The organism is Pseudoalteromonas sp. GB43 (assembly GCF_054923805.1).
In genome coordinates this window covers 3,297,129-3,354,799 of sequence record NZ_JBPCHJ010000001.1, presented here as the reverse complement: position 1 = coordinate 3,354,799, position 57,671 = coordinate 3,297,129, and the positions used below count along the sequence as shown (strand labels likewise).

Sequence of the window (57,671 nt, the reverse complement as noted above, 5' to 3'; positions counted from 1 at the left end):
TTTAGTTTGTACTCATCAATATGTGAATCAGTAACCATCCAGTCATTACTGCAAGCCCTAAACGCTAACCAAAATGCTGCATCATGCTTAGATTCTAATTCTTTAAGTTTATCACCATCACCATCGCTCAAAGCTGATTTTATCTCTGGAGTAAGCAGTAATTGCATACCTTTTTTAGCTTCAACTCCAAATAATATTCCGGCTAACTCAGCTTTTAATTTATTCACGGCTTGTATGTTTGGAAAAGAATTAGGTATTCCATCATCGAGTAAAGCTACTCTAAATTTACTTTCCGTCATCAATTGGCGGCTTAGACTGTAAATACAGATTGCTTCTGCACTAAATGTTCCACTCCAATGCAGCGCAATTACACCAGCTCGGTTTATATGTGTATGAATTTGTCTTGGGGTTGGAGATATATCAAGCTTACTCATACATTGAGTGTAACTTTCGATATATTCTATTTTTTGCTTTTCAGGCCAGCCAGTAAATGAGTGTTCAACACAATTCTTGAAATAATCTATCCATGCAGACATGACAGGAGGTGGCACTTCCACTGTAATTTGAAAGCACTTTTCCATAAAAGAAGCTGCAACTTGGCTGTTGTCATTACTTACACCATTTAAAGCCGAATTACCTTGCCAAATATTTTTAATACCTTCTCTATCAAACGGTATCAAAAACCAAAGCTTATTTTTCCATTGATGATTAAGGTTATTTAATGATGAAGTACGATGTTGAAAAAAAGTTTGAAGAGTAGACCATATATTTTGGGCATATTCAGGCTCAACTCTGTCCAAGTTATCAATTACAATGATAGCTTGCTCATAAGCGTACTCTGATTTTGAATCAAAAACATATGATAATATTTCATTGAAGAAACGCTCAAACTCTATAGACGTACGTTCACCATCTTCAGTTATGTCTTGAGTATAGTTTTCTTCTGATTCTGACTCCAAAACATCCCATTTAACATTTCCTGTTTTGGTATCTTTATCCCCCCAATTTGCCCATACTAATAGCGCTATAAGAGGAAAAAAAGAAAATAATATACCAAATAAAAAAGTGAAATCGACGGATGATGCTCCACTCTGCCACGACCAGAGTAATTTCTCATATTTAACCGCTGTAAGAAGTGCTGCGCCTACAGGAATAGGTAATGCACTTAACGATAATAGCTTTCCTAACTTTGAAGCTGATTTCTCTGTTTTGACTACTACAGTTTTCTTGCGGGCGCTTACTTCATTTCTAAGTTGATTGAGCTTCTCGTCTCTTTCTTGTGGATCAATCGATGATATCAAGCTCTCTAGAAATATTTTTCTTAGAGGATCACCATCATGTGCCCATGCATCAAAAGCAAAAAAAAGCGTTTTTTCTTCTGAGCTGGTAAGCCCATGTTTGAGTAAATTAATAACAGTAGACTTTCCTGAACCCCAACCACCTTCTAAACCAATAGTTAAACCTTGGTCAGTATTGGCTATCAAATTGTTTAGTGTGTTTGCTACTCTTTGATGTGTCTTATCTTCAAACAAATCTTCTGTTGCTACTTGTTCTTGAAGCACATTGAATGAGTAATCGTGTTTAGGGTCATCTTTTGCCATTTTTATTCCTTTATATTTTAAATTTTTACTCTGCGCTTGCCAGTTAACAGCTGCTGCATTAATGCCTTTTTCTCTTGTTTTAAATCCCCTAGTTGCTGTTCTAACGTTTCTATTTGTTTATCTGCATTAGTTAATACGGCGACAATTTTTGTTTGTTCCTCTAAAGGAGGAAGCTTAATATCGAACGCTTTTACCATACCAGCATTAAGATTTGACTGAGTTCCTTGCTGACCCATTAATATGATTCTACTTTTCAGGCTATTTAGGTAGTAATATAGGTACGTATTCATTAATTTTTGTTTAGGTCGAATGCCTAGAATTGCTTGAGAGGAGCTTAACTCCACGGTTGCTATACTACATGCTCCAATTGAAGCGTACATCGCATACAGTACAGTTCCAGAGGGATATAATCTAGCGCTACTATTTTCAATACCAGCTTGAGTTAAATACTTCTCCGTTGTTGAAATTAATTTGCCATGCTTAGTCATATCAGCAATAGAAACCCAAGGGGTATTGCCTCCATAATATTCATCAACATTAGACTTTGGTGTGCCGCCACTATTCATAGTTGCAATATCGCCTAGCTTAAACTGCTCCCATTCATCTTCAAATGGTTTACCAGAATCATCCAGTAAGCGTTTTTTACCTGTGAGCAATTGTTGCATCAGCGCTTTTTTCTGCTGCTTGCCATTGTCGATTAGGTGCTCAGTGGTGCGAATCGCTTTATCCCAAGTCGATAGGATTTTGGAAATTTTACGTTGTTCGACAAGCGGTGGAATTAAAACAGGAAATTCTTTTAACTGGGTCGAATTAATACTCGCAAGGTTCGTGCTACGTTTTGCGCAACTCAAAAAGTATGTCTTGCCATAATGACTGCCAGACAGTGCTGCAAGATAATATGGCTCTAAGTATTTTGAATCCACTCGCACTGCAAAAACATGGTTCTGATTCAAGCAAGGCTGTATTTGACCTTGCCAAACATCTCCACGCCCCAATTTGTCGAAGTCACCTCCTTCTGTCATCAATACGTCTCCAGACTTAAGGGAGTACCGATCTAACTGGTGGCGCTCAATAGCAATAGTTTTAACTTCTGTTAAATCGATATGACCGTCTTGGACATTTGCCACTCTTAAGTAAGGAACCTCAATTGGGTCTTTTAGTCCTTTTTTGCCCTTCGCTACACCTGTTCGAATTTCAGCAACATTGGCTAATGGTTTTCGTTTCCATCCACTAGGCACCATAATCCAACTCCTTTAAATATTCTTCCATTTCGACTTCAAGAGTTTTTAGCTCATTTTGTAGTTGTACACGCTCATTGCGCACCGCCACTAAATCAATCTCAGCTTCTTCTTCAAAGGTATCAACGTATCGAGGAATGTTTAGGTTAAAGTCGTTTTCTTTAATTTCATCAAAAGTTGCTAAATAAGCGTATTTATCAACAGTCTCTCGCGCTTTATAGGTCTCGATAATTTTCTGAATATTGTCTTCAGTTAGCTGGTTTTGATTTTTACCTGACTTAAACTCACGACTGGCATCGATGAACATTACATTGTTATCGGTTTTGTGCTTTTTGAAGATAAGAATCGCCGCTGGAATACCCGTACCGAAGAATAACTTTTCTGGTAAACCTATTACGGCATCTAGTAGGTTCTCTTCTATAAGTTGTGTACGGATTTTACCTTCAGATGAAGCACGGAATAGTACGCCATGAGGAACTACCACACCCATGCGTCCTGACTCTGGCTTAAGAGTTTCAATCATATGGCTGATGAACGCGTAGTCGCCTTTGGTTTTAGGGGGCACACCACGGCGGAAACGGCCAAATTCATCATTTGCAGCACCTTCGTAGCCCCATTTATCGAGTGAGAATGGAGGGTTGGCAGTTACAATATCGAAGTGAAGTAAACCAGTACCTTCTTTGTCTAACAGCATAGGGTGGCGAATGGTATCGCCCCATTCAATACGGTGGTTATCTTCACCATGTAGGAACATGTTCATTTTAGCGAGCGCCCAAGTAGAGCCAATAGCTTCTTGACCGTATAGTGCGTACTTCTTAGAACCTGAGTTCTTACGTACCATAGCGCCACACTTCATTAATAGTGAGCCTGAACCACATGCTGGGTCGCAGATTTCATCACCTTCTTTTGGCTGTAAAATAGCTGCTAGTAAGTCTGATACTTCAGGTGGCGTATAGAATTCACCTGCTGACTTACCGCTACTTGCGGCAAAGTGCTTAATTAGGTATTCGTAAGCATTACCAATGATATCGAGAGAGCCAACACGACTTGGGCGTAAGTTAAGAATATCTTTACCAAAGTCTTCTATCAGGTGACGTAGAATGTCGTTCTTTTGTTTCTCTTGGCCTAGCTTGTCAGTGTTAAAGCTAATATCTTGGAACACATTTTTTAGCTTAGTGCCGTTCGCTTCTTCTATGGCATGTAGTGCTTGGTCAATACGTTGTCCGTTACCAGCTTCATGACGTTTCTCGTATAGATCCCAAAAACTAGAACCTGTAGGTAATACAAACCGTTGCTTTGCCATCATTGCGTGAATTAGGTCAGGGTTGTCTCCATATTGCTCTACAAGCTTGTCATATTCATCTTGGTATACATCAGAGATGTACTTTAAGAACAACATGGTTAATATGAAATCTTTGTAAATAGAAGGGTCTACTGTGCCTCTAAATGTATCGCAGGCATTCCATACCGCCTTATTAATTGCGTCTTGGTTAATTTGTGTTGTTCCCATCTTTTGAGTCCTTAATTTAAATTCTGCCTAGACCTAATTATCAGAGCCTAGTAATTCTTTTGCAATGCCTTGCATCTGTTTTGCCCTGTTTTCAATTAGAGCACTTAGCACCTGTTTTTCTTGTTTAACTTTGTTATCAAACCCAACGATAGCCTGCTGTTTTTCTAGGGTTGGAATAACAAGTGGGGTTGCTTCTAATACAGCTCGCCTAATACTCATTTGTGAGCTTCCTTCAGCAGAGTTAGTAAAGTACCGCTGTGCATCATCTTGGTTTAGCTGCCAAGCTACAAATTCAGGTAACACTGATTTATCAGTTACTTGAATTAAAAAGTAATGTGGGGCACAAACCGTTGGTTTATCAATCTCGCCAACACAACCTGCTAAGTTACGAGCACCACGAGCCGCAAACAGCACATCGCCTTTTTGTAACCAGTCAGGTATTTTACGCCCTGTAATATTTGTGCGAATGAGTTGATGCCACTGAATGATCCCATCGTTATCAATATCCCTGATCTGCACCGCATAAGCGTTACCTTCCGTGTCTTCAGGTATCTTTCCCCTAAAGGGGTGGCCTGCTTTCACAATCGCAATATCAGATAATGTTTTATTCATTCTTAATTGCACCATATAAATGATGCAATCAAGATAGCGAGGGATGATTATTTAGTCAATAATTATTTTGCATCTTTTCGATGGTGCAATTATTTGCTGTTTTTGAAAAGGGCTGAATTTCTTATGGATTAAGCTTTAACTATTAATTTATTTAGTTTGATATTAATTTCTAAGGATTTTTGTTGCATATTCCGGTCTACCTGAACAATTGCGCATTTTTATTCGAACCACCAATAATTTTCATCTGAACCAAGCGGATAATGAGACTGGAACAACCCTTGATGCTGGGCTGTTCTGAGCGTAAAAGCGGGACGCATAACTAATTGATATTAAAGGAAAAAACTTTACATTTGTTTATTATCTGGTAAAAAGAGGTGAAAATAAACCTGTATCGCATTGCACAGGCGTATTTTTTGCGGATAAACATAGGGAGCTTTAATTTTACTGCTTCAACATAATATTGCTTTTTTTCATTATTGTGTCGGATATTTGTTATTAATAGTGCTATTTTTCACTATTGTGAATAATCACTAATTGAACTCAGCTTCCATATTCGATCATTCTTTCTTGCCCGTAGGGTGAATATTGCAATTGAAAAAAGCATCACGTTATCAAGCTAAGTAGACCTACTTTCGACCTCTCTAATGATAATCACGCGAAAAAAGCTATCGTTCAAGTAAACTGTTTGCCCATAATTTGGGGCCTTCAATAATTTCGGTGGAAACGACATGCTGACAATTTACATCGACATGGACGATGTGTTGTGTAACTACTCTTCAAAAATAAAAGATCACAGTCAAAAAAATCCTGATAATCCTTTTCCGCCAAGTTTACCAGGCTTTTTTCGAAGCTTAGAACCAAAGGATGGCGCTTTAGCAGCAGTAGAACAGTTAAGAAAACAAACGAATGTTGAAGTCTACATACTTACCGCACCATCAACGAAAAACCCTTTGTCGTATACAGAAAAAAGACTTTGGGTCGAAGATTAATTCGGTTACGAAAAGACCCACAACCTAATCATTTACAGTCACAAAGGTTTACTAAAAGGCAATATATTGATTGACGACCACGCCAGCGTTAGAGGCCAAGAATTCTTTGAAGGGCAACTCATTCACTTTGGGCATAAAGAGTATCCCAATTGGGAAGCTATATTAATGAACTTGCCCATTTAGAGCAGCAATTCTTGAGTTAAGGCAATAGAGCTATTGTTTAGCTACCGCCAAAACTATATGTCTTTGCTTTTTTCATCTGGCTTTGTTGCTGTAGCGATTTCTAATAACTCTGATTGCTTCACCTGTTGCAATTTTGATGTCTGGTAAATCAAGGACAACGTTAATAATATCTGCCATTGCTTCATTACTAAATCGAAAGTTGGTTGGTAAATCATTTATTTCATCAAACTTTTCGTCAAAAGCGATTACGTAGTCTTTAAAGTCAGACTGCCGCCCATTAATTACATGCTCTGGAAATTGACAATGCGTGGGATAAGGTTGCGCTTCTTCGAACTGTCCTATAGCTGATACCAAGTCGGCCAAACTCGGCCAGTATTTCAGGTCGTATTGATAAGTCAGTGATTTTAGTTTTTCTGATACGTGAGATTCATATAAATAATTGCCCTCGCTAGCCATATCAAATAAGCCGTCAATAAACTGATACTCTGGCTTGGAAAAGCCACTAGTTTCGAAAAGTTCTGCTCGTTTACGGAGCTTAGATGCTAGCTCAGATGCTAATTCAACAATATCTTCCCCAAGATCATTTAGCTCCTTAAATTCACTTCGAGCTTTCATAACATCATTTTTACTGAAATCTGCACTAAACCAAATATGCTCAAGTATTAACCAGATGTAAGAATTCTCAGGTGGATAACCTTCAAATTTATCAGCGTAACCAAATCTATCAATTAACTCGCTAAATGGACGTTTTAACTCTTCTGCACGTTCAATCATTCGTTCCAAGATAGGCCAGTAACTCATCCAAATAGATTGTTCACCTTGATAACTTTCCAGCTCTCGTTGAACAAAAGCTTTGCAAAAATCTGTCGGGGTGTTTTTTGGTAATGTCATTTTTATGTTTCCTTATTTAAGTTTTCCAACAGCATATCTGCCCACTATGACTCCGTCCGTATCTAAAGAAAAAATTATTGTTCACCTTGAGAATCGAAGCATAAAAAAGCCCCGCATTAGCGAGGCTCAGCTTCAAATAAGCGATTAATTTATAACCCCGATAATTTGAAAGCTTAGCAATAATCCCCATGCAAATAGAAGGGCCAAGTTTATTCCCATCAGAGCTTTTTTTAATTTCGATTTAAGAAAATAACCAGCGCTTAAAGTAACTAATATCAAGGAAACAACACTTCTAATGGTGCTAATCTGAAGAAATAATAGCTGATCATGCTCTCAATTTTTTTATAGCATCTCGGACATGTCTATAGATTCTAATGAAAAGTAACCCACAGAACATATCGTACCGATAAAAACCACTAGTAAAATAAGCTTTTGCATTTTTTATCTATCATCCTGTTCTTTGAGCTTTTGGGATTCTATACGGCCAGACACATTAACAACTTTTAATTGCCCAAACCTTGTTGACGATTCTGTTTTATCGGAGAAAGAATTTCTTGATTTACTATCAACAGTAACTTCAGAAGTTTGTGTTTGTTCTAACTTACTTTCAACACTAGACCAGCCCTCTTCACTTTCAGCCGCAATACCCCCTATTGTGCATCCTGGTTTATGCAACCTGAATAAGTCTCTACCAGTTGCATCATGAGTGTCATCGCCATAAGTTGCATCACGAGGCTCAAGCCTATAAAAACCATCTCTTGGTGTATGTAAAATATCATATGTACCTGGCTCTATTGGCGCACCAAAAGGTTTGCCACCTGACTCAGCATTTATAACAATTCTTTCTTTGGTATCCCTATCCCTCATACTCAATTTACCAGTTGCATTGTTGGATACAGCTCGTACTTCTCTACCATCGGGGTCTATGTATTTATACGGATTATTATTAGCGTATGCATATCTATTAAAGTTATGTACATTAGTAAATCCAACTGGATCATTAGAATAGAAACGCCCGATAACTGGATCATAGTTTCGTGCCTGCATATACATTAGTTACATATACAATCCAACAAGCCTAGTTTTAACTATCTGGTTATTAATAACAATGATAAAGTACGTTTAGACATTAAGCTTACAGGGAGTTGGTTTGTGAAAACTATACAGAAGATAAAACTATTCAATTTTAAAAGGTTTAGTGAGTTTGAAGTTGAGTTTACTGAAGATTTAAACGTTCTCATTGGTGATAATGAAGCAGGGAAAAGTACGCTGCTGACAGCTATCGAGTTGGTTATTAGTGGGAGTAGAAATAAAGTAGACGTAATTGGGCTAGAGAGTATTTTCAATAAGAACATTACCAATCAGTTTCTAGCTGGGGATAAAAGCGTTGTTAATCTTCCTGTCGTTATAGTCGAACTTTACCTGTCCGAACAACATAACCCAGACATTCACGGGAAAAATAACTCTGATGGAACAGCATCTGATGGCCTTCGACTAACCTGTGAGCCAAATGAAGATTTACTTGCTGAAATGCAACAAGTGCTGGCTCAGGATTCAGATAATTTTCCTTACGAATATTATTCAGTTAAATTCACTACATTCGCAGGTGAGTCTTATACTGGCTACCGCAAATTTATCAAACACTTATCATTAGATAGCTCACAAATAAATAGTGAATATGCTACAAGAGAGTATATAAAAACAGTATACGAATCGGTCTTAGAACACCCTGAACGAATCAACTTAAGAAACCTATATCGGCAGCAAAAATCAGACTTTAAGGATGAACATCTTAAAGGTGTAAATGACCGATTAAATGATTATCAGTTTGCTATCCGCTCTAACTCACGAGCAAACCTAGAAACAGACGTCATAATTACGGAAGATGATGTCCCATTAGAAAATAGGGGTAAGGGTCGTCAATGTTTTATTAAGACTGAGTTCGCACTAAAACGCTACGGGGTTGAGCTAGACATTGATACTCTGCTACTTGAAGAGCCAGAGAACCATCTTAGCCACACCAATATGAAAAAGTTAGTGACCAGAATAGCAGAATCACAAGCAAAACAGATATTCATCGCAACCCATAGCAACCTAATTACTTCAAGGCTAGACCTTCGAAAATCGATTCTACTTAATAGCACATCACAAAGACCTGTCCTGTTAAAAGATTTACCTGCTGATACGGCTAAATTTTTTATGAAAGCACCTGACAACAACATATTAGAATTCATATTGTCGTCCAAAGTTATACTTGTTGAAGGTGATGCCGAGTATATTTTGATTGATGCAATTTATAGCAATGTAACTGGCTCTTCATTGGAAGCAGATGACGTGCATGTCATATCTGTTGGTGGCACTAGTTTTAAACGCTATTTAGATTTAGCCATGCTACTGAATATTAAAACTGCTGTGATCAGGGATAACGATGGGGACGCACAAGTTAATTGCATTGAGAATTATGCAGATTACACTGCTGACAACATTAAGATCTTCTTTGACACAAATAATAGTAATTCCACATTTGAAATTTGCTTCTATGAGTTAAACACTGCTGTTTGCGAAGAGTTATTCGCACCAGGCAGGAGAACACTATCAGTTCAGGATTATATGCTAAAAAACAAGGCTGACTGCGCATATGAACTACTAGATAAAAAGTCTGAACAAATCCAGTCACCTAAATATATTACAGAGGCTCTGCAATGGATAAGAGAGTAATATTTGCAGTTGCAGGTTCTGGCAAAACCAGTCATATCATAAACAGTATAGAAATTGACTCTAGAGTATTGCTCATCACGTATACTGACAATAACTTAGCCAACTTAAAAAGCAGGGTTATTAAAAAGTTCGGTAAAATACCATCAGGGGTGAAGATTTACTCCTATTTCACTTTTCTCTATAAGTTTTGTGTAAAACCTATACTAGGTTTAGAGAATAAGGAAAAAGGAATAAACTGGGATGTACCTCCGTATTCACTCTCCGACTAGCAAGAACTAATCCTAAATTTTATATTGATAGACACAAAAGGTTGTATCACAACAGAATAGCCAAATATCTTGAATTTCATGGGGTTATAGAAGAAGTTATCGAGCGGCTCGAAAAGTATTTCGACCTTATATGCATTGACGAAGTTCAAGATTTTGGTGGTCATGATTTTAACCTTCTTTGTTCACTTGCCTCTGCAAGAACAGATTTTCTAATGGTCGGGGACTATTTCCAACATACTTTTGACACAAGCAGAGATGGTAATATTAATGCTAATTTGCACAAAGACTATCAAAAATATAAAGGTAAGTTCGAAGCTGCTGGTCTAGTGGTTGATGAAGAGCTGTTATCTAATAGCTTCAGGTGTAGCCCTACCGTATGCCAATTTGTTTCGAACGATATGGGTATAGCTATTGGGTCAAATCGAACTGACAATACACCTATAGAGTTCGTTGAGTGTAAAGATAAAGCAAATCATATATTTAATTGCAACAATACAATTAAGTTATTTTATCAGTCGAGCAATCGCTACCCTGGCGTGACTAATAATTGGGGTGCAACAAAGGGGCAAGATTGTTACAACGATGTATGCGTTGTTTTAAACCCGACCACTTTAAAAAGGTTTCGGGAAGGTGCTTTACCAGAACTACCACAGCAAACGAAGAATAAACTATATGTAGCAATAACAAGAACTAAGGGCAGTTTATACTTAGTCCCAGAAAACCTATACAGGGAATTTAGGATATAAGGCTATCGTTTCTCTACAGTAATTAATCAAATAAGCCACTATCGCTTTGTGCAGATGGGTGGGTATCAGAATACACAGCACTCAATTTTGCTCTGCTAACATGGGTATATATTTGGTGGTGGATATGTCGGCGTGTCCCAGTTATTCATGGACATGTATTAGGTCTGCATCATTTTCAAGCATCTCGGTTGCTGTTGAGTGTCGATACAGGTGACAAGCTCCAGGGCGTTCGATGCCAGCTAACTTGACCTATTGAGATGCCATATCAGAAAGTTTGCCTAATTTATAACGTTTACCATTGTTGTTAAGAAACAATGAGTTACCAGAGCCAATAAAGGCGAACATTGGCCTAATCTTGCCAATATATAGAACTAGCCACTCCAATGCTCGTTTACTGATGGGTATTAGCCTTTCTCGCTTCCCTTTGCCATGTACTCGAATTAGCTCGTTCTGAAAGTCAAAATCGTCTAAATTGAGCTTTATGAGTTCCCCTCCGCGTATCCCATTGAACACATCCCAAAATGGTCGATTAAACAAAGGATTAAAAGTATGAAACCTTATTTGGCTGTTAAAAAAGCTCAATAACACTCGGACATACGCAAACAAAAGGCAATTCCTTATTTAGGCACTGCTGTTAGTCATAGTTTCTTACTTACGTTTAAAAAGTAAATACCTGTAATTGAATTTTTTCTGGATGATCTAGAAAGGTAAAATAATTGTCTTTTTTGATTTAATTTTAAATCAGTGTTCCAACTACTTTGGTTTGAGAGTTCCAACTAAAACGTTTCGCTGTTCCAGATAGGGAAGATCTGATGGTTCAATTAACCGGACTATGCATTTGTGATTGAGTGAATAATGAATAATGATGATTAGTGGTTCATTTTAGGATATATCAAAACTCAAAGCGTGAGGATAACATTCAAATATGAACTTTAGTCATTGCATAAAAGTTATTTTATTTTTACGCCATTAACCTCTGGAAGTATTTCTGAGAGCGGGCATTCAAGTGCTGCGGCTAACGCATAGACTTTAGCAAGTGTGATTTTATAAGAACCGCTTTCTATTTTACTTAAGTAACTTCTATCGAGATTAGCTTTACCGCAAAGGTCTTCTTGTTTCATACCTAATTTAGCTCTGGCTGCTCTTAAATTTCTTCCAAATTGAATAGCTAAATCATTATCAAAATTTTCGTCACTCACTTGTGGTTTCCTTCAAATAAAAGGATATATGTTCCCACGTTGTCAACTGTAAATGTATAGAGTATACTCCACACTAAGTTGCATATACTCCACATTTGGTAGCATATACTCTAAATTTAGGTGCTTGAATTGGATTAATTAATGGATAGCTCAACCTTTAATCAGATTTTAGTTTTAAAAAACATAGATCATTTCTCGGCTGTCGAGATTAGAACTGCTTATCTTTCTATCAAAAGGGATGAGGGGTTAGATCCTGCTTCTGTCCGACGTTTTATATATGAAGAGCTTTTAAAATTAGTTAAAAGAGGTTGGTTGAAAAAAAGAACATCAGCTAAGAAAGGGGTTACTCGTTATATAAAAACTGAACAATTTGATCATGATTATCTAAAAGATTTAACTAGATCTAAAGAGGTTATAAATTTAAGCGATGCTGATGAGTCAAACTATTTTAAAACGTTAGCTAACCGATTAAATCAATATAATTCTGAGCTTCTTGAGGGGTTAGGTGCTGTGAATGAATATATTGCACTTAAAGATATTTACCCTGAAAGATATGCCGCATTAAAGCAACGTTACATGGCAGTGCAGGAAAACAACCATATCTTAAAAGGGAAAATTTCAGTTTTAAACGAACTTATTAAATCAATAAATGAGAACTAATAAATGAAACTAAGAAATTGGCAGTCAGAGTGCATTCACTCTGCAATTTCTAAATATAAGTCAAAGAAGCACTTTTTAGCACTTGCTACTCCTGGTGCTGGCAAAACAGTTATGACCTCTGTATTAGCTAAATTAATGTATGACCAAGGTGACATTGATCTTGTACTTTGCTTTTCTCCTTCATCAATCGTCGCGCATGACTTTAGTGAAGCGTTAGGTGAACAATTCGACGCTCATTTTGATGGAACCATTGGCGCATTGGGTAATTCATTCACTTATCAGGCATTGAGCACTCTAGACAATAAGGTCTGGCGCTTATTTAAAAAGTATCGCGTGTTCGTGATCTTTGATGAGATCCATCATTGTGCAGGTTCAAATGTAAAAGATGCTAACTCTTGGGGTAAGCCGATCATAACAACGATTAAAGAAAAAGCGGCTTACACAATCGCATTAACTGGCACCCCGTGGCGATCTGATGCGCTACCAATCGCACTTGCGGAATACTGTAATCAGTCAGAGCAAATACAATGTGATTACGTATATGGCTTAAAACAAGCGATTGCAGACAATGTATGCCGAATACCACAAGTAGTCGCATTAGATAATGACCAGATTACTGTTGTTGAGGGTGATGAAACGAGTCACTTCACAAGCTTTATAGACCTGCTATCACAATCAATTATTCCATATTCTGAGATTGTGACAAACACGAGCGTGATAGAGCAACTACTAATTCACTCTAGTCATAGGCTAAATGAGCTTCGAGCCATAAATAAAGAAGCAGGTGGGTTAATCGTTGCCTCCTCCATTGCTCATGCATGGCAGATACAGCTAATTTTAAAGCAGGCTATTGGAGAAAGTGCTGTTGTTGTCACGAGTGATGAAGGCAACGGAAATGATCTAATTAGATCTTTTAGATATAACCAAGATAAGTGGATCATCAGTGTTGGAATGATATCAGAAGGCACGAATATCCCACGCCTTCAGGTGTGCTGTTACCTTTCAAACGTGAAAACAGAAATGAATTATCGGCAAGTAATGGGACGTATACTGCGCATTACTGATGCACCAAATCAGCAGGCAATTCTATTTATCCCAGCAGAGCCAAAACTTGTTGAGTATGCTTACCGCGTGGCGCAAGACATCCCTGATGAATTAGCAAAAGTAAAATTCGCTCAGATGGATGAAGAGATAATCACTGAAGCGCCTGTGTTGAGTGAAAGCGACGATATTCTTAATGGTGACAGTCATAAAATTACTAATGTTACTAAACCTACTATCAGTATTGGTGATGCAATCATTAATGCTGATGAAAGTCTAACGCCATTTAATGATATGCCACCAAGTGACGTAGCTATTGCCACCGATAAGATCATGGGAATATTTGGTAAGTTTAACCACAAAGAGCTTGAAATTGACGGCTTCGATCAACTGTTCATCTCCGAGCAATCAATGGCAAAACTCAACAAGCTTAGCTCTGAAGTATTTTAGAAAAATTGGTGTGTTTATGATTCACAAAGCTCATGGCTGGGTAGTTTTAAAATTTACTAGCAAAGCAGAAGTGTATTTTAAAATATTCGCAAGCTGGCGCGGTGGCTATTTAGATGGCGATTCTTGGAGACTCAGCTCTGGTTCTAATAAGCCTCCCGCTTTATCTGATTGTGGAAAGTATTGGATTTAACATCAAGAATCTGGTTCGTGTTATCACCTTTCAGTTCATGGTGAAGATGGATATTCATTTTATACCGCTCAAATACTAGCAAGTATTATTATTCAATCTGGAGAAAATGATGTGCTCATTGAAAGAGTGAAGTTATCCTCAATATTAAATTAACTTAGTTTCGTGTTTACAGATTTGTTCTCAAAACATAGTGATTAGAGGGGTAACTTTGTGAAGCTTTTAGTGTGAAAATGGGATTGTAGATACCAATAAACAAAGCTTTTTATTTTTTAATAAAATATTCTTGTATGACAAGGCAAGATCCAGCGTTATCGTTGCAAGAACTTCGAAAAAACCTTTATAGCGACAATTGGTGAGTGAACGCCACTGCTGTACAGTTGAACTGTGTTCAGGTTTTTATAGTTACATGCGAATTCAATTAAAATGACTACATTCATAATGAGTAACACATTCTTTTTTTTTGTATACCGTATTCAGACCTATGCATGGGGTCAGGTTTTTTCTGAATACAGCTAATTCTACAGAGGCTATATTCTATCTATGGTTTATCGTATGGTCAGAAATAATCTCTTATATTTGGGGCACGCTTTTGACCATCATATTTGTCAGCATTTATTTAGCGGCAGAAAGAGCATGCAATTCTGTTCGGCGCTGTGGCTAGAACAGTCACCAGACTTGAGTCATCCACTTAATCAACGCTTAAATGAGTTTTATCATCAGGTATTTTTAGATAACTCTGGTAAAAATCCAAATGAATTCGTAAAACAATCTATCGCTTTTGATAAGCAAGTAAAGCAACTTTATATGAGTATGCCTGAGGAACTAGCTGCCCGCTGTTTTGAAAAGTGTATTAGCGTCCACCCTAACATCAAAAATAGCTTTTTAGTGAGTGGCTTATCGAAAAGTGGCTTAATCTACCCGGATGAGCAGCATACGATGAATTGTTTTGAAGCCTTGCTTAAATATTTTAATCAGCTAGGTTCGCTGTTGCATCAAGATTAAGGTCAAGTTTTTGCACCTTGCTTATCCAGTCTAAATAATCATCTGCAGCAAGGGGTTTTGAAAAATAATATCCCTGTCCAAACTGGCAACCATAGCTTTGTAACATAGCGAGGCTTTGCTCATCTTCAATACCCTCAGCAACAACATGTGCACCTAAAGTAGTGGCGATATCACAGGTTGCCTTACAGATACTTTGATCATTAACCGAAAACGGCAGATTTAACACAAATTGTTTATCTATTTTGACTTCATCAAAACCAAGTTGGCTTAAATAGGCAAGTGATGAGTAGCCTGTACCGAAATCATCAATAGCGAGTTTTAAACCTATTAAACGGTAATCATCAAGCATGGCTTTAATTTTTTTACTTTCTTCTAAGGTCGCTGATTCAGTGAGCTCTAACATCACTGATTCAGCCGCCACATTTTGCTCATTTAAAATGGTAATTAGCAGCACAGGTAAATTTTTATTTAATAAATCCTTTGCAGAAATATTGATGGAAATAACATGATCGGGTATCAGTTTGCAAAACTTCGCTTGCCATTCAACCCCCTTTTCAACGACCCACTCTGTTAGCTGATTGATCACCCCTGCTGACTCTGCAATTGGAATAAATATCTCAGGATTAACAATACCAAAAATTGGATGTGTCCAGCGCAGTAATGCTTCACAGCCAACTACTTTGCCCGTTTTCAAACATATCTGCGGTTGAAAGTGCAAACTTAGCTGATTTTCATCAATCGCAATTTTAAGCGCTGCCGCAATGGATAACCTTTGTTCAGAAAGCCGCGCACTTTCTGAGTCGAACATACGCCAACGTTCACCTTGTAGGCGCTTTTCAGTCATTGCTTGTATTGCACATTGCAATATTTGTTTCGCGGTATTGCCATGCATCGGGTAATAAGCAACACCAATATCAACACGGTCGACTAAGTTAATTTCTTCATGAGTAAATCCCTCTTCAAACACACCATGGATCATGCAGGCAAATTGCTCAATATGGCTTAATTCTAGTTCACCCAAGATCAAACACCCAAATGTACTATCGTCAATATGAGCAAGCCATGTGCTTCTGGTGGCTTGAACTTCCAACTTTAATGTATTCATGGTCTGCATCTGAATGTTTAATATACTTAGTTTTTCATTGATACAAATATTAGCTTGCTCAAACCCAAAGGTAGAACGTGCATTTGAGAGTACATGAGGTTTAAATAATAAAACTGAAAAATGTTGCTTTTGCGACACTTTTTTCATCATTTGCGCGAGTAAAAATTGTTTATTTGGTAGCTTCGTATCCGCATCGTGCAGCATCGAATAACTAAATGCTGAAATTTGCTGACGGTCTTTTAATAACAGTACGGAGCAGATCGCCAATGATGTGAGCAATAAAATGGTGTTATGAATTCCATGGTAGCCAATACCAAATCCATTCCATAAAAACAGACTTAACACCTGAATAACAATAATTAGAAGCATAAAAATACGCAGATGAGTACGATTACCCTTACGCTTAATCAAACTATAAAATATTACAGGGGCAAAGCACAAAAAGCCCAAACAGCTGACTATAAATAACCACTGACGATTAAAATGAGGCAATAGTGATGACAATAAAGCTGCACTGAATAAACACAGCATCATTGCTTGCCAGGCCTTTTTAAACTTTGCTGTATAGGTATGGATCGCTAAAAAATGATATAAAAAATAGCTCACAAAACATAATGCGAACTCATTAACAGGCCATTTAGATTCCCAATTAAAACCACCAATTAGATAATTTATTAATCTGTTATCGATTAAAAACCCAATGGTGACCAATATAAAATAGGCATTTAGGACTAAGTATTTTGTTCGCTGGGATACAAAAAAGTAAACACCACAAACAAACATACACAAAATCAGCCCCCCTAAAATCGCACCGTAACTCAAAATAGTTTGATGTAAGTCAACTTCAAAACTTTTTGCTGTTTCGACACCTAGTTCTAATGTTAGAGATCTTTTGTGCACAAAGTTAACTAGCGCCCAGCGAGCTCCTTGGCTGTGCTCTATTAACCAATGAGGTCGCACATTCGATAAACTATCTAGAGAAGCAAGCCACTGATCATTGGTGGACTGATAATTTTCATCTAACAGATAAAACTTTGCCCACGTTAAGTTAGGCTCACTAAGATAAACAACATAGTTTTTATTTTCAGGCAATTGCTGTAAATCGATTATTAACCAATAAGAGGTTTGTGCTGCGAGGCGAACCGTATTGTTTTCTAAAGCATTTAAAGGCTCAGCATTTTGCAGTGATACTTCGAGGGTCTGACTAAGTTTGGCTAAAGGCTGTTCTGAATCAAGTACCCATACCGGTAAGTTATTGCTTGCAGCATTAATACTGGCACTATGAAGCAATACGCAGCCCAGTAAAACGAGCAAATTTTTTATAACCTGATGGATCAGCTTGCCAATAAAGTGCATTTTAGCTCCGTGCTTTAAACACCAGCTAAAAGTATGGGATGAATACGCTTAAATTGCCAATTTATGAGAATGCAAATAAGTAAAAAGTTTAACAAATAATGAGATGTGGCCCAAAGACCACATGTTGAAGGATTATTTATTATCGTCACTAATGCGGCTTGCTACTGCCGTATTTTGATCTTTATATTTAGCATCTTTACGCGTGTTATAAGGGTTCTGTGCTGGGCTTGTCATGGTTTCAAAACTCATGGCACCAATTTTCATCATTGGACGAAGCGCAAGTGGCAGCTTGCCTGAGTTATAAAACTCTAAAACGATATTACCCGACCAACCTGGATCAATACGATGCGCTGTTACATGTACCATCAAACCAAGGCGTGCTAACGACGAGCGACCATCTAACCAACCAACAATATCTGCTGGTAAAGTAACTTTTTCATGAGTAATAGCCAATGCTAATTCACCTGGATGAAGGAAAAAAGCTTCTTCTTCATCAAGCACAATTTCATCACTCATGATTGATTCCATTGCCTTATTAAGCTGATCTTTAGGGCCACTTAAATCAACATACGCAGCAGTATGATCCTGGAAAACACGAAACTTATTGCCCAAACGCAGGTCAACCGTGACACCCGAGATCATTTCATTACTTGGTGCTGGCTCTATAACAATGCGGCCTTCGTCAATATATTGCTGAATATGGGTATCTGATAATCTCATTTATTATTCTACCTAAACAACTTAAACATTTGATTTAAAGTTGGAAAAAACGATAACTTTAACAAAAAACACAAACCTTTTGCGTCTACGAAAAGCTAATTATAGTGGACTTAGTGAGGCATATATTACACAAATCAACAGTGCGTTGCTTCAATAATTATTAATTAATTAAAATAGATAATAAAAAGCCGCTCAACGAGCGGCTTTTGTTCCTTTTGAGATCACATATTAAAAGCTATAACGGGCACCGATTGTGTAACGTGGTCCATATTGACGAGCAAATAAGAACTGCTCTTCGTAACGGCCATAGCCACGCTCAGTTTCGTTGTTAAGGTTTATACCTTCAAAGAAAACAGTCGTGTTTTCGTTAATGTCGTAGTTAACACTCAAGTCCCACTGACCATATGTATCGCCAAATTGTGGCGGCGCATCAGATGAGCCTTGTGCTTGACCAACACCAATTAAGTAAGAGTCACGCCATGCGTAAGTCACTTTCACAGATAAACCATCTTTATCGTAAAAAGCTTGGAAGTTAGCTGAGTCACTTAAGCCAGATAAAGGAGCTTGTTGAGTCAAACTTGCTACATCAAATTCAACATCACCATCAACAAACGTAGCATTAACCCCTAAACCAAAGCCGCTTTCACCAAATAAGTGTTGAACAGCTAGTTCAAAGCCATCAACTGATTTACTATCCGTGTTTTGTGGTTGAGAAATATTCCATACCATCAGTGGATCAGAACTCGTTGGTTCAATAGCACCATCCGCATTACCATAACCTAATGCCAGCATTTCATTGAACACAGCGTCACTTGTAGCTTGCTCACCACGAGCTTCTACAGATGCCACAGCTTCAAGGTAACGAGGACCATTTAAGATATCGTATAAACCATCAATGGTTGTTTCAGTTATTTGCGTTTGAATAAAGTTATCTACGTCTTTTTTGAAGTAACCAACCGAAGCATAGCTACCTTCGCCGTAGTAATATTCAAGGGATAAATCGAGGTTAGTTGATTCAAATGGCAACAGATCAGTATTACCTTGGCTACCTGTACGCGAACCTGGTTTCGGGCTACCCGTTAAGCTACGGTCACCAGCCAAATTACCCAGCGGCGCACGTGCCATGGTTTTACCCCATGAAACACGACCAACAAGCTCGTCTGTAATTTCAACTTTTACGTCGATGTTCGGCAACCAGATATCATAGTTACCTTCTTCTTGATAAAAGTTATCTGTACCGCCAGTTTCGTACTGCATGATCCACTCAGATGCACTCACCCAGTTAACTTGACTTTCAACACGTTGACGAACCGTACTGGTCACATCCGTTTCTTCATAACGAAGACCTGCGTTAATCTGTACGAAGTAATCAGATAATTCAAACTCCCATAAGCTGTTCACATAGAAGCTTTGCGTTTTCTCTTCTACGTAGCTTTCACTGTCGATACCATCAAAGAATGGATCAATTGAGTATTGATTATCGCCCAATAAGTCTTCATTCAAATAAGCAAGTTGGCGCGCTAACGCTTCTTCAAAGCTATAGGTGTAATAGTAATTTGGTTCAAGGGCACTACCACCACCAGAGAATTGATCTAGCATGTCGCCTGTATCATTATAAGTGAACATGCCATCAGGGAAGATTTCGGTGAATGATGGGTTAAAACCAGGGCCGCCACGTAAGCCACTCCATGCAGTAAAACCGCCCATAGTTTGCTTAGTATTGGCAGCACCGAATTTCACTTTAACAAGTGGAATTTCAAAGCTTTCATTAAACCAGGTTGCATGAAGCTGAGCTTGCTCAACATTAGACTCACCTGGCGAGTAAATAAACTGACTGAAGTTTGAATCAATCTCACTTGGATCAAGCACCGTTGTGCCATTGTTCCAGTTAACGTAGGCATGCGGAACTTCACCAGTGCGATAATCATATACTTTGCTCTGTAACTGATCTGAGCCAAGAATGATTTGACCATCAGAACCTAAGCCATCATCTGCGCCGTTATCTGTTTCGTTTTTCGAATCGTGATAATCGAACTCAACTTTCCACTGGTCGTTAATTTGCCACTCTAGGTTTAAACCAATTGAACGTGCTTTAACTTCAGTAGTGCCACGGCTTGCTGTAAATGAACCATCATTACCACTGATATCGGCAAAAATCGCTGTACCATTTTCATCAAGCTCATAGCTGTTAATGTTACTGCCAAACTCATTCCAAATACCCCAACCCACGGTATTCACACCGGTGATTGCACGACTCGCCGTGTAATCAACCGTTGCAGTGAAGCTTTCAATTGGCGAGTACTGTAAAGTTACTTGGCCATTAGTGCGCTCACGTTCAACATCAGCAATGCTGTAGTTCATGTCTTTCGGAAAAAAATGATTACCGACACGGTTGCCTTCGCTATCGACTGCACGAGGGTCAATGTAGTCAGCTTCATCAAGGGTCGGTAAATCAACATTGGCTTGCCAACCTTGAATATTGGCGTTTTGCTGTTGAAAATCACGTTCTTGATGTGAGAATGATGCCGCAAAACCAAATGTATCATCAACATAAGTATTGCTGTACATTGCAGAAAACTCTGGGGTTACATCATCACCGGCCTCATTAGATGAATCGTGAATAGCCTTAATAGACGAGCTAAATTTCTCGCCAGGGCTATTTAATGGGCGCGTAGTAATAATATTTACCGTAGCACCTAGACCACCACTTGGTACATCTGCTTGCCCTGATTTTGCTACTTCAAGTGCACTGACACCGTCAGCGGCAATATTCTCAAGGGCGTAAGAACGGGTGTAACCCGTACCTGGCATTTGACGGCCATTCAGCATTACGAGGTTAAACTCAGGACCAAAACCACGTACCGTAATTTCGCTACCTTCGCCGTTAGAACGACTCACTGATACACCGGTAATACGTTGTAATGATTCAGCTAAGTTAGTATCTGGGAATTTACCCATCTCTTCTGCTGAAATCGCATCTACAACACCTGTTGCATCACGTTTCATATCCATGGCGCGGATCATACTGCCACGAATACCTTTAATTTCGATAACTTCAATATCGTTATCAGCTTTCTCTTGTTCATCTTGTGCATAAGCAGACATAGTGCCCAGCCCTGCAGTTAAGATCATCGCAACTGACGCTGCAAGAGGTGTTTTAATAAATTTTGTGCTTTTCATGATTTACCTGCTTTTGCAATATGTTGTCATGGATACTGGGTGCCATATTCAGCACCCATCACTTGTTGCCAATGTTAATTACGGGTTTGAAATAACTGCATTATCAATACGGAACACAGCTCCCTCACCTTGACTCCACGCAGGAAATACCATGATGACATCAATTGAACTTATGTCTAAACCGGCTTGTAACAATGAATTGACCGTAAAAGTATAGGTTTGCCACTCACCTGCAACAGGGTCAACACCTTCTATGCTGGTATTAAGGTTAACTTCAACTGCAGTACCACCATTATCAGGGCCACCACTAGATTCTACTTTAACAAACCAAGCTGCATCCGGTGTTGATGATAAAGAGGTGATCTTCATCTCAAATTGCAATACACCCTCATCAATTAAAGATGATGCATCAAATTGACTGCCACTGCCGCCTGATGTAGTACGGTTGTTAAAGCCAACAACGGTTGGTTTTGGTCCAATCGAAAATTCAGCAGTCAAACCATGTTGCTCATCATCGACGGCCTCAATAGGTGCTAAATCACCACAACAGTTCCAAAGTGGCCAATCAAGATTCATCTCGTCAGCAAAAAGAGTTAATGTTGCAGGAGGTGCATCATTTGTGATCTCTACATTATCCACACGATAAACAGCACCTTCACCTTGACCCCACGCAGAGAAAATCATGATCACATCAATCAGCGATACATTTAAACCCGCATCAGCTAATGTTTGCAGTGGGAAAGTATAAGTTTGCCATTCACCAGCAACTGGGCTAACACCTTCAGTACTTGCACTCAGGTTTAGCTCAACTGCTGTCGCACCTTCATCACTTTCGATTTTAAATAACCACGGTGCGTCAGGCGTTGATGGTAAAGACGTTACTTGCATATCAAACGTTACATAGCCGTCTTCTAACATCGCACTGGCATCATAAGGAGACGCTTCACCATTTTCATCGGTAATAAAGAGAGCACGGCTAATAAAGCCATTTACTGTAGGTTTTGCACCTACAACAAACTCAACTACATTACCACGCTCTGCATCTTCAACAAGCGCAGGTGTTGATTCACCGCAACAATCCCATGCAAGCCAGTTAGGGTTAAAACTGCTATCAAAAATAGTAAGCGGCGTTACCGTGCCATCACTTGGTGGTGTTGGAGCCGGAGCTTTGCCTTGCACAAGTGCATCGTCTAAGTTGTCGTAACCCGGGCGCACGGTTTCACAGCCTTTACCTGTGTCAGGGTCTTGTGCACATTCGTAAACACGTACATAGTCAACTTCAAAAGTTTGACCATTTTCGAATGCAGTTGCATCAACACCCAGGGCATTAACGTTTTCAGGCCAATCACCACCCACTGCGAAGTTCAGGATTAAATAAAATTCTTGATCGTAAGGAGATGCATCCCAAAAAGTCGTTAACTCTCCGGTTGTTTGATCGAAGTACTCTGAATACCAGCCTCTGTGCTTAAGTGCAATCTCATTGCCCTTCGCATCATAAAGCACTTCTGATTGGCGCTGTGTAGCATATAAATAATCATCTACGTACCAACGAATTTCCCCTTCTTGCCACTCGATAGCATAAGTATGAAAGTCATCAGCAGGATTAGAATCTTGAGCGAAGGTATAAGCTTTGCCACTGCTATCATTATTTGGCCACTCTTGGCCGTAATGTAATGTGCCGTAGATATTTGATTCTACACCGTCATCGGTTGGTACTTTTAAATTAACCGACTCAACAATGTCGATTTCACCAGAGCGAGGCCATCCACCATAAACTTCATCGGTAGGCATCATCCAAAACGCAGGCCAAGAACCTTGCCCACTAGGCAGCTTTGCGCGTACTTCAAAGCGACCATATTTAAAATCAGCTTTGTAACGAGTATTAATACGCGCAGAGGTATAAGGCTTATCAGCCCCTTCTTCCGCAGGTAACGCAACGATATTAAGAATACCGTCTGCAATAAAGGCGTTTTCTTCACTGTCGGTATAACATTGTTTTTCGTTATTACCGCCACCCGCACAGTTTATTTCGAAACTCCATTTTTTGTCATCGATAGCATCGCCATCAAAATTATCTTCCCAAACCATCACCCAGTCTGAAACAGGCTCAGTTGGGTTGACAGTATCAATTTTCGTATCTGTGGCAGAGCCGCCGCAGCCAGCTAATGTCGCTACTGAAAGCGCCATTGTAAGTTGTGTTAAGTGTGTTTTGAATCTGTTCATTGCATTGAACCCTAACATTATGTGTTTGTTAGTACTCAACTGATTTATATGAATATTATTCTAACCAGCCAATTGTAAGCGCTTACATTTAAAGGCAAATAAAAAGCCCCGTAAATGTAAGCGCTTTCATTAGACTATGACAAGGTTATTAAAACGTCAATAAAATATTAACGTTTGTGGCGATTTTGTTTTTAGATATATTTAACGAAAATGTAGGCTACATAAGGCTAAAAGAGGGGTTTAAGAGCAAAGTTAATGATAAAGGACCACCCAAGATTTTGTTAATAAGAAAAACCCATTAACAAAATCTTTGCAACAATCAATCTTCAGTAATGACTATTTCAACTGCGCTTGTGTGCGCCTGTTGATAATACAAGCTACTGGCAAGTACACGGGCAGCGGTTTTGTAGGTTTCGCTTATTTGAGCCGCGTTGTCTTTGGCAATTAAATCGCCCTGCTCCGAGCTTTCACGAATTTCAATGGCCAGTGGAATATTTGCCAGCACAGGCACACCATGACGATGTGCTAATTTTACGGCACCATCTTTACCAAATACATGATTAGGCTCACCACAATGACCACATAAGAAGTAGCTCATGTTTTCAATTAAGCCAAGCACAGGCACGTTCACTTTATTGAACATGGCAATGCCCTTTTGTGCATCGGCTAGGGCTAAATCTTGAGGCGTGGTGATGATCACCGCACCACTGGCTGGCACTTTTTGGCTCATGGTTAATTGAATATCACCCGTGCCTGGAGGCATATCAACGATGAGATAATCAAGCTCTCCCCAAGCGGTTTCGTTCATTAATTGATTAAGTGCACCTGATGCCATTGGTCCGCGCCAAACGGTTGCATCATCGCTTGGTACTAAAAAGCCAATCGATTGCGCTTTGAGGTTATGCGCCTCAAAAGGAAGTAAGTTTTTATTATCGGCTGTTTTCGGCTCAGCCCCTTGTAGGCCAAGAAGCAGTGGAATAGATGGGCCATAAATATCGGCATCGAGAATACCCACTTTGGCACCCTCTTGCTCTAAAGCCGAGGCAAGATTCACTGCTGTGGTTGACTTTCCAACGCCCCCCTTTCCTGAAGCAACGAGCACAATATGTTTGATTTGCTTAAAACTAAATGTGCTTGGTAATTTCACTTTAGCGCTAATTGACACAGGCACTGATAGTTTATCGGCGACAAATTTTTCAATGTCGTTGATTTCGCCCAAGCCTGCAAAAGGGAGGTTTAATTTGACTTGCCAGCTTTTATCGCTGTTTTGATTAAGCTCTTCGAGCCAATCTTGCTCAATACCAATGGCAAATGCGCTACTACGATAAGCGGCTAAGGCAGCAATGATAGGTGCTTTTTCAGCCGATTTACTTGAGAATAGTTTTGACAGTCCAAACATAGCAATAAATTAGCGTTTCTTTGATGAAAAGTGCTGCGGAATTATGTAACATTCAAGGCATTAAAACCAGACAATTAGATAATATCATTGCTTTAGGTTGCATATAAGCAACTCACAATGAATTAAATAATGATATTCGAGCATATTTGCATCGAACTAATCTCAACTCGGAATGATTATGGCACAGCGAAAGATCCTGATTACTAGCGCATTACCTTATGCCAATGACCCGACTCACTTAGGTCATTTACTAGAATATATCCAAACTGATATTTGGGCGCGTTTCCAAAAACAACAAGGTCATGAAACCTATTACGTTTGCGCGGATGATGCTCACGGCACACCAATTATGCTTAATGCGCAAAAGCAAGGGATCTCGCCAGAAAAGATGGTTAAAAACGTGAGTGTTGAACGTCAACGTGACTTTGCTGATTTCAACATTGAGTTTGATAACTATCACAGCACGCACAGTGAAGAAAACCGTCATTTCAGCGAGTTAATCTACAACCGTTTAAATGAAGCAGGTCACATTAAAAAGCATACTATTTCTCAACTTTTCGACCCAGAGAAAGGTATCTTCTTACCAGATCGTTTTGTAACAGGTACTTGCCCAACGTGTAAGTCAGAAGATCAAAACGGTGACAGCTGTGATTCTTGTGGTGCAACTTACAGCCCAACTGAGCTTATTAACCCACGCTCTGTAATGTCGGGTGCTGAGCCAATTTTAAAAGATTCTGAGCATTACTTCTTCGACCTACCTGCTTTTGAAGACATGCTTAAAGAGTGGTTACACTCAGGCACGATTCAACAAGAAATGGCGAACAAGCTTGATGAATGGTTTGCAGATGGCCTACAGCAGTGGGATATCAGCCGTGACGCACCTTACTTTGGTTTTGAAATCCCTGGTGCACCGGGTAAATTTTTCTACGTGTGGCTCGATGCACCAATCGGCTACATGGCAAGCTTTAAAAACCTGTGTGATAAAAAAGGGATTGATTTTGATGCATTCTGGCGCGAAGACTCAGATGCAGAGCTTTACCACTTCATTGGTAAAGATATCATCTATTTCCACAGCTTATTCTGGCCTGCAATGTTAGATGGCGCAAAATTCAGAAAGCCAACAAATGTATTTGCCCATGGTTTTGTAACTGTGAATGGCGCGAAGATGTCTAAATCAAAAGGCACTTTTGTTAAGGCGCGCACTTACCTTGATAACCTAAATCCTGAGTATCTTCGTTATTACTACGCAGCAAAACTAAACAACGGCATTACTGACCTTGATTTAAACCTTGAAGACTTTGCACTACGTGTAAACTCAGACTTAGTAGGTAAAGTGGTTAATATTGCAAGTCGTTGTGCAAGCTTCATCACCAAGAAGTTTGACGGCAAGCTTAGCGACACCGTAATGGACGAAGCGCTATTAGGTGAGTTCCAAGCGGCTTCTGCAAGCATTGCAAATCACTACGAAAACCGTGATTACAGCCGTGCAATTCGTGAAATCATGGCTCTTGCTGATAAAGCAAACCAATTCATCGACGCTAAAGCGCCATGGGTGTTAATTAAAGACGAAACAAAACAACAAGAAGCACACGATGTATGCTCACTTGGTTTAAATATGTTCCGTGTACTTATCACCTACTTAAAACCTGTTCTACCTGGTATGGCTGCAAACGTTGAAGCCTTCTTAAACGACGGTTTAACATGGCAAGGCGCGCAAACAGCGCTGGTTGGTCACGCAATTAATAAGTTCAAACCGTTAATGCAACGTGTTGAAATGGATAAAGTAAACAAAATGATTGAAGAGTCAAAAGAAAGTCTAGTTGCTGAAAAAGACAAGATTGATCCAAACAGCCCACTCGCAAAAGAACCTATCAGCCCAGAAATCGAATTTGATGATTTTGCGAAAGTTGATTTACGCGTAGCAAAAATTGCTAAAGCAGAACACGTTGAAGGCGCAGATAAGTTATTAAAGCTAACTTTAGATTTAGGTGGCGAAACGCGCCAAGTATTCGCAGGTATTAAATCGGCGTATGCACCAGAAGATATCGAAGGTAAGCTAACGGTTATGGTAGCAAACCTTAAGCCTCGTAAGATGCGTTTTGGTATGTCTGAGGGCATGGTATTAGCAGCCGGTCCTGGCGGTAAAGAAATTTATATTCTTAACCCAGATGAAGGCTCAGAGCCTGGCATGCGTGTAATGTAATTACAAAATTACTAGCTAATATAATTACTAGCTACTATAAAAAACCGTTGTGTTTAGGCACAACGGTTTTTTTGTATTTAATGAATGCTTTAGATTAATGTTGTTAGCTTAAGAGCTGGGGCATGCAGGATATTCAGCAAGCACTTGTGTAATTATTTGCCCAAACTGCTGGTGTTGCTGTTCGGTAATCGCAAAAGCAGCATTGTAAGCTAGGGTATCTGCAAGCTCACCTGTTATAACTTCATAAAAAGTCATCGCGGTCAGTAAGTGCCCTGCGTTTGATGCATGATTACCATCTGCGCTGTAAAAATTAAGCTCAGGTAATGCGGCGATTGCTTTGTCCCAAACTAAGCCGATTGGTGCAACACAGCTTGCCTCTTTTTCGCTAATCGACAAATGCAATTGATAAACAAGCTCCCCTTCTTTGCTATCACCTCTTTGCGGATGCTCAGGAAACAAAATAGGTGTAATTTCCAGCTCTTTTGCACTGGCAATTAATCGCTCAGCCTCACTTGTAGAATAATTAACAGAGCCAGACTGAGAATACTTTTGACCTTGAAAAATAGCATGGCTCCAATTGGCTTGCTGTAGCTTTTCAACATTGCCCGATGTGTTCACTATTTCATCTAAAAAACGACCACTGACGGTAAGCGTTGAAACTTGAGCGTTGGTTAACTCACTGGAAATAAGCTGTTCAAGCAAATCCCCTAATCTAGCACTATGGCTATTGCCATAAATAATAATTTTATAGTCAGCACTACCACTGTTATCGACAAGCTCAACACCTGTATCCGGTGTTGAGCTGTTAGTGTCATCAACTTTTGTAGATTCGTTTTTTGAGCTCGAACCACATGCAACCAGACTGATCGAAAAGACGAGTAATAAAAAAGATCTAATTAATCTCGCAAACTTATCATTTATCATACTTTACCTTTTGGCTTATTATTTTTATGTCGTTAATATTGAAACATAAAATTATAAATTGCCAATTTTGTACGATTTTTATCTAGGGTGCTAAGTACAAATCATGCAAGAGTCGCTCTTTTCGAGGTAAGTAATAATCATCATAATCAAATGACACTATGACTCTTTTAGCTTTGCCTAATAACTCACTGCGAGGCACTAAACCAATCACTCGCGAGTCTGCACTGTGATCGCGATTATCGCCCATCGCTAAATACATATCCTTTGGAATAACGACAGGTGCAAAATGCTGCATCACCGAGGGCGTTTTTGATATCTGAATAGCGTGCTGAACACCGGCAAGGTTTTCAATCAGTGTTTGCTGCTGTTGCTTATCATCAGTTAATGCGTAATCAAGCGCTTTACCGTTAACGATCAATCTATTATCGACTAAAGTCACTGTATCGCCCGGCACGCCAATAACACGCTTTATTAAGCGATTATTTGCAGCCTTAGAGTCAAATACAATGATATCACCGGCTTTTGGCTCATCTGTGCGCATTAACGAAATATGACTAAATGGCACACGCAGATCATAAGCCATTTTATCCGTTAAAATTCGGTCCCCTTCAACGATGGTCGGATTCATTGAGCCTGTTGGCACTTCATACCAATCAGCCACCGCACTTCTAAACACACTCATCAAACAGATGAATAATATCAAAGAGCGGTTATTTTTCCATACCTTCAAAAGCCAGTTCATATTCGTTCCTTATTTGTTGTTTGTTTTCATAAGAGCCTGTGCGGTACAAATTAGTTCTTAACTAAATGTAACGAAATACGTCAATGATAAAAATACCATACATGATGTTAAAAATATTTGACACAGCAAGCAATGAGTAGTTTACTTAACACCAAGTCAAATATTTTTTACATAGGGTGGAAGAAAATGAGCTACAAAGAAATGACAATTTGGGGCACCTTGGTGGTAACCATAAGCCTGTTAAGCTATTACCTGTTAGGTATTAATTCACTACAAGCCGCGGGTGCTCTAAGCCAAGAGACCATGGTGTCTTATTTGTATAGGGTTGTCGTAGTTGCGGTGATCCTAGAGATAATTATGCAATCTGTACTTGCTGGTATTAAACACAAAGAAGCAGACTTAGGGGATGATGAGCGTGATAAGCTCATTGACCTAAAAAGCACCAAGCTTGGTCACTGTTTTTGCTCTGCAACTATCTTAATATGTGTATTTTTAGCGACGCAAATTGAGCGCGTATCTGGACGCATGCTGTTACCTGAGGTCTCTGATCTATATAATATTATGCACTTTCTTATTATTGGTTTTTTAGTCAGTGAAATTATTACTATTGCCAGCAAAGCGTATTTATATCGAAGAGACAGCTAGATGACAAAACAGCTCAGTAATACCATTCGGGAACTTCGATTTCATCACAATGAAATGACTCAGCAAGCATTGGCAGAGGCTGTTGGAGTTTCAAGGCAAACCATAGTAGCGATTGAAAAAGGTAAATACTCACCGTCGCTCGAGGTGGCTTTTAAGATTGCTCAATTGTTTGATGAAAAACTGGACGATGTGTTTTCGTATCAATAGGACCAACAAAAAAGGTTAGCCAAAGAGCTAACCTTTTTTAAATTCGTATCATTTAATTTTATGACTGCTGATTTTTGAACTGCGCTTTGGCTTGCTCAACTTCATCATCACTGATACCCACTGATTCAGCCGCTTCTTTAATAAGGTGTGGCTGCGTCATCACTAATGCCATCAATTGTTGAAGCTTTTCTGGTGGGATACCTAACTGTTGGACCAGACCCATTGCCATCATTGGGTTTTCCATAAACGCTTGAAACAGCTCACGCACTTTCTCGTCACTTACATTGTGCTCTTTGAGCATTGCAATAATAGGGTTCATATTAACCTTTACTTTTAACTACTAATAAAACCAATAATATGGGCAAATTGATGTTATTCAACTAACATCACCACTTTTCCCGAGTTTTCGTTGTTATCTAAAATACGGTGAGCCTCATTCGCTTCTTGCCAATTTAAGGTTTTATAGATATTGCAATCGAACAACCCGTTGGCCAAGTCATCATAAAAACGCGAAATAAACTGCTCTTTTAAATCACGTTTAAATTCAATTGAACGGTTACGCAAAGTTGATGCATGAAAGGAAATTCGTTTGCTAAGCAGCCTTGCAAAGTCAACCTCAGCAAAGCGCGCATCTAAAAAGGCTAACATCACAATTTGGCAATCCATTGCTGCAACGGCAGCATTTTTATTTAAATAGCGTCCTGAGACAGGATCAACAATGGTATTGGCCTGTAAATTATTGGCTTTGAAGTACTCTACAAAATCAGTGGTTTTATAATTAATGGTGTGGTCTGCGCCAAGCTGTTTGGCATGCTCACACTTTTCATCACTACCTGCGGTGATCACTACTTGAGCACCCGCGCGTTTTGCCATTTGAATTGCCGCCCCACCGACACCACTAGCTCCCGCATGGATCAGTGCCGTTTGCCCCGCTTTGAGCAGACCAAATTGAAATAAGGCAGAAAAAGCCGTTAAATAAACTTCGCTGATTGCAGCGCCTTGGTCATTGTCATTTCATCTGGTAACGGCATTACTTGCGCAGCATCAACGGCAACATACTCGCTGTAAGCACCGCCCGCACACAAGGCAAAAACGCGTTTATTAAGCCAGTCACCGGATACTGCACTACCTTGCTCAACAATGGTACCGGCGCATTCTAACCCTAGAATGTCACTGTCACCTTTTGGGGCTGGGTATTTGCCTTGTCGCTGTAAGCAATCTGCGCGATTAACGCCAATTGCTGCAACAGCAATAAGAACTTCGTTATCTTTAAGGGTTGGTTTATCTGTTTGCGCAAAATGTAACTGTGAGTCTTCGTGCTTAATATAACGCATATCACCTTCTATTTAATTCGTTGCCAGATCTCAGCTTCGACTAATTTGCCATTTTCATACAAGGTGTGATGCCACAAGTCACCTTCTAGTTTGTAATCAAATGCCATGGTCTTACCAAGTAGTGAAGGTACATTACCATAGGAAAAAGTTTCGATAAATTGCTGGTCTTGCAAAACATATTTGCCGCCACCAGCATAATGAAAGTTGCCTTGCTTTTGAGTGATATAGCTAAAATGACTAGGTGTAATCAGTTTAACTGAGGATATTTCTGGCGCTTTTGCCGTCACATAGCCGTCATTGGTTGCATATTTGCCTTCAACAAATTGCCAGCTACCTAATAACGGATTGGCGCTTACCATAGACGAAATAAATAAACTCGATAATAACAGTGTGTTTTTCATAGTGCGTTCCTTAGCTTTTTGAACAGCATACGCTAACACTATGTTCCTATTAAACAGTTATAGATTGAGATTTTTTCATTTGAGCTCTCATCGACGAAAAGCGCCAAGACTGCTTATAAGGATAAACATCAAGCAATTGCCCATCGTTTATCGCAGTTTGTAATTGCTGCCACATCGTGGCAGTGAAAATATCTTGATGTGCAGCATTGAAGTGATCAAACGCTCGCTTATTAGCGCTAAAAAATACTTTAAACTGGCTCGGAAATACGTCGTTTTCGGCAATATCAAAGTAGCTTTCGCTGCTTAGCTCATCTAATGAATCCTCGGTTTTTGGCAGCTCTCTAAATTGACACTCTGTCATCGGGCAAATTTCATCGTAGTCGTAGAACACTACTCTTCCCCAACGGGTTACACCAAAGTTTTTCATCAGCATATCACCGGGAAAGATATTGGCCCCCGCAAGCTCTTTTATTGCTTTACCGTAATCAACCATTACTTGCTGCAGTTTTCGCTCATCACAGTCGTTGATATACAAATTAAGCGGTGTCATTTTGCGCTCTACATACACATGGCGCAAAATAAGTGCATTACCCGAAATCACAAGGCTGTCACCAATTTGCTGCTGCATTATTTGTATAAGCTCATCACTAAATCGGCTTAAATCAAACGCTAAATAACGAAATTCATGGGTATCGACTAGCCGACCTACTCGGTCGGCTTGTTTCACAAAGTCGTACTTGGCCATTACTTGTTGTTTGGTGGCCGTTTTTGGCGCACTAAATTTATCCTTTATTACCTTGTAGACATAATCTGAGCCTGGGGTGGTAAATACCAGCATCACCATGCCCGGCGTCCCCGGCGCAAGTGTGTATTTATCGTCAACGGGGCTATTACGGGTGGTATCAACTTTATAACGATAAAACTCGGTTTTTGCGTGTTTGATAAAGCCTATAGCATTAAACAGCTCAAAACGTTGCTTATGAGGCATTAAAACACTGAGGTAATCTACGTAACGAGCGGGTTGGTCAGTGTCGACCATAAAATAAGTACGCGCAAAGCCAAACAACAAGCTGAGTTGATCAGCTCCCATCATCACAGCATCAATGTGCAACCCTTTTTCACTGTTTAATAGCGCAATAGCAAATGGCATGTTATCGCCATTTTTAGCAATACAACGACCTATGATGTAGCAGGCTTTATTTCTGAAAAACAATGAATTGGCGTATTCAATATAGCCATCGTTGAGAGCAAGCAGCTCATAAACTTGTGGGCATTGTTGTTTCGCTCCAGAAATCAAGGTGCGCTGTAACATGGCTACATCATCAGCAAAGTTAGCGTATTGTGAGCGAAACACATGGCGCTTTACCAAGCTACTAATCGCACTTTCAAAGCCATTTTGCAGAGAAATGCGGCTAACCAGTGAATCAAAGGGCCTTGGCCCCAGTTGATAGCGCGCTTTTAGCACAAACAAGTGCACATTGCGGATTTTTCGTGAGTCCCAAATTGCACCGAAGGTTGAATTAAAAAAGGTATGAGCAATGGGCTGGTTTTCGTGATTTTGCACCATTTCTGCGTATATTTGTTTGGCTAGTAACCAAAGCGCTGGGTCGTCTACTTCGCTATAAGCAATAATTTTTACCGCTTGGCTTACCTTTTTTACTTGCCCTTCGTAAACTTGCAATCGCGATTTCATAGCCCCTTGAACTTGATGCCACTGGCGCTGCTCAAAACGACTTTGTGCACCGAGAGTTATATTTAAAAACTCTGCAAACATAGCCTCAAAGCCAGCATACACCGCACGGGCAAGCTTAGTCGCTACGACCTGATTTAACTGTTCGCTGTGTGATTTAACAGCCAAATGTGAACTTTGCTGTGGCATTATTTTTATCGCTTATGCTGATTATTTTAGTCGCCTTGTTTACACACAATAGCAAGCGCGCTTTAATTTAGGTAATTAATAAAGATAATAAATAAGATTGATCAAATGAATATTAGGCACGTCGACCTCAACCTATTAGTGTATTTAAATGTTCTCATTGACGAACAAAGTGTGTCTAAAGCCGCCAATAAGCTAGCTTTGACTCAACCTGCAATGAGTAATGCCCTTAAGCGTTTGCGAGATTTGTTTGATGATCCATTGTTAGTGAGAGCCGCTGGCACAATGACGCCAACAGCAAAAGCGCTCAGCCTTAAACCAGAGATAGAATCACTGTTAAAAATGGCCGAAGAAATTACTCAGCCAAGTGAAGTATTCGACCCGAGTACCGCGAATATAACGTTTCGGATCATGGCAAACGACTACCTTGAATCAACGCTTATTGCGCCGTTTATCACCCAGCAGCTAGCAAAGAACCCGGGGCTTAATTTTGATATTTTGAGCCCAAGTGATGTTAACCTTCAAGATATGGAAAAAGGCACCATCGACCTTGCCATTAATCGCTTTAACGGCCTGCCCCGCTCATTCCACCAAGCCAGTGTGTGGCGAGACAATTACTGCTGCTTAACACACCCAGACAACCCTTACTTACAACAACAAAACCTCGAAGGCTACCTTGCACAAGAGCACATTTGGGTAAATCGGGCTGGTTGGGGCGTAGAAGCCGCAGTAACGAATAAATCAGGCAGCCAAAAACTTGGCTGGGTCGATGAGGCATTATGGCAATTAGAACAAACCCGCAATATTCGCGTATTCACCCGCCATTACATGGTGGCGAGCCTACTTTGCCAATCACCTCAACTTATTGCCACATTGCCCCGCCGCCAAGCCATGTTACTTGCAAAACACACTGATTTGGTAATAAGTCCAGTGCCATTTCAAATAGTTCCTATTGAAGTAAAAATGTTATGGAGCCCTTTGCTACATCACGCAAACCCGCATCAGTGGCTGCGTAGAGAGCTACTCGCCTTTGCCAGTACTGTGGCTGATCGCTAAAAACAAGCATAATATTGATAAAATCAATATCAGTTATTGAAAACAACAATTTCATTAATAATGAGTGAAGGGCTAGAGTGAAGTTAAGCACATAAACAAAGAGAAAATGATTATGGAAACTTCAGCGCAATTCACTCAACAGGACGGCCTTTACATCAATGGTCAATTACACTCATTCATCGAGCAGCAGCTTTGTAAAAAAAGCGATTTAGCTTGCGAAGAAATTTACCAAACACTGGCAACCATGGTTGATGAGTTTGGTTGCCAATGTCGTAAAACCAAACATCAAGATGATGATGTTTTACAAGCAGACACACTGTTAAAAGCATATAGCACAGTACGTACTCACCCTCATTGCCATGTTGATGCACAAACAACAACTGCGGTGCTCGATGAATACTGCTGCCAAGTACCAGCTATTTTAGTGGTTGCGTTAATGGATACATTAACAGGCATGACAAGCAATGAGCCAGGTGCAGAGCACATTTATCAACGTGCAGCACAGTTAACAGGTAAACCATGTGTCTACGCAGTTAAAAGCGCCAATGCCGCTTAATATGGTTCATTATTTGAGTTACTTATTCGCGCGATGATGCTTGTTGCAAAATCACTGCAACTAAGCATCGTCGCATCGGCTACTAAGTTAGCCAAATCAAACGTCATTTCATTTGCGCTAAGCGTCTCTTCTAGGGCTTTCTCTATTTTATTCGCCGCTTCGTGCCAACCCATAAAACGTAGCATCATGACCGCGCTTAAAATACTGCTTGTTGGATTTGCACTGTCTTCCCCGGCGATGCGATTAAATGTACCATGAGTCGGTTCAAAAAAGGCCACTTCATTATTTAAGTTTGCCGCAGGCATAATACCTACCCCACCAACTTGTGCGGTTAGCATATCAGCTAAGTAATCGCCGTTTTGATTGGTTGTTACCACCACATCAAATTGCTCTGGGGTGAGCAGCGCTTGTTGAAGCATATTATCAGCAATCACTTCTTTAATGATTAAATCATCTTGTTCGTCTCGTTTGATCACCAACCAACGACCATTTTCATGCGCTTCAGCGTTAAACTCTTGCTCTGCTAGGGCAAATGCCCAACGTTTAAAGGCTCCATCGGTAAATTTAAGTACATTGCCTTTGTGCACCACCGTCAGTGATTCACTGTGCTCTTTAAGGGCAAAGTTAAGGGCGTAACGCATTAGTCGCTCTGCCGCCTCTTTCGAGCTATTTTTAATACCAATGCCACATTGGTTATCAAAACGAAGTCGGGTGACACCCATTTCTTGGCATAAGAAATCAAGCATACGTTCGTTGTCAATACTGCCAGCCTGCCACTCAATGCCCGAGTAAACGTCTTCAGAGCTGTCGCGTATTACTGTGATTTGGGTTTTTTCAGGCTCTTTCAAAGGAGAAGGTAAATGCGGGTAACTGCGAATGGTCGCATGTTAACGAATAAGTCCATCTCATGACGAAGAGCCACATTTAAAGAGCGAAAACCACCGCCAAGGGGGGTTGTTAGCGGCCCTTTTATGGCAATTTTATACTGTCTAACGGCATGTAGGGTTTCTTGCGGGAACCAGTCGCCGTCGTATAATGCTGCCGCTTTTTCGCCATTGAACACTTCCATCCAATGTATTTGTTTATCACCTTGATAAGCATGACTCACCGCAGCATCGACAATATCTCGCATCACCGGGCTAATATCTTGACCCACACCATCGCCTTCAATATAAGCAATAACCGGGTTATCAGGAATATGCCATTGGCCCTTACTATCAATCGTAATTTGCGCGCCGCTCGAGGGGACTGAAATATGTTGATACTGCATCATGCCTTCTCAGCAAAGAGTTTTAACAATATTAATATCAAGAAATAGCTAATTTGTCTGTGCTTACAAATAAATAGCCGCTATTCAAACAATCAATGAGTTACCTTGGTAAATTCATTTTCCATCGCATTAAATAATGAGCCAATTAACTGGGTATCCAAGGTTACAGTATCCTCTTTTAAGGCCGTATCGACAGCCACTGCTTTTACATACAGCATTTCACACTCAAACATATTAGCTGCACCTTTGAGCATATGCACATTTTTGCTGAACCCTTCTAAATCCATTTTTTTATATTGTTCTAGCATTTCTTTGTACTGTGTCTCTAACCCTTTTATATAATCATTTTTTAATGCCTGAAACTCTTTTTCAGGCAACTTTATATCTGCTAACTCATCGCATTCTAAATAACTGGCAATTTTATGACTAAAGGCATTTCTATCGATTGGTTTTGCAATCAAATCATTAAAGCCCTGCTTCATATAACGCGTCACTTCATGCTTCATAGTATTCGCTGTTAGCGCAATGATAGGCACGCTTACTCCGGTTGCTTGCATCATTTTTAAAGCTTCTTGGCCGTCCATAATCGGCATTTGAATATCGAGCAAAATAAGGTCAAAGCTGTCTTCGAGGGTTGCTTGTACTGCGTCTTTACCATTTTCAACGGTGGTCACTGTCAGCCCCATACGCTCTAATATTCGCGCAATTAAACGTCGGTTGTCTGGGTGGTCTTCGGCAAGTAATACCCTGCCCTTTAGGTTCTCTGGCGCATCAAGCTTACTAAACGGTGAGGTTTCAACAAGTTTAACTTCGCTCATATCATTGAGCCAACGAGTGTTGTCTGTGGTGTACACCGACATAGTGAAAATAAACTCACTGCCAGAGCCGACATTACTTTTAACGCTGATATCCCCATCCAATTTCTGCGCAAGGCTCTTTGAAATATTAAGACCAAGACCCGTGCCACCATACTGCCTAGAAATACTCGAATCAGCTTGATAAAAAGCACTAAATAACAACTGCTGCTCTTTTTCAGTCATACCAATGCCAGTATCTTTTACACTAATTGACAACTTATCGTTGTGACAGCTCACAGTTAAGGTTATACGCCCCACTTGCGTGAACTTAAGGGCATTGGTTGTTAAGTTTAATAAGATTTGCCTTAATCGACTCGGATCGGTAATCAAGTAGTCTGGTAATGGGAACTGATAATCGACACTGAACTTTAAGCCCTTATCGCGAATTTGCTTGCCAATGAGCGACTCTATATTGGCAATCGTGGCAAACAAGTCCGTTTCGACTAAATCAATTTCGAGCTTGTTAGCTTCAATCTTCGACATATCGAGGATATCGTTAATTAATCCAAGAACATGACGACTATTTTGCAAAATAACCCCAATTCCATGGTTGCGCTCATGGGGCTTAATATCCCCGAGCATAATGCCATCTGCATAACCAATGATTGACGTCATTGGGGTGCGAATTTCATGACTGATATTCGCTAAGAAACGGCTTTTAGCCTCATTTGCATCGCGAAGCTCTGAGGCGAGTTCTTCAAGCTCCAACGTTCTTAAATGGACTTTTTCTTCTAGATTTTTGTTGAGCTCTACGTTGTCATCGTGAAGCAGTCTAAACTTATGGTCACAGCAAACGCAAGCAACATAGCGTCCATAGCGGTGCCTATCAAACCCAATAAATATAAATTAATGGAGGTTGCTGGCAGCAAGCCTAAATTAGTTAAATTACCTACCATATTCGGTAGCATCATGGCTATGTAAGCAAGCACAAAATATCGCGCTGGCTTAAAGCCAATAAGCATACAGCGAATACCTATATATAAGCCTAAACATAAAGCAATGCCCGTCACTAACGTTGACCAATAAAAACCAAAGCTTGGCCATAAAATACAAAACGGTATACCCAAGGTCGCGATCACACCCACCATCAATGATAATTGCGCCAGCTTTGGAAATGTCTCTTTGAGTTTAAGCAAGTTGTTGTAAAACAGAATATTGGTTAATGGCGTGAGCGCAAAGCCAAGCCAATGAAGGTGAGGATTATAGTAACCAAATAGCTGATCCGAAATATGGAAAAAGTGGCTCCAAGCAAACACCCAAGATGCAGTAAATAATGCATAGTAAAGATGTGTCACATCACGGGAAACCAAATAAATTAATAAGTTATATAAGCCAAGCGCAATACCCACCCCAAAGCAGAGCATCATGACCATATTTTCAACGGTTATATTCTGAAAATAATCTTGGTATGGCGTTAATACTAGCTTTGCAGGGGTATAAAAGTAGTCACTTTCAAAATAAGTAATAAGCGTATAGCGCTTGCCTTTCTCAAGAGACAAACGATTACCATAGTGGAATGCAAACTGATTTGGCTCTTTACCACCCGTTACAAAGTGCTGTATGGGGGCTGTTGGATCAGTGATATCGTAAATGCGGCTTTCTATTTTTGAAACCAAGGTGTTATAGGGATAAAGCACTAAATCTTCGATATCACTTTGATTTTCAATTTCAACAATTAACCAATAACTACCACCAACCGAGCTTATTCGAGATTGTGGCTTTTTGCTGGCTCGCCAAGTATCAATTTCAGCCACCGATTGCGGGAACATATTATCGTTCGCCGTAAACACATCACCGACATCATGAAGATTTTGATCAGCCACAGCATCGGTGTAGACAAACGTCTCTTGTGCATTAGCCGAAACACTTAATAACAACAAAAACAGCAGAGTACTAAAATACAGCTTAAACCGCATTCACAAAACCCCTGTACCAGTGTGGAGATGGCAACGACTAGAATTGCAGTGAAACATCAAAGCCATAGCGACGCCCTTCCCCTTTAAAGTCTTCAAGCATGCCTAGGAACGAGCTTAAATCGAACTTTAACTGACTGTATTCAGTATCAAATAAATTTTTGCCCCATAAAGTAAATGACCAATTTTCAACATCGTATTTTAGATTCGCATTAACAATGCTAAAACCGTCTTGGCGGGCATATGGGTTCATGTTCTGGTCAAAATAAAACTCAGACTGATAATCGTAAATAATGTTGGCCGATAACGGATACGACGCCAAGCTGGTGTCGTATTTTAACCCCGCTGATACATTCCATTTAGAAGTAAATGGTAGTTGGTTATCGGTAATACTATTACCAAGTGGATCAACGTATTCTTCAAATTCAGCATGAGGGATATAGCCTACTGAAAGTAGCATAGCTAGTTGTTTAGTTGCTTGGTAATTAATTTCAGTTTCAAGGCCGTAAATAGTTGAATCAGCCACATTTTCAAGTAATTGCACTGGGGGCATTTGCGGTGTTTCTGACGCTTGGTTCATAAACACTTGTTGGTCGTTATAATCATAATAAAACGCCGCCCAATTCATTCTAAGTTGCTTCCCAGGCCAGAACGACTTTAAGCCAATTTCATGGGCATTTAAGCGCTCTTTGCCATAGTTTGCCAAGATTGCTTGTTCTTCGGATGACAAAAAGCCGCCATTGTAGCCACCACTTTTACTACCATTAGCAAAACGATAATAAAGATTGCTTATATCTGAATAGCGATAATTAACGGCAAATTGCCCGGTAAAACCGTTATCCGATTGCTCATCGGTAACGCGATAAAATGGTACCACTACCCCATCTAAGTCGTTTACATCAACCACCGCATTTAAGGTGGCGATTGAGTCATACTCAAGTGACTCATAGTCATATCTAAGACCGGCTGTAATCATCCATTTATCTGCGACAGGCACTTCAATTTGGCTAAATACAGCCAAATTTTGCATCTTGATTTCGTTATCGTAGATAAAGGTCGCGGTTAAATTTGTCGGTAAAACACCCCGGAAATCACGCAAAATATCATTTAAATTATCTTGCTCAATTGTCTCATCGGCAAAATAAATACCACTGGTGAGTGTGTAATCAGCAAGTTCGTTTAATAACCTGAATTCTTGGCTGAATAGTTGGGTATCTAACCCTAATACCCCTTCGCACAAACGAGCTGGGGAGCCATCGCAGTTAAAAGCGTGGCTTCTTTCTAAATCGTTAAAGCTCGACAGTGAAGTAAATGTACTTTGCTCGTTTAAATGCCAATTCAGTTCAGCAATAAAACCGTAGCCATCGGATTTATGAGGTGAGTCGTTATTGACGCTCACCGCAAAGAAGTCATCACTGCCATCATTAAAACCAAAGTTATCAAAACAGCGTGTTGAGCCCGCATCTGCTGGTGAACACAGCTCACCCGTTAAAGGGTTTGCGACAATACCAATACTACCAACTGGCTGGGCAATACCATCCCAATCTTCAATATGCGCTTGCAGGTAAAGATCAACCTCATCCCACTCAGACAAAAAAGACACACGGGCATTTTTTTGCTCCATGCCTGCTGTTGGCGAGTCTGCATAAGTGTTTTTTGTTGAGTATTCGTAGTCTTGATAGTTAACCGCAATTCGTAATGCACTGGAACCTGATAGTTGCTGGTTCCACATACCATCAACGCTGGTGGCATTATTGTTGGCAACACCTAATGTCAACGAGCCATAGCTATCAAACTCAGGGCGATTTGAGCGTATAAGTATTGCACCACCGGTAGAATTACGACCAAACAAGGTACCCTGCGGTCGCGTAAAATATCGAGCTGTTCAATATCGTACAAGTTAACGATTTGATTATTAGCAGACCCCACCGCAACGCCATCAAGATACATAGCAACAGGTGAGGTATTCGCCGTATTGTAATCAAGTAACCCCACCCCACGGATACTCACAGCGGGAGGCGTCCCTTCTGCGGCGTTTTGGGTGATTTTAACATTTGGCGCAAACAAGCCAATTTCAGTTGAATCTTTAAAATGCTGAGCTTTTAAAATTTCGCCATCCACTTGGCTTACCGCTACACTCACATCTTCAATTGCTTGCGGACGCTTTTGTGCATAAACGCTAATAACTTCCATGTCTTTTTCAGTCTCAGCTCCTTGTGCAACAGCGCTTGCCATTACACATGCTGCCAAGCAGGTGCTCGACATCATCATAAATTTAGGATCATTCAGAAAGGGTCGCTTCATTGGCTTTTAGACCTTAAAAGAGGGAAACTTGTTAAATTGTTGTAATTTAGTGGTAAGTATAGACCAAACAATAGATTAAAGTCGCATATAAATCATGAAAATTCATGACTTATACGCATACTTATTTATAACTTTGCTCACCCTAACTTTTTTCGAATGCATGCTCTCCGCTAATTTCGCTTGGCCAACCACATATTGCCCGCGCTGTTTGCATACCGGCCATTACAGCAGCCTCAACACAGCCAGCATTAACACCGGTTTTTATCCAATCGCCAGTGATGCGCAAATTGACAAACTGACTGCCATCAGTAGCTAGGCGGTATTTACTTGTATCAACCACAGATAAGACGTAGCGCTCACTGGGATCAACATTAACGCGCCAGTATTGTTGCTCGAGAGCAGGTAAAATGCTGTGCGGATCACTGTAAAAAACCTGCCAATCAAATTTGTTATCAATATAGGCTTGAGGCCAAAGTGGCCGCATATCTGCACTAAACAAATTATGCATATTTGATTTTACTTCGGCTTTCATTTGCTCTGGGAATTGATAAGCACTGGCAGGTGGATAGTTTTCGCAGCTAAATGCACTGCAAAAATAGGCAATGTTCACGGGCGCATTTTCACTTGGCCAACCTTCTTTATCGAGCAAGTTGCCCATTGCCGCCCAGGTATCAAACGGCTCAACAAAGCCACTTAAAATAGGTCCTTCATGAGCGGCATTGGTTTGCGTAAAGCCAAGTTGTTGGTCGGTTTTATTCAACCATACTTGGCAAGCCTGAGTCGCTACACTTTGTACTTTTGTAGCTTGTTGAGAGAGCGCGTAATCTACAGCTAAAAGTTCAGGGGCCACGTGTTCAAGTGAGGCAACCGATACACCTAAAATAAGTGTGTCAAAATCAATACCATGGCGAAGTGTCACTGTTGGCAATGGGGTACCAAAGTGCTCTTGATACACCTCAGGCCAATTACTCCAAAATGACTCTAAATTGATTTGATATTCTTGTATTAAGTGCGCTTGTTCAGAGCTGATTTGCTCATACAGAGGCTCACTTGGCCAGCATGGTAGCTGCTTAACATCGATGAGCGGATCATAGTCTTGGCCAACTAAACTCACCTGTTGACAAAGCTCAATTTCACTTACCAGCTGTTCACCTTGGTTAGTTTGCCCTGCAGCTAAGTTAGTTAACTGATGAAAAAACTTAAACTTAACGCCGCGCTGCTTTAAAAGTTCATAAATTGGCCCAAAAATGACATCGCCCATCCCAGCTTGCATTTTCCACATCACGCCGCCTTTATAGCAAAGACCTATACGTAACATGGCAAGGGCGGCAACGCCTGCTTCAACATTGGGTTTATTAAAGTCACCTTTAGGGTATGCGAACACCAAATCATAAAAGCCACGCACTGGCGCAGAATCGACACTGTAAGTTTTGTTAGCACCATTTTTTTCGAGCCACTGACGAAAGTCGTAGCAATTAATGACACCAAAACCGTCGCGATATACTTTGTCTTTAATCAACCCGGTGAGCATTGCAATCGCAAGATCGGCACAAATATAAAGTCTGCGCAGCTCTGGGTTGTCATCGAGCAAATCAATAACTTGGTCTTTAAACCAACGTTTTAACTTTCTGACGATATACCAAATCACCAGTCGATCGGCCTGTTTATCTGTATGAGTGGCCTGCTTTTCGGTGAACTGCAGCAAATGAGTTATCAATGTTCGTGGGTTCGAGGCAATTTCAGTTGCGCCTGCTTCAATATCATCAATAAACTGCTTTGCGCCATTTAAATGGGTATCAATGTCTGCTTTGATTTCTTGGTACATGTGGTTGAGTAACGATTGATCCCGTGACTTTTTTGTCACTAAAGTGGTTTTAGCATCTTGCTGCTGACAAACATGCTCAATGCCTTCGGTCCATTTTTTTAGCCATGCTAATGTCATGGTGACAAAGTCCCACACTGTTATATCTAGGCTGCCATCAGCGGGGTTCCCTTCAACGGTAGGAAAATCTATCGGCCAAGTTTGCCATTCGTTATCAATAAACTCTTGTAAAGCAATAAAACTGTGTGGTTTTAATGCCTGCTGCCAAGTAGCCAATGAACAACTAGCTGGTCGATTGAGTGCGTTATACACCCCTTCTAAGGTGCGAAAGCTATTTACGTAGGCACCAAACCAAACATGTAAACCATGTTCTTCAATTCGCTGTCCAAAATGGGCGTTTCGGCCACTCGCCCCTTTACCACCAAGGCGCCACCCCTGTTGATAAATGGTAATCTCGCGCTGGCTTTGCCAATTAGCTTGCTCGGTTAAATACACTGCCGCGGTCATCGCTGCAACACCGCCACCGACAATGGTAATTTTTTCTTTTTCCATGGTTACCCCTGTACCGGTAACAGTTGTGTTGCGCCAAGCTGGTCAAAGTCCATATTGACGTAAAAGGGTAAATGAACCGCTTGTTTGCCAAGTGCAATGCCAAACATGTCATTCAGAGGAAAGCTCGCAAGGGCTTTTACATCCAAACTAAAATCATTGTGTAAAAGTTTTAATTGGTGAATTTTTTTGATTAACGATGGTGAGTGAACCACGCTTTGATAAACGGCTTTATTTCCTTGACCATCGGGAAATTGTTTAAACAAAATCTGATCCATCTGCGGATGAATAAACCCGTCTAATAATTGTTTAAGAAGTGATAAATCAATGCCTTGAATTTGCGCATCAAATAAATCTGTCACGTGTTTAGAAAAATGCGATAAGTTATCGAGTAGGTTTTCCTTGGTGCTTGCCTGCGTTTGCTCAATGGTTAATAGCTCATGCATCGCTAATTTAGAGTCTGGGTTAAACACATCAAAACATTCTAAAGAAATGCTAAAGGCGCCCGCATCACTCACAGTCGCAGGCATTTGATATTCACAGAGGTATTTATTATAACCCCAGGCTTCTCGGCCATTAATTAAAGCATAAATGTTATTGACGCTAATAAATGCCGGATACCAATATAAATGACTAATGTCACCACCTTGCATTTTTGCGACTGGGAGCCAAATAATAATATCGGTTTCTTGCATCCAGCCATGATCTGAAAAAGGTGGCGTTAACGAAGAGATTTTTTCGATATCAGTGAAGGTAAGTAAACACGTGCTCCCTAACACATTAAACGAGGTTGATTCGGTTGCTAGTAAATTTAAAGTTGCATCAACATACTGCTGCATTTTTTGCTCACACCCTGCAACAAAAAATCCGTACATTTGCGCATTGATCATTCGACAAGGTGGTTTAGCAACCGGGTTAGATAAGAAATGGCTGTAATTTTCTTGGTCCGTCATAGTTATTACTTATATTATTGTTTAGTAGTGACTATAGACTAGTTTTTAATGGTTGGTGGTAACTTCTAGATGACAACTTTCTTTTAACAGTTGTTCTGTAAATTGCTGATAGCCAAACTGATTAAAATTTTCAGATAACGGATTCATAAAACCATGACCAAAGTCGGCTATTTCACAGCTCACCTTTGCTTTGCTTTTTAATGAAGCAACCACAGGCTTAATATCAAAATGCTCTTCACTGTGAGGAAAAAAAAATCGACAAGGGACGTTAGCCTCAAGCTCAAGATGATATCTGACTTGGGATGGATAAAAGGCAATAATTTTTTTAATGAATGAATTTTTTAACTCTGCTTGAGCTCGCCAAACGGCAGCAGCGCCTGCACTAAATGCAATAATCGTGGTTGGCTGACGAATAGCAGCCATTTTTAAATGTACTTTTTCAAAATAACTATCATGGCCGCATTGTGTTAAGAAATGCTGGTATTGAAACTGCTCATTTATAGGGAGCTGAATTTCTCCTTGGTAAGGGTCGCAAAGACTCACCTTACCGCGAAGCTGCTGGGCAAGCAGCGATAAATGCGCTGTTTTACCAAATATATCTGACACCAAAAGGTAATTCATATGCATACTTCTTATTGTTATTTTGTGCCTAATCACAATACGCCCGTTTCTATTAAACATCCAGAAATTATTTATGATGTTTAAAAAATAAACCTTGCGCTTAGTTAATTCTTACAGTACTCTACTTGTCTGGTTTTTAGAAACCACGCGGTTAACCCCTTACCTTGATCCAGTAATTCCCGCATATTCGTATAAATACTTGCAACTCGTTTGCTAAATGACATTTTGATGAATTTTCAAATCATCACCAAACTGTCACAAACTTAGTCAACACTGTTAGCAAGACAACAAATGTCGGTCTGTATTTTTAAATGCCTATTAAAGCTCTACAGACACAGACAAAAGAAAGAGTGAGTTTTATTATGTCATATAAATACAACGGATCTTTGATCCAGATCGCACACCCAGTGCAATCAATCTCGGTAAATAAACAGCGTGTAATTTTTAGTGACACGCAAGGCTTAAAAAACGCCATCTTCCAAAAGGCCAGTGATGCACGCCAATTTGTGAAGTGGCTAAAAGCCAACTAAACCCTACCGATAAACGCCAGCCAATACGCTGGCGTTTTAGTTTTTCATCACCAGCCTGCATATAGCTAAATTCCTGCTACACTTATATTTTAAGCCCACAAATAGGTAGTAAAAATGCGTTTTACGTGCTCTATTTTACTATTATTTTTCTGCCTGCCAGTTGCTGCAACCAAGCAACCGAAGTCCATTGAGTGGATCATGGTTGATTTTGCTCCCTACTACATCATGAATGACAAGTACGAAGGCACAGGTCGTGACGAAAGTGTGATCAAATTACTAGAGCAATTTCTGCCAGAGGTTTCATTTAAACGCACCCTATTGCCAGCCAGTCGCGCCGTGCATGAACTATCAAACCCACACAACAATTACTGTATGCTGTCGTTATATCAAAGCGAGCACCGTAAGCAGCATATTCAGTTTACAGAGCACACTTCAACAGTGGGTTTATCACCCTCCATTGCCATACGTAAAGAGTTAGCCACAAAACTTAAGTTAGACGTGACAAAACCCGTGTCTTTAAAGTCGTTATTAAACGAAAAACACTTGGCATTAGGGGTATCAATGAGCCGCTCGTTTGGCGCCGATATAGATAGCGTGATTAACGAAAGCCATGACGCTAATATTATCTCACGCCCCGGCAGAGATACACTCGCAAGCTTAACTTATATGCTGCATAAGAAGCGCATTGATATATTACTTGGCTACCCTAGCGAACATTACTATTTGGCGCACTCAATGGGCTTTAAAGATGAATTGACCCAACTGACACTCACCGAAGCACCGGCATTAAGCGTTGGTTATATAGGTTGTACAAATAACAAACAAGGCAAAGAAACGGTAAAACTACTAGATGAAACCCTTGAAAAAATAGCTCACACAAACGCTTTTCATGATGTTTTAGTTCGCTGGCTACCTGATAATTTACAGCCCATTTTAGAAAAAAGGTTAAAAGATAGAAACGAAAGTGCCGCTCATTGAGCGGCACTTTTAATATCCTAATCCACATAGTTATGCGAATTGGCAGTCGTATTAATGGTGCTTACTTACGCACACCTTCAATGAATAAACCGATATCAACATGGGTTGAAGCATAATCTAGATTGTAGTCGATACCATAGTCAGCTAGTTTAAGGCTTGTTTCACCTTCAAAACCAACACGGTATCCACCCCATGGATCTTTACCTTCACCAATTTTATCAATTTCAAAAGTAATGGTTTTAGTCACACCATTTAAGGTGAATTCACCTGTTACATCTGCTTCATCACCGTCTTCATCAAACTTGATTGAGGTGCTTTTGAATGTTGCCGTTGGGTATTTATCAACATTTAAGAAGTCTTTTCCGCGTAAGTGCTTGTCACGCTCAGCATGGTTTGAGTCGATGCTTTTAGTATCTATCGTTACATTGATTTTAGATGCATTAGGCGCTTTATCGTCATAACTAAAATCACCTGAAAAAGTATTAAAATGACCATGTAACCAGCTGTAACCTAAATGCTTAATTTTAAAAGTTACAAATGCGTGCGCACCATCTGTATCAATAACATAGTCAGCTGCATTTGCGTTAGCTGTTGAGAAAAGTGCAGCACTTAGTGCTGTGCCTAATAGTAATTTTTTCATATTAATCATCCTTCAATGGTTTGATCATTCTAATTAAGGTTTTATCTTTATCGATAAAATGATGTTTTAGTGCCCCTAAAGCATGTAAAACAACCACAGCTATTAGCCCATACGCGGCATAAAAGTGAATTTTACCTGCAATATCTTCTTGGTTCGCGACCGACTCTGGTAATGCCGGCACAGCAAATAAATTAAATACTTCAATTGCACGGCCATCAGCCGTAGAAATTAAATAGCCAGATGTCACAATGACGATTAAAGCTAAATAAATTAGTTTATGAACTGAGTGAGCAACTAGATTCATTGCTTTTGAGCTACCTGCAACAGGCTCAGGCTGAGTACCTAACAAACGCCAACCAAATCGAAACAGCAATAATGCTGCTAAGGTAATACCAACGCTTTTATGCAAGTCCAAAGAGCCTTTGTACCAAGCGTCGTAATAGGTTAGCTCAACCATATATACGCCTAAGCCAAACAAACCAAACACCCCAAGTACCATTAACCAGTGCACTAAGATGGCCACCCAGCCATAACTTGACTTTGAATTCTTTAACATACTCATTTCCCATGAGAATCGTGAAACTAGATACAGCTTAGCTTAGGATTTATATAATGAAAATAGCGTAAAACGAACAGCTTCTGTGCGTATATGCACACCCAGGCAAAGGAGAAAGGTGAAAGTAGTAAGGGGAAAGTGGAAAGGAAAAAGACAGAAGGTGCTAGGTGCTAGGTGCTAGGTGCTAGGTGCTAGGTGCTAGTACCCTTTCACATATATTTTGATCAGTTGCCCTTACTTAAATTCAGGTAACTGATCTTTTCCAATCAATAATTCAATACTCCTGCTTTTTCCAGTAACTGATGTTATAAATTTCTTCTTCTTAAGAACTGAAATCATTGAATGAACACTTGAAGATGCGGTTCCAAAGTAGCGCTCAAAATCACTTTCAGCAGGCGCAATCCCATTCACTTTTGTGTAGTAATAAATAAATGCTAAATACTGACCTTGCTTTGCTGTAAACCGTGGCGACTCTTCTTTATTCATAATGAACTTTTACCCTAATCAACGATCCTTTAACTCATATAAACTTACTTAATATTGTTATGAACCGAAAGTATATTGTTGAATTATCAGAAGAAGAAAAACAAGAATTAGTAGACTATTGCAAAAAAGGCATGGTCAATGTTCGAAAGTACAAGCGGGCTGCTATTTTGTTAAAAGCTGACTGTTGTAGATATACAACAGAGCAAATATGTGAAGCTGTTCAAGTGAGTTCTTCAACCGTATTTCGAGTCAAACGCCAGTTCGTTGAAGAGAATCTAGCGGCAGCTATGAATGAAGGTGCACGAAGTGGTGCTATGAGAAAAACCTCTGCGAAAGATGAAGCAACGTTAATCGCCACAGCTTGCACTAAGCCACCAACAGGTCACGCTAGATGGACATTATCTTTACTTGGAGAGCGATTAGTTACGTTAACCGATTTAGATAGTATCTCGTATGAAACAATACGGAGGCGCCTTAAAGAGAATGCACTAAAACCATGGCAAAAAAAGATGTGGTGTGTGGCGACAATGGATGCTGAATATATAGCGCGGATGGAACATGTGCTCGAGTTGTATGCTGAGCCAGCAGACGAGTTAAACCCTATAATTAACTTTGATGAGGCGATGAAACAACTTGTAGATGATACTCGACCGGCACAACCAATGAAGCCGGGGCAGACTAAGCGGTTAGATTATGAATATAAACGTGTAGGTGTGACCAACTTATTTGTATTCTTCGATCGCCATCGAGGGTGGCGGCATGTTAAAGCAACAGAAAGAAAGACGAAAATTGACTTTGCTAATTGTATGAGGGATTTAGTTGATCTTCATTATCCACATGCGAACAAAATAAAAGTTGTGTTAGATAACTTATCAACTCATACAGAAGGAGCGTTGTATAAAGCATTTTCTCCACAGGAAGCACGGCGGATTTTAAATAAACTAGAATTACATTACACACCAAAACACGCAAGTTGGTTGAATATGGTCGAGATAGAGATTGGCAATATGAATAAGCAATGTTTAGATAGACGTATAGCAAGTATGGAAGAACTAAAGACAGAACTCGCGGCCTGGGAATGGAGCCGGAATAAAGAAAGAACAAGTATAAACTGGATGTTTAATGTTGAATTAGCTCGTGAAAAACTTCAGAGGGCTTATGGTGCCCTCAACTAGTCAGAACTTGTGTGATGAAGTACTAGGTGCTAGGTGCTAGCAATATTATGAATACTCGTTGATAAAAGCATCTAATTCTTAACGTGATAAATTTTGAGTTTTACGCACAACCGTTTAATCACTCAACCCAATAAACTCAGCCGATTTCAAAAGAAGTGACGCCAAAAATACGGTTTAATGGTAAGTTCGGACATTCACCGGTATACATTCTGGCGGTTTCAAATGACACTTGCATGTTGTATTTCTGTGCTAAAGCAACAGCAGCTTGATTGATTTCTGGCGTATCAAGGAAAATAGCGTCAGAGGCACCCACTTTAGATTTTAAAGCGAGGAACAAAGATTCAGCCAATTCTGGTGAGTCGGCAAATAGAGGGCCGACTTTAAAGCCGTTCTGGCACTTGCGAATTACGCCGTATCCTGCCAGTTCCCCATTGTTCATTACGCCCAAAGCGTCGCATTGGGGTTGGCTTAACCATGCTTTGGTAAAGTTTGCTCTATTTACCGGGAAAAAAGCCTGTTCGTATGCGTCAATAATTTCGAATGGCACAGTATTAAGATCAACAATGTCAGCATTTTGCGGTAAATTACCACCGCCTACTCCTGCAAAACGGATATTGCGATAAGCCAGATTAAAACCAGATTTTTTGTAGTTCTCTTGCTGCTCCACCACACCATCAAGGCCAATATTCAACCCTTCAAGGCGCTTTAACGCGGCATTCCAAATTTGCATTCCGTAGCCTTTGCCTCGGTAATCAGGTTTAACAATGTAAAAGCCGATAAAGCCAAATGCATCGTGATAATTAATGGCAGAAATTGTAGCAATAAGTTCATCATCTAGAAAACCGACAAGAAATCCTTCAGGATCAGCAGCAAAATAACACTCTGCATCATTAAGGCCCGGATTCCAGCCTTCTGCTGCAGCCCAATCAATCATGAGTTCGACTTCCTTCTTGGTCATGGTTTTGATTGTAAAATGTTTACTTTGCATCTGCTTTCCTTATATTTTTCAGTCTACTCTGACAGCTAACTTAAAACTTACTGCTTAAAACCATTAACTTCTAGCTATTCGCTTTCTTCCACCAAACCAACATAAATCTGGCTATTGGCATCTACCTGAAAGCAGCTGATCAGGTTTTCTTTCACCAGCTCTAACATGGCGATAAAGCTTACTACAACACCACTTCTGCCCTCTTCTACCGTAAAAAGAGTGCTAAAAGGCAGCTGTGATTGAGCCTCTGAGAGTTTATCTAAGATTAAGCTCATCCGTTCACGGGTTGATAAAGCCTCTGCGGTAATATGATGGTGTTCAAATGTTTTAGCTCGGCAATTATAACGTCGCTTAGCGCAACTAACAAGTCTTTCATGTCAACGTCAGGTAACAGTACCTCACGCTCACTGAATTCTGGCACCAGTGCTTCGGCAACAAAAATATCACGGCCTTCGCGAGGGATCTCATCAAGATTTTCGGCGGCTTTTTTAAATTGTTCGTATTCTTGTAAACGTCTGACAAGCTCAGCTCGCGGGTCTTCTTCCTCTTCAAGCTCTTCATGTTTTGGTAATAATAATCGTGATTTAATTTGTGCTAATAGCGCCGCCATCACAAGGTATTCACCTGCCAGCTCAAGCTGAAACTCGCTCATCATTTCAACATAACTCACGTATTGCTCAGTAATACTAAAAATAGAGAGCTCTAGCACATCGAGTTTATGTTTTTTGATTAAGTACAGAAGTAAATCGAGAGGACCTTCAAAGGTTTCTAAAATGATCTCTAGCGCATCGGGGGGAATATATAAATCTTCAGGTTTATCAACCACCGCTTTACCATGCAAAAAAGCCAGTGGCAGCTTTTGCTGTACTGGCTCTTGTAAATTATCTGGCGCGTCAAGCTCTGGGCTAGTCAATGAAGTCTCTACTCAAATGGTTTAGTATCACCACAACCCACACGTAAGATTTCGATATCATCATCCGACAAGTCAATTACTGTGGTTGCCTGTTCAGGAAGATAACCACCATGAATAATTAAATCAACTTGCTTTTCAATGCGATCGCGAATTTCATCAGGATCTGCCTCGGTATATTGCTCACCCGGTAAAATTAAAGAGCACGACATTAACGGTTCACCTAATTCAGCCAATAAAGCACAGGTGATTGGGTGTTCGATAACACGAATACCAATGGTTTTTTTCTTTTCGTTTAATAAACGCTTTGGTACTTCTTTAGTGCCTTTAAAGATGAACGTATAAGGCCCTGGAGTATTATTTTTAATCAATCTGAATAACTGATTATCAACGCGAGCATAGGTAGATAGCTCAGATAAGTCGCGGCAGACCAAAGTAAAGTTATGGTGTTTTTCAATACCACGAATACGTTCAATGCGCTCTTTTGCTTGCTTATTACCAATGCTACAGCCAAGTGCGTAACCCGAATCGGTTGGGTATACAATAACACCGCCCTGCTTAATAATATCAACCGCTTGGCTGATTAAGCGTGGTTGCGGATTATCTGGATGAATATGAAAAAACTGACTCATTACACGCTCCTATTGCCCTTCCCATGCTTGCCAAACCCCTTGGCAATCTTTTGGTAAGTATAAATTTTTACCTAACTCCAACCAACTGGTCGGAAAATGAAAATCTGACCCTTGTGACGCAAGTAAGCCATATTCACGACTCAGTTCACCTAAAAACTGGCGCTCACTGGGTGCTTGCTGTGGTTGTGCAACTTCCATCGCATCGCCACCTGCGTCTTTAAACTCAATAATTAACTTACGTAACCACTTGTTAGACATTTGATAACGCCCAGGATGAGCAAGAACGGCAACCCCACCGGCTTGATGAATGGCAGCAATTGCGGTTTGCATATCACACCAACTACTTGGTACATAGCCTGTTTTTCCTCGCCCTAAGTACTTTTTAAATACCCCAGGAAAGTTTTTAGCAACACCACGCTCAATCAGCGCTCGGGCAAAATGCGCCCGTGTGATTTGGGCGTTTTCGGCAAATGTTTTTGCTTGGTCGTAAATGCCTTCAAAACCATTTTTAGCGAGGCGACGACCTATCTCTAAAGCGCGCTCTTCACGCTTGCCTTGTTGCGCTTGTAATAATGACAACAGTGCGTCATTTTCGTCATCAACATTTAAGCCAACAATATGAATTTCAAAGCTTTCCCATTTTGTTGATACTTCAACGCCAGCAATTAATTTAAGCGGTAAATTATCATCTGCAATGACTTGGCGAGCTGGTTTTATCGCACTTAACGTGTCGTGATCGGTAATTGCAAACACATCTATGTTTTTCTCAACCGCGCGGTGTAACAATTGCTCGACTGATAGCTGACCATCTGAGTATGTGGTGTGGCTATGTAAATCGTATTTTATCAAAGGGAAAGACTGCTTTACGTAAGTTCTTGAATCAATGATGTGAGTATAACAAAAATTTACTGCGAGGGCGTGATTATCTTATGTAGCTGTGTGTTTTACCCTCATAAATGGGCAATTGCGATGGGTAAATGCCGAACTCGTACTAATATGTAAATTAATACTTGACAGTATCCGCTTAGGTACGCTTTACTGTATGCACTTTCGGACACGTTAAATAAGCAATAACAATGAACAAAACAATTCAAATCACAATTTGGTGGTGGCACTCGTAACTAGCGGGTGACGAATTGTCGTGTCTAACGATTTCAAAACCCGCTCAAGTAGCGGGTTTTTTTATATCTAAATTTTAAGGTTTTATAATGAATTACATAGCAACTCTTACACATCATTGGTGGTGGCGCCTGGCTTAGCGGGACGGTAAGGGTCTATCTAATTTATAGGCATCTTTATACGAACCCCGCCAAGCATCGCTTCGCGGGGTTTTGTTTTTTAAAGAGTTTTTGGGAATGAGGGAGAATGAGGTTTGATTTTTAGTCATATAACAACGACACCGGGTGAAGTAACCAGTATCACTCAAGTGCGCGATTACATCAGTAGCCCACTTGCGTTATACAGTTTACTCGATAAGCCTAATTCACTGCTGTTAGAGTCTGCTGAAATTGATTCTAAAGACAGTGTAAAAAGTCTAATTTTGGTTGACTCAGCGCTACGTATTGTTTGCCAAGGCAAACAGGTCACACTCACTGCACAGTCAAATAACGGCAAACAATTACTGCCTTATTTACAAACTCATGTGCAAAACTGCTCTGCAGAGCTTGTAGAAGATACATTAACGTTAACCTACAACGAGGTCGCAAGCGATATTGATGAAGCCAGTAAATTAGTAGCAGATAATGCTTTTAGTGCGCTACGTAGCTGTATTAATAGTATTAAAAGCACCACAGATAACCCATTTTCTGTGTTCTTAGGCGGTGTATTTGCCTACGACATGGTTGCTAATTTCGAAACTCTTTCTGATGTGCCTGACGGCGAAAACAGCTGCCCAGATTATGTTTTCTACCTAGCCGAAACGTTAGTTGTCATCGACCATCAAGCAAAAACAACCGAGCTAATTGGCAACGTATTTAACGGCCCTGAAGTCCATGCAAACTGCTTTGAGGTTGGTCAACAGTTAGAGCGTTTAAATGCCGTATGTGACAATGCACAAAGCTACCAAGGGCAAAAACAAACAGGCTCAAACCCAATTTCTGTTGATGTTAGCGACGAGCAATACTGCGAACATGTCATCAAGTTAAAAAACAACATCGTTGATGGCGATATTTTCCAAGTTGTTCCATCACGTACTTTTTCTCTCGCCTGCCCTGACTCACTTCATGCTTACAGCCAATTAAAACAACAAAACCCAAGCCCATATATGTTTTATATGCGCGATGAAGAGTTTGTGTTATTCGGCGCATCACCCGAGTCAGCCCTCAAATATTGCGCTGAGAGTAAACAAGTTGAGGTATACCCTATTGCCGGCACTCGCCCTCGTGGCAAGTTTGCTAATGGGCAAATTAATCCAGACCTAGACAGCCGCATTGAGCTTGAGCTTCGCAACGACCAAAAAGAACGTGCCGAGCACCTTATGTTAGTTGATTTAGCAAGAAATGATGTAGCCCGTATTAGCGTACCAGGCACACGTCACGCAAAAGAATTATTAAAAGTAGACCGCTACTCACAAGTGATGCATTTAGTTTCACGCGTGGTGGGTACTTTAAAACCTGAACTCGATGCGCTACATGCTTACCAAGCTTGTATGAACATGGGCACCTTAGTGGGTGCACCTAAAGTACGCGCTGCTGAGTTAGTTCGTCAAACCGAACAAAAACGCCGCGGCAGCTATGGAGGTGCAGTAGGTTATTTAACGGGCGATGGCGCCATGGATAGCTGTATTGTTATTCGCTCTGCCTTTGTTAAAAACGGCACGGCCTACGTGCAAGCAGGTGCAGGTGTGGTGTTTGATTCAGATCCACAATCAGAAGCCAATGAAACCCGCGCTAAAGCACAAGCTGTGATCACTGCGATTCAATCGACTTACGAGGCACAATAATGACGACAACATCAGCCTATAAAATCTACTTTTTAGATAACTTTGATTCATTTAGTTATAACTTAGTCGATGAACTTTCTATGTTAGGGTGCCAGTTAGTGGTATACCGTAATAACATCAGTGCACAAAGCATCTTCGACAAAATGTGCCAAGAGACAGTGCCTGTATTATTAGTGCTTTCACCTGGTCCTGGCGCACCATCTGATGCGGGTTGTTTAATGGAGCTCATTGAACTGTGTAAAGGCCGCTTCCCGATGCTGGGTATCTGTTTAGGGCAGCAAGCACTAACACAAAGCTACGGTGGGGTTATTGGTCATGCAGGTGAAACTGTGCATGGCAAGTCATCAATTATTTCGTTGACTGAGCACCCAGTATTCGCGGGTATGGGCGATAAAATGCCGGTTGCTCGTTATCATTCATTAATGGCAACCAAAGTCCCTGATGACGTTGAAGTAATTGCTTGTTATGAAAATATTCCGATGGCAATTTACCATCAACAAGATAATGCCCTTGGCTATCAGTTTCATCCTGAGTCAATTTTAACGCCAAATGGCGCATTGCTATTACAGCAAAGCATTGAATTTTTAACCGCACGCGTGCAGTAGAGGAATAACATGGAAGCAACAACTCAAACCCAGTTAAACCAATTATTAGCAAAGCAAGATTTATCATTTTCGCAAGCAACTGCATTATTTGATGCCATCATGAATGGCCAGCTTAATGATATTGAATTAACGGCTGCACTTATCGCCCTAAAACTAAAAGGCGAAACAAGTGATGAAATCGCCGGTGCGGCGGCATCAATGCGCGCCAATGCAGTGCCATTTCAAACCAGCAAAACCTTACTTGCTGATAGCTGTGGTACCGGTGGCGATGGCTCAAACACAATTAATATTAGTACAACGGCTGCTATTGTTGCTGCCGCTGCGGGCATCAACATGGTCAAACATGGTAATCGCAGTGTGTCGAGTAACTCGGGCTCAGCTGATTTACTTAAAGCCTTGGGTATCAATATCGATATGAGCCCTGAGCAAGCTGCCCATTGTTTAGACAATACCGGCTTTACATTTTTATTTGCACCGCATTATCACAGTGGTGTACGCCATGCGATGGGCGTGCGTACGGCTCTTAAAAGCCGCACAATTTTTAATATCTTAGGTCCACTGGCCAACCCTGCTGCCCCTGAGGTGCAATTGCTTGGTGTTTATGACCCTTCGCTGTGTTTACCAATGGCCGAAACCCTAAAAACCCTTGGCACAAAACGCGCTATGGTGGTTCACGGTGCAGGCACTGACGAAATTGCCTTACACGGAACAACCAAAGTGGTTGAACTTAATAACGGTGAACTGAGTGAATACACGCTAACAGCGAGCGATTTTGGTCTTGCAAACTATTCACTTGAACAACTAGCAGGCCAAGGCCCAGAATATAACGCAAAAGCAAGCTTAGCGATTTTACAAGGTCAAGGTGAAATGGCGCATAACGCAGCCATTATAGCCAACGTTGCCGCTCTTCTTTATTTAACCGATAAAGCAAGTGATTTAAAAGCAGCTGCAGATCAAGTAAGCAATTTATTAGCATCAGGCAAAGCGATGGACACATTGAACGCAATTATTGAGGTAAGTCATGGCTAACGTGTTAGACAAAATTGTTGCCGACAAACGCATTGAATTAGAACAAAGAAAAGCACAGCGCCCACTTGAGTCGTTCATTAGCGAGGTTGTGCCAACCAAGCGAAACTTTGAAGCAGCATTAGCAGCAACCGGTACACAGTTTATTTTAGAATGTAAAAAGGCCTCACCGTCAAAAGGACTTATTCGCGAACCATTTAATTTAGACGAAATTACATCGGTTTATAAAAAGTACGCAACCTGTATGAGCGTACTAACGGATGAAAAATATTTCCAAGGTAGCTATCAGTACCTTGAGTATGTGCGCAGCCAAGTTGAACAGCCGCTTATTTGTAAAGACTTCTTTATTGATGAGTACCAAGTATATTTAGCACGCTTATCTGGTGGTGATGCCATTTTATTAATGCTCTCTGTCCTTGATGACGAGCAATATTTAGCGCTTCACAAGGTGGCTGACTCTTTAAATATGTCGGTACTCACTGAAGTCAGTAATGAGCAAGAAGTAAGCCGTGCTCTTGCACTTAATGCCAGCCTTATCGGTATTAATAACCGCGACCTTCGTGATTTAAGCACTGATCTTGCAACAACAGAGCGTTTACGTCAGCTTATCCCAAATGACAAAGTGGTAATTTCAGAGTCGGGCATTTATACCCATAAAGATGTAAAACGCCTTGCACCATTGTGCGATG

The 57,671-nt window shown here is 40.3% G+C and carries 48 protein-coding genes and 4 pseudogenes (2 of these 52 cut by a window edge); 18 read left to right on the top strand and 34 right to left on the bottom strand.

Features of this window, described 5'->3' with window-relative positions; all coding sequences use genetic code 11:
* The 4 genes in view from ACRWSG_RS15970 to ACRWSG_RS15955 are tightly spaced (at most 33 nt apart) and all read right to left on the bottom strand, a layout consistent with a single transcriptional unit that may run on beyond the window.
* Positions 1-1,601, bottom strand: partial view of a P-loop NTPase fold protein gene (locus ACRWSG_RS15970; RefSeq protein WP_462166715.1) — the 5' portion only. The gene continues 1,255 nt to the left of window position 1, outside the view; 1,601 of the gene's 2,856 nt are visible here — the first part of the coding sequence; its start codon is at positions 1,599-1,601; its stop codon lies beyond the left edge, outside the window.
* Between the two features lie 17 nt (positions 1,602-1,618).
* Positions 1,619-2,842, bottom strand: a complete 1,224-nt coding sequence (locus ACRWSG_RS15965) for a restriction endonuclease subunit S (RefSeq protein ID WP_462166714.1) — start codon at positions 2,840-2,842, stop codon at positions 1,619-1,621.
* Positions 2,832-4,349 (bottom strand): type I restriction-modification system subunit M, encoded by a 1,518-nt coding sequence (locus tag ACRWSG_RS15960; protein WP_462166713.1) that lies wholly within the window; start codon positions 4,347-4,349, stop codon positions 2,832-2,834. The genes ACRWSG_RS15965 and ACRWSG_RS15960 overlap by 11 nt, the downstream gene beginning before the upstream one ends.
* Positions 4,350-4,382: 33 nt before the next feature.
* The gene (locus ACRWSG_RS15955; RefSeq protein ID WP_462166712.1) at positions 4,383-4,961 is read right to left on the bottom strand and encodes a restriction endonuclease subunit S; all 579 of its coding nucleotides are present in this window, start codon (positions 4,959-4,961) and stop codon (positions 4,383-4,385) included.
* A 728-nt stretch (positions 4,962-5,689) separates the two neighbouring features.
* Between ACRWSG_RS15955 and ACRWSG_RS15950 the strand changes: the two genes are divergently transcribed.
* Positions 5,690-5,950, top strand: a complete 261-nt coding sequence (locus tag ACRWSG_RS15950) for a hypothetical protein (RefSeq protein WP_462166711.1) — start codon at positions 5,690-5,692, stop codon at positions 5,948-5,950.
* A 255-nt stretch (positions 5,951-6,205) separates the two neighbouring features.
* On the opposite strand, the gene ACRWSG_RS15945 is transcribed toward ACRWSG_RS15950, so the two are convergent.
* Complete coding sequence (locus tag ACRWSG_RS15945; RefSeq protein ID WP_462166710.1) at positions 6,206-7,024, bottom strand: hypothetical protein; 819 nt, start codon at positions 7,022-7,024, stop codon at positions 6,206-6,208.
* Positions 7,025-7,465: 441 nt separating this feature from the next.
* Entirely contained in the window at positions 7,466-8,077 is a 612-nt protein-coding gene (locus ACRWSG_RS15940) for an RHS repeat-associated core domain-containing protein (protein ID WP_462166709.1), read from the bottom strand.
* A gap of 99 nt (positions 8,078-8,176) precedes the next feature.
* On the opposite strand from ACRWSG_RS15940, the gene ACRWSG_RS15935 reads away from it, so the two are divergent.
* Complete coding sequence (locus ACRWSG_RS15935) at positions 8,177-9,742, top strand: ATP-dependent nuclease (protein ID WP_462166707.1); 1,566 nt, start codon at positions 8,177-8,179, stop codon at positions 9,740-9,742.
* A 310-nt stretch (positions 9,743-10,052) separates the two neighbouring features.
* Complete coding sequence (locus ACRWSG_RS15930; protein WP_462166706.1) at positions 10,053-10,757, top strand: hypothetical protein; 705 nt, start codon at positions 10,053-10,055, stop codon at positions 10,755-10,757.
* Between the two features lie 249 nt (positions 10,758-11,006).
* On the opposite strand, the gene ACRWSG_RS15925 is transcribed toward ACRWSG_RS15930, so the two are convergent.
* Together ACRWSG_RS15925 and ACRWSG_RS15920 are read right to left on the bottom strand one after the other, a co-directional pair.
* Complete coding sequence (locus ACRWSG_RS15925; protein WP_462166965.1) at positions 11,007-11,270, bottom strand: tyrosine-type recombinase/integrase; 264 nt, start codon at positions 11,268-11,270, stop codon at positions 11,007-11,009.
* Between the two features lie 437 nt (positions 11,271-11,707).
* Entirely contained in the window at positions 11,708-11,956 is a 249-nt protein-coding gene (locus ACRWSG_RS15920) for a helix-turn-helix domain-containing protein (RefSeq protein WP_462166704.1), read from the bottom strand.
* A 141-nt stretch (positions 11,957-12,097) separates the two neighbouring features.
* Here ACRWSG_RS15920 and ACRWSG_RS15915 point away from each other — a divergent pair, with 141 nt between their 5' ends.
* The 4 genes from ACRWSG_RS15915 to ACRWSG_RS15900 all read left to right on the top strand — a co-directional run bounded on the left by ACRWSG_RS15915 (position 12,098) and on the right by ACRWSG_RS15900 (position 15,299).
* Complete coding sequence (locus ACRWSG_RS15915; RefSeq protein WP_462166703.1) at positions 12,098-12,616, top strand: hypothetical protein; 519 nt, start codon at positions 12,098-12,100, stop codon at positions 12,614-12,616.
* A 3-nt stretch (positions 12,617-12,619) separates the two neighbouring features.
* Positions 12,620-14,107 carry a DEAD/DEAH box helicase gene (locus tag ACRWSG_RS15910; RefSeq protein WP_462166702.1) on the top strand — a complete coding sequence of 496 codons (1,488 nt, stop codon included), beginning with the start codon at positions 12,620-12,622 and terminating at the stop codon, positions 14,105-14,107.
* A 16-nt stretch (positions 14,108-14,123) separates the two neighbouring features.
* Positions 14,124-14,297: a hypothetical protein gene (locus ACRWSG_RS15905; protein ID WP_462166701.1), complete on the top strand. Its 174-nt coding sequence runs from the start codon at positions 14,124-14,126 to the stop codon at positions 14,295-14,297.
* 633 nt (positions 14,298-14,930) lie between these two features.
* Positions 14,931-15,299, top strand: coding sequence for an LPD1 domain-containing protein (locus tag ACRWSG_RS15900; protein ID WP_462166700.1), 369 nt, complete (start codon positions 14,931-14,933; stop codon positions 15,297-15,299).
* Here ACRWSG_RS15900 and ACRWSG_RS15895 read toward each other — a convergent pair.
* The 5 genes from ACRWSG_RS15895 to apbC all read right to left on the bottom strand — a co-directional run bounded on the left by ACRWSG_RS15895 (position 15,265) and on the right by apbC (position 25,282).
* On the bottom strand, positions 15,265-17,760 hold the full coding sequence (locus ACRWSG_RS15895) for an EAL domain-containing protein (protein WP_462166699.1): 2,496 nt from the start codon (positions 17,758-17,760) through the stop codon (positions 15,265-15,267). The genes ACRWSG_RS15900 and ACRWSG_RS15895 overlap by 35 nt on opposite strands.
* A gap of 132 nt (positions 17,761-17,892) precedes the next feature.
* On the bottom strand, positions 17,893-18,480 hold the full coding sequence (gene dcd / locus ACRWSG_RS15890; protein WP_138615771.1) for a dCTP deaminase: 588 nt from the start codon (positions 18,478-18,480) through the stop codon (positions 17,893-17,895).
* 228 nt (positions 18,481-18,708) lie between these two features.
* A complete protein-coding gene (locus ACRWSG_RS15885) occupies positions 18,709-21,660 on the bottom strand; it encodes a TonB-dependent receptor (RefSeq protein WP_462166697.1) in 2,952 nt (983 codons plus the stop codon).
* Positions 21,661-21,738: 78 nt separating this feature from the next.
* Entirely contained in the window at positions 21,739-23,883 is a 2,145-nt protein-coding gene (locus tag ACRWSG_RS15880) for a family 16 glycosylhydrolase (protein WP_462166695.1), read from the bottom strand.
* A 319-nt stretch (positions 23,884-24,202) separates the two neighbouring features.
* A complete protein-coding gene (gene apbC / locus ACRWSG_RS15875) occupies positions 24,203-25,282 on the bottom strand; it encodes an iron-sulfur cluster carrier protein ApbC (protein WP_054552943.1) in 1,080 nt (359 codons plus the stop codon).
* A 178-nt stretch (positions 25,283-25,460) separates the two neighbouring features.
* Here apbC and metG point away from each other — a divergent pair, with 178 nt between their 5' ends.
* Positions 25,461-27,485 carry a methionine--tRNA ligase gene (metG, locus tag ACRWSG_RS15870; RefSeq protein ID WP_462166694.1) on the top strand — a complete coding sequence of 675 codons (2,025 nt, stop codon included), beginning with the start codon at positions 25,461-25,463 and terminating at the stop codon, positions 27,483-27,485.
* A gap of 108 nt (positions 27,486-27,593) precedes the next feature.
* Here metG and ACRWSG_RS15865 read toward each other — a convergent pair whose 3' ends face one another.
* Together ACRWSG_RS15865 and lepB are read right to left on the bottom strand one after the other, a co-directional pair.
* Positions 27,594-28,409: a hypothetical protein gene (locus tag ACRWSG_RS15865; RefSeq protein ID WP_300361680.1), complete on the bottom strand. Its 816-nt coding sequence runs from the start codon at positions 28,407-28,409 to the stop codon at positions 27,594-27,596.
* A gap of 82 nt (positions 28,410-28,491) precedes the next feature.
* Positions 28,492-29,151, bottom strand: coding sequence for a signal peptidase I (lepB, locus tag ACRWSG_RS15860; protein ID WP_462166693.1), 660 nt, complete (start codon positions 29,149-29,151; stop codon positions 28,492-28,494).
* 186 nt (positions 29,152-29,337) lie between these two features.
* Between lepB and ACRWSG_RS15855 the strand changes: the two genes are divergently transcribed.
* Together ACRWSG_RS15855 and ACRWSG_RS15850 are read left to right on the top strand one after the other, a co-directional pair.
* Entirely contained in the window at positions 29,338-29,796 is a 459-nt protein-coding gene (locus ACRWSG_RS15855) for a hypothetical protein (RefSeq protein ID WP_462166692.1), read from the top strand.
* Positions 29,797-30,003: a helix-turn-helix transcriptional regulator gene (locus ACRWSG_RS15850; RefSeq protein WP_462166691.1), complete on the top strand. Its 207-nt coding sequence runs from the start codon at positions 29,797-29,799 to the stop codon at positions 30,001-30,003.
* A 58-nt stretch (positions 30,004-30,061) separates the two neighbouring features.
* Here the strand turns inward: ACRWSG_RS15850 and ACRWSG_RS15845 are convergent, their stop codons facing one another.
* The 4 genes and pseudogenes from ACRWSG_RS15845 to aceK form a co-directional block, all read right to left on the bottom strand.
* Positions 30,062-30,322: a DUF2999 family protein gene (locus tag ACRWSG_RS15845; RefSeq protein WP_054561248.1), complete on the bottom strand. Its 261-nt coding sequence runs from the start codon at positions 30,320-30,322 to the stop codon at positions 30,062-30,064.
* 53 nt (positions 30,323-30,375) lie between these two features.
* A pseudogene (locus ACRWSG_RS15840) lies at positions 30,376-31,337 on the bottom strand (zinc-binding dehydrogenase).
* Positions 31,338-31,345: 8 nt separating this feature from the next.
* The gene (locus ACRWSG_RS15835) at positions 31,346-31,738 is read right to left on the bottom strand and encodes a hypothetical protein (RefSeq protein WP_054552935.1); all 393 of its coding nucleotides are present in this window, start codon (positions 31,736-31,738) and stop codon (positions 31,346-31,348) included.
* A gap of 49 nt (positions 31,739-31,787) precedes the next feature.
* Positions 31,788-33,617 (bottom strand): bifunctional isocitrate dehydrogenase kinase/phosphatase, encoded by a 1,830-nt coding sequence (aceK, locus tag ACRWSG_RS15830; RefSeq protein ID WP_462166689.1) that lies wholly within the window; start codon positions 33,615-33,617, stop codon positions 31,788-31,790.
* Positions 33,618-33,722: 105 nt separating this feature from the next.
* On the opposite strand from aceK, the gene ACRWSG_RS15825 reads away from it, so the two are divergent.
* Both ACRWSG_RS15825 and ACRWSG_RS15820 read left to right on the top strand, forming a co-directional pair.
* Positions 33,723-34,670: a LysR family transcriptional regulator gene (locus tag ACRWSG_RS15825; protein WP_055021137.1), complete on the top strand. Its 948-nt coding sequence runs from the start codon at positions 33,723-33,725 to the stop codon at positions 34,668-34,670.
* Between the two features lie 112 nt (positions 34,671-34,782).
* Entirely contained in the window at positions 34,783-35,226 is a 444-nt protein-coding gene (locus tag ACRWSG_RS15820) for a hypothetical protein (protein ID WP_138602318.1), read from the top strand.
* Here the strand turns inward: ACRWSG_RS15820 and icd are convergent.
* From icd to ACRWSG_RS15780, 8 genes and pseudogenes are all read right to left on the bottom strand, one after another.
* Positions 35,223-36,496 (bottom strand): annotated as a pseudogene (gene icd, locus ACRWSG_RS15815) (NADP-dependent isocitrate dehydrogenase). The gene ACRWSG_RS15820 and the pseudogene icd overlap by 4 nt on opposite strands.
* A gap of 92 nt (positions 36,497-36,588) precedes the next feature.
* Positions 36,589-39,269: pseudogene (locus ACRWSG_RS15810) on the bottom strand (ATP-binding protein).
* 37 nt (positions 39,270-39,306) lie between these two features.
* Positions 39,307-41,118 (bottom strand): TonB-dependent receptor, encoded by a 1,812-nt coding sequence (locus tag ACRWSG_RS15805; RefSeq protein WP_462166688.1) that lies wholly within the window; start codon positions 41,116-41,118, stop codon positions 39,307-39,309.
* Entirely contained in the window at positions 41,040-41,570 is a 531-nt protein-coding gene (locus ACRWSG_RS15800) for a TonB-dependent receptor plug domain-containing protein (RefSeq protein ID WP_462166687.1), read from the bottom strand. The genes ACRWSG_RS15805 and ACRWSG_RS15800 overlap by 79 nt, the downstream gene beginning before the upstream one ends.
* A gap of 142 nt (positions 41,571-41,712) precedes the next feature.
* Positions 41,713-43,944, bottom strand: coding sequence for an NAD(P)-binding protein (locus ACRWSG_RS15795; RefSeq protein WP_462166686.1), 2,232 nt, complete (start codon positions 43,942-43,944; stop codon positions 41,713-41,715).
* Between the two features lie 2 nt (positions 43,945-43,946).
* A complete protein-coding gene (locus tag ACRWSG_RS15790; RefSeq protein WP_138602324.1) occupies positions 43,947-44,894 on the bottom strand; it encodes an acetoacetate decarboxylase in 948 nt (315 codons plus the stop codon).
* Between the two features lie 45 nt (positions 44,895-44,939).
* Positions 44,940-45,515, bottom strand: coding sequence for an alpha/beta hydrolase family protein (locus ACRWSG_RS15785; RefSeq protein ID WP_462166685.1), 576 nt, complete (start codon positions 45,513-45,515; stop codon positions 44,940-44,942).
* A gap of 444 nt (positions 45,516-45,959) precedes the next feature.
* The gene (locus ACRWSG_RS15780) at positions 45,960-46,106 is read right to left on the bottom strand and encodes a hypothetical protein (RefSeq protein WP_171043800.1); all 147 of its coding nucleotides are present in this window, start codon (positions 46,104-46,106) and stop codon (positions 45,960-45,962) included.
* Between the two features lie 53 nt (positions 46,107-46,159).
* Here ACRWSG_RS15780 and ACRWSG_RS15775 point away from each other — a divergent pair, with 53 nt between their 5' ends.
* Positions 46,160-47,023, top strand: coding sequence for a TIGR02285 family protein (locus ACRWSG_RS15775; protein WP_462166683.1), 864 nt, complete (start codon positions 46,160-46,162; stop codon positions 47,021-47,023).
* A 61-nt stretch (positions 47,024-47,084) separates the two neighbouring features.
* Here the strand turns inward: ACRWSG_RS15775 and ACRWSG_RS15770 are convergent, their stop codons facing one another.
* The 3 genes from ACRWSG_RS15770 to ACRWSG_RS15760 all read right to left on the bottom strand — a co-directional run bounded on the left by ACRWSG_RS15770 (position 47,085) and on the right by ACRWSG_RS15760 (position 48,705).
* Positions 47,085-47,663, bottom strand: coding sequence for a YceI family protein (locus ACRWSG_RS15770; RefSeq protein WP_462166682.1), 579 nt, complete (start codon positions 47,661-47,663; stop codon positions 47,085-47,087).
* 1 nt (position 47,664) lies between these two features.
* On the bottom strand, positions 47,665-48,219 hold the full coding sequence (locus ACRWSG_RS15765; protein ID WP_462166681.1) for a cytochrome b: 555 nt from the start codon (positions 48,217-48,219) through the stop codon (positions 47,665-47,667).
* Positions 48,220-48,453: 234 nt separating this feature from the next.
* Positions 48,454-48,705: a LexA family protein gene (locus ACRWSG_RS15760; RefSeq protein WP_138602336.1), complete on the bottom strand. Its 252-nt coding sequence runs from the start codon at positions 48,703-48,705 to the stop codon at positions 48,454-48,456.
* A 59-nt stretch (positions 48,706-48,764) separates the two neighbouring features.
* Between ACRWSG_RS15760 and ACRWSG_RS15755 the strand changes: the two genes are divergently transcribed.
* Entirely contained in the window at positions 48,765-49,880 is a 1,116-nt protein-coding gene (locus ACRWSG_RS15755) for an IS630 family transposase (RefSeq protein WP_462166680.1), read from the top strand.
* A 136-nt stretch (positions 49,881-50,016) separates the two neighbouring features.
* Here the strand turns inward: ACRWSG_RS15755 and ACRWSG_RS15750 are convergent, their stop codons facing one another.
* The 4 genes and pseudogenes from ACRWSG_RS15750 to rnm form a co-directional block, all read right to left on the bottom strand.
* A complete protein-coding gene (locus ACRWSG_RS15750; protein WP_462166678.1) occupies positions 50,017-50,868 on the bottom strand; it encodes a GNAT family N-acetyltransferase in 852 nt (283 codons plus the stop codon).
* Positions 50,869-50,942: 74 nt separating this feature from the next.
* Positions 50,943-51,781, bottom strand: a pseudogene (locus ACRWSG_RS15745) (segregation and condensation protein A).
* An 8-nt stretch (positions 51,782-51,789) separates the two neighbouring features.
* Positions 51,790-52,410: an L-threonylcarbamoyladenylate synthase gene (locus ACRWSG_RS15740; protein ID WP_130166260.1), complete on the bottom strand. Its 621-nt coding sequence runs from the start codon at positions 52,408-52,410 to the stop codon at positions 51,790-51,792.
* Between the two features lie 9 nt (positions 52,411-52,419).
* Complete coding sequence (rnm, locus tag ACRWSG_RS15735; RefSeq protein ID WP_130166259.1) at positions 52,420-53,259, bottom strand: RNase RNM; 840 nt, start codon at positions 53,257-53,259, stop codon at positions 52,420-52,422.
* A gap of 523 nt (positions 53,260-53,782) precedes the next feature.
* Between rnm and ACRWSG_RS15730 the strand changes: the two genes are divergently transcribed.
* The 4 genes in view from ACRWSG_RS15730 to trpCF are tightly spaced (at most 9 nt apart) and all read left to right on the top strand, a layout consistent with a single transcriptional unit that may run on beyond the window.
* On the top strand, positions 53,783-55,351 hold the full coding sequence (locus ACRWSG_RS15730; RefSeq protein WP_055021151.1) for an anthranilate synthase component 1: 1,569 nt from the start codon (positions 53,783-53,785) through the stop codon (positions 55,349-55,351).
* The gene (locus ACRWSG_RS15725) at positions 55,351-55,956 is read left to right on the top strand and encodes an aminodeoxychorismate/anthranilate synthase component II (protein ID WP_054552918.1); all 606 of its coding nucleotides are present in this window, start codon (positions 55,351-55,353) and stop codon (positions 55,954-55,956) included. Before ACRWSG_RS15730 ends, ACRWSG_RS15725 begins: the two co-directional genes overlap by 1 nt.
* 9 nt (positions 55,957-55,965) lie before the next feature.
* A complete protein-coding gene (gene trpD / locus ACRWSG_RS15720; protein ID WP_138619901.1) occupies positions 55,966-56,985 on the top strand; it encodes an anthranilate phosphoribosyltransferase in 1,020 nt (339 codons plus the stop codon).
* Positions 56,978-57,671: the 5' portion of a bifunctional indole-3-glycerol-phosphate synthase TrpC/phosphoribosylanthranilate isomerase TrpF gene (trpCF, locus tag ACRWSG_RS15715; protein ID WP_462166677.1), read on the top strand. It continues 671 nt past the right edge of the window; only the first 694 of its 1,365 coding nucleotides appear in the window; it begins with the start codon at positions 56,978-56,980; its stop codon lies beyond the right edge, outside the window. The genes trpD and trpCF overlap by 8 nt, the downstream gene beginning before the upstream one ends.

Coding starts and splice junctions, on each gene's coding strand:
- ACRWSG_RS15965 (WP_462166714.1), bottom strand. CDS start 2,842: ATGGTGCCTAGTGGATGGAAACGAAAACCATTAGCCAATGTTGCTGAA.
- ACRWSG_RS15960 (WP_462166713.1), bottom strand. CDS start 4,349: ATGGGAACAACACAAATTAACCAAGACGCAATTAATAAGGCGGTATGG.
- ACRWSG_RS15955 (WP_462166712.1), bottom strand. CDS start 4,961: ATGAATAAAACATTATCTGATATTGCGATTGTGAAAGCAGGCCACCCC.
- ACRWSG_RS15950 (WP_462166711.1), top strand. CDS start 5,690: ATGCTGACAATTTACATCGACATGGACGATGTGTTGTGTAACTACTCT.
- ACRWSG_RS15945 (WP_462166710.1), bottom strand. CDS start 7,024: ATGACATTACCAAAAAACACCCCGACAGATTTTTGCAAAGCTTTTGTT.
- ACRWSG_RS15940 (WP_462166709.1), bottom strand. CDS start 8,077: ATGTATATGCAGGCACGAAACTATGATCCAGTTATCGGGCGTTTCTAT.
- ACRWSG_RS15915 (WP_462166703.1), top strand. CDS start 12,098: ATGGATAGCTCAACCTTTAATCAGATTTTAGTTTTAAAAAACATAGAT.
- ACRWSG_RS15910 (WP_462166702.1), top strand. CDS start 12,620: ATGAAACTAAGAAATTGGCAGTCAGAGTGCATTCACTCTGCAATTTCT.
- ACRWSG_RS15905 (WP_462166701.1), top strand. CDS start 14,124: ATGATTCACAAAGCTCATGGCTGGGTAGTTTTAAAATTTACTAGCAAA.
- ACRWSG_RS15900 (WP_462166700.1), top strand. CDS start 14,931: ATGCAATTCTGTTCGGCGCTGTGGCTAGAACAGTCACCAGACTTGAGT.
- ACRWSG_RS15895 (WP_462166699.1), bottom strand. CDS start 17,760: ATGCACTTTATTGGCAAGCTGATCCATCAGGTTATAAAAAATTTGCTC.
- dcd (WP_138615771.1), bottom strand. CDS start 18,480: ATGAGATTATCAGATACCCATATTCAGCAATATATTGACGAAGGCCGC.
- ACRWSG_RS15885 (WP_462166697.1), bottom strand. CDS start 21,660: ATGAAAAGCACAAAATTTATTAAAACACCTCTTGCAGCGTCAGTTGCG.
- ACRWSG_RS15880 (WP_462166695.1), bottom strand. CDS start 23,883: ATGAACAGATTCAAAACACACTTAACACAACTTACAATGGCGCTTTCA.
- apbC (WP_054552943.1), bottom strand. CDS start 25,282: ATGTTTGGACTGTCAAAACTATTCTCAAGTAAATCGGCTGAAAAAGCA.
- metG (WP_462166694.1), top strand. CDS start 25,461: ATGGCACAGCGAAAGATCCTGATTACTAGCGCATTACCTTATGCCAAT.
- ACRWSG_RS15865 (WP_300361680.1), bottom strand. CDS start 28,409: ATGATAAATGATAAGTTTGCGAGATTAATTAGATCTTTTTTATTACTC.
- lepB (WP_462166693.1), bottom strand. CDS start 29,151: ATGAACTGGCTTTTGAAGGTATGGAAAAATAACCGCTCTTTGATATTA.
- ACRWSG_RS15855 (WP_462166692.1), top strand. CDS start 29,338: ATGAGCTACAAAGAAATGACAATTTGGGGCACCTTGGTGGTAACCATA.
- ACRWSG_RS15850 (WP_462166691.1), top strand. CDS start 29,797: ATGACAAAACAGCTCAGTAATACCATTCGGGAACTTCGATTTCATCAC.
- ACRWSG_RS15845 (WP_054561248.1), bottom strand. CDS start 30,322: ATGAACCCTATTATTGCAATGCTCAAAGAGCACAATGTAAGTGACGAG.
- ACRWSG_RS15835 (WP_054552935.1), bottom strand. CDS start 31,738: ATGAAAAACACACTGTTATTATCGAGTTTATTTATTTCGTCTATGGTA.
- aceK (WP_462166689.1), bottom strand. CDS start 33,617: ATGCCACAGCAAAGTTCACATTTGGCTGTTAAATCACACAGCGAACAG.
- ACRWSG_RS15825 (WP_055021137.1), top strand. CDS start 33,723: ATGAATATTAGGCACGTCGACCTCAACCTATTAGTGTATTTAAATGTT.
- ACRWSG_RS15820 (WP_138602318.1), top strand. CDS start 34,783: ATGGAAACTTCAGCGCAATTCACTCAACAGGACGGCCTTTACATCAAT.
- ACRWSG_RS15800 (WP_462166687.1), bottom strand. CDS start 41,570: ATGAAGCGACCCTTTCTGAATGATCCTAAATTTATGATGATGTCGAGC.
- ACRWSG_RS15795 (WP_462166686.1), bottom strand. CDS start 43,944: ATGGAAAAAGAAAAAATTACCATTGTCGGTGGCGGTGTTGCAGCGATG.
- ACRWSG_RS15790 (WP_138602324.1), bottom strand. CDS start 44,894: ATGACGGACCAAGAAAATTACAGCCATTTCTTATCTAACCCGGTTGCT.
- ACRWSG_RS15785 (WP_462166685.1), bottom strand. CDS start 45,515: ATGAATTACCTTTTGGTGTCAGATATATTTGGTAAAACAGCGCATTTA.
- ACRWSG_RS15780 (WP_171043800.1), bottom strand. CDS start 46,106: ATGCAGGCTGGTGATGAAAAACTAAAACGCCAGCGTATTGGCTGGCGT.
- ACRWSG_RS15775 (WP_462166683.1), top strand. CDS start 46,160: ATGCGTTTTACGTGCTCTATTTTACTATTATTTTTCTGCCTGCCAGTT.
- ACRWSG_RS15770 (WP_462166682.1), bottom strand. CDS start 47,663: ATGAAAAAATTACTATTAGGCACAGCACTAAGTGCTGCACTTTTCTCA.
- ACRWSG_RS15765 (WP_462166681.1), bottom strand. CDS start 48,219: ATGTTAAAGAATTCAAAGTCAAGTTATGGCTGGGTGGCCATCTTAGTG.
- ACRWSG_RS15760 (WP_138602336.1), bottom strand. CDS start 48,705: ATGAATAAAGAAGAGTCGCCACGGTTTACAGCAAAGCAAGGTCAGTAT.
- ACRWSG_RS15755 (WP_462166680.1), top strand. CDS start 48,765: ATGAACCGAAAGTATATTGTTGAATTATCAGAAGAAGAAAAACAAGAA.
- ACRWSG_RS15750 (WP_462166678.1), bottom strand. CDS start 50,868: ATGCAAAGTAAACATTTTACAATCAAAACCATGACCAAGAAGGAAGTC.
- ACRWSG_RS15740 (WP_130166260.1), bottom strand. CDS start 52,410: ATGAGTCAGTTTTTTCATATTCATCCAGATAATCCGCAACCACGCTTA.
- ACRWSG_RS15725 (WP_054552918.1), top strand. CDS start 55,351: ATGACGACAACATCAGCCTATAAAATCTACTTTTTAGATAACTTTGAT.
- trpD (WP_138619901.1), top strand. CDS start 55,966: ATGGAAGCAACAACTCAAACCCAGTTAAACCAATTATTAGCAAAGCAA.